The 42,790-nt window shown below is 56.4% G+C and carries 39 protein-coding genes; 13 read left to right on the plus strand and 26 right to left on the minus strand.

From position 1 onward, the window contains the following. Nucleotides 1-207 precede the first annotated feature (207 nt). A complete protein-coding gene (locus Q7L05_RS07110) occupies nucleotides 208-1,521 on the minus strand; it encodes a glycosyltransferase family 4 protein (RefSeq protein ID WP_303904032.1) in 1,314 nt (437 codons plus the stop codon). Then, nucleotides 1,499-2,695, minus strand: coding sequence for a glycosyltransferase (locus Q7L05_RS07115; RefSeq protein WP_303904036.1), 1,197 nt, complete (start codon nucleotides 2,693-2,695; stop codon nucleotides 1,499-1,501). The genes Q7L05_RS07110 and Q7L05_RS07115 overlap by 23 nt, the downstream gene beginning before the upstream one ends. A 127-nt stretch (nucleotides 2,696-2,822) precedes the next feature. On the opposite strand from Q7L05_RS07115, the gene Q7L05_RS07120 reads away from it, so the two are divergent. Both Q7L05_RS07120 and Q7L05_RS07125 read left to right on the plus strand, forming a co-directional pair. Next, on the plus strand, nucleotides 2,823-3,959 hold the full coding sequence (locus Q7L05_RS07120; RefSeq protein ID WP_303904039.1) for a glycosyltransferase family 2 protein: 1,137 nt from the start codon (nucleotides 2,823-2,825) through the stop codon (nucleotides 3,957-3,959). Nucleotides 3,960-4,012: 53 nt separating this feature from the next. After that, nucleotides 4,013-5,089: an aminotransferase class V-fold PLP-dependent enzyme gene (locus tag Q7L05_RS07125; RefSeq protein WP_303904042.1), complete on the plus strand. Its 1,077-nt coding sequence runs from the start codon at nucleotides 4,013-4,015 to the stop codon at nucleotides 5,087-5,089. A gap of 6 nt (nucleotides 5,090-5,095) precedes the next feature. On the opposite strand, the gene Q7L05_RS07130 is transcribed toward Q7L05_RS07125, so the two are convergent. Next, nucleotides 5,096-6,613 (minus strand): O-antigen ligase family protein, encoded by a 1,518-nt coding sequence (locus Q7L05_RS07130; RefSeq protein WP_303904045.1) that lies wholly within the window; start codon nucleotides 6,611-6,613, stop codon nucleotides 5,096-5,098. Between the two features lie 65 nt (nucleotides 6,614-6,678). Between Q7L05_RS07130 and Q7L05_RS07135 the strand changes: the two genes are divergently transcribed. The 4 genes from Q7L05_RS07135 (at nucleotide 6,679) to Q7L05_RS07150 (ending at nucleotide 11,045) form a co-directional block, all read left to right on the plus strand. Beyond that, a complete protein-coding gene (locus Q7L05_RS07135; protein WP_303904048.1) occupies nucleotides 6,679-7,506 on the plus strand; it encodes a sulfotransferase domain-containing protein in 828 nt (275 codons plus the stop codon). Between the two features lie 159 nt (nucleotides 7,507-7,665). Continuing rightward, entirely contained in the window at nucleotides 7,666-8,649 is a 984-nt protein-coding gene (locus Q7L05_RS07140; protein WP_303904051.1) for a glycosyltransferase family 2 protein, read from the plus strand. A gap of 14 nt (nucleotides 8,650-8,663) precedes the next feature. Next, on the plus strand, nucleotides 8,664-10,193 hold the full coding sequence (locus Q7L05_RS07145; RefSeq protein ID WP_303904054.1) for a lipopolysaccharide biosynthesis protein: 1,530 nt from the start codon (nucleotides 8,664-8,666) through the stop codon (nucleotides 10,191-10,193). A 9-nt stretch (nucleotides 10,194-10,202) separates the two neighbouring features. Further along, a complete protein-coding gene (locus tag Q7L05_RS07150; RefSeq protein ID WP_303904057.1) occupies nucleotides 10,203-11,045 on the plus strand; it encodes a polysaccharide pyruvyl transferase family protein in 843 nt (280 codons plus the stop codon). Nucleotides 11,046-11,066: 21 nt separating this feature from the next. Here Q7L05_RS07150 and Q7L05_RS07155 read toward each other — a convergent pair whose 3' ends face one another. Further along, nucleotides 11,067-11,813 carry a GNAT family N-acetyltransferase gene (locus Q7L05_RS07155; protein WP_303904059.1) on the minus strand — a complete coding sequence of 249 codons (747 nt, stop codon included), beginning with the start codon at nucleotides 11,811-11,813 and terminating at the stop codon, nucleotides 11,067-11,069. 86 nt (nucleotides 11,814-11,899) lie between these two features. Here Q7L05_RS07155 and Q7L05_RS07160 point away from each other — a divergent pair, with 86 nt between their 5' ends. Then, the gene (locus tag Q7L05_RS07160) at nucleotides 11,900-13,036 is read left to right on the plus strand and encodes a GNAT family N-acetyltransferase (RefSeq protein WP_303904063.1); all 1,137 of its coding nucleotides are present in this window, start codon (nucleotides 11,900-11,902) and stop codon (nucleotides 13,034-13,036) included. On the opposite strand, the gene Q7L05_RS07165 is transcribed toward Q7L05_RS07160, so the two are convergent. The 20 genes from Q7L05_RS07165 to rpsB form a co-directional block, all read right to left on the minus strand. Beyond that, nucleotides 13,007-14,038, minus strand: coding sequence for a hypothetical protein (locus Q7L05_RS07165; RefSeq protein WP_303904066.1), 1,032 nt, complete (start codon nucleotides 14,036-14,038; stop codon nucleotides 13,007-13,009). The genes Q7L05_RS07160 and Q7L05_RS07165 overlap by 30 nt on opposite strands. 98 nt (nucleotides 14,039-14,136) lie before the next feature. Then, on the minus strand, nucleotides 14,137-15,132 hold the full coding sequence (locus Q7L05_RS07170; protein WP_303904069.1) for an XrtA/PEP-CTERM system-associated ATPase: 996 nt from the start codon (nucleotides 15,130-15,132) through the stop codon (nucleotides 14,137-14,139). A gap of 3 nt (nucleotides 15,133-15,135) precedes the next feature. Further along, the gene (locus tag Q7L05_RS07175; protein ID WP_303904137.1) at nucleotides 15,136-16,557 is read right to left on the minus strand and encodes a TIGR03016 family PEP-CTERM system-associated outer membrane protein; all 1,422 of its coding nucleotides are present in this window, start codon (nucleotides 16,555-16,557) and stop codon (nucleotides 15,136-15,138) included. 5 nt (nucleotides 16,558-16,562) lie between these two features. After that, nucleotides 16,563-17,444, minus strand: coding sequence for an AAA family ATPase (locus Q7L05_RS07180; RefSeq protein ID WP_303904072.1), 882 nt, complete (start codon nucleotides 17,442-17,444; stop codon nucleotides 16,563-16,565). A 26-nt stretch (nucleotides 17,445-17,470) separates the two neighbouring features. After that, nucleotides 17,471-18,112, minus strand: coding sequence for an XrtA/PEP-CTERM system exopolysaccharide export protein (locus Q7L05_RS07185; protein WP_317623106.1), 642 nt, complete (start codon nucleotides 18,110-18,112; stop codon nucleotides 17,471-17,473). Nucleotides 18,113-18,133: 21 nt separating this feature from the next. Beyond that, entirely contained in the window at nucleotides 18,134-19,516 is a 1,383-nt protein-coding gene (locus Q7L05_RS07190) for a TIGR03013 family XrtA/PEP-CTERM system glycosyltransferase (RefSeq protein WP_303904075.1), read from the minus strand. Nucleotides 19,517-19,922: 406 nt separating this feature from the next. After that, nucleotides 19,923-21,191, minus strand: coding sequence for a nucleotide sugar dehydrogenase (locus Q7L05_RS07195; protein ID WP_303904143.1), 1,269 nt, complete (start codon nucleotides 21,189-21,191; stop codon nucleotides 19,923-19,925). A 221-nt stretch (nucleotides 21,192-21,412) separates the two neighbouring features. After that, the gene (lpxA, locus tag Q7L05_RS07200) at nucleotides 21,413-22,186 is read right to left on the minus strand and encodes an acyl-ACP--UDP-N-acetylglucosamine O-acyltransferase (protein WP_303904078.1); all 774 of its coding nucleotides are present in this window, start codon (nucleotides 22,184-22,186) and stop codon (nucleotides 21,413-21,415) included. Beyond that, the gene (gene fabZ / locus Q7L05_RS07205) at nucleotides 22,183-22,620 is read right to left on the minus strand and encodes a 3-hydroxyacyl-ACP dehydratase FabZ (protein WP_303904146.1); all 438 of its coding nucleotides are present in this window, start codon (nucleotides 22,618-22,620) and stop codon (nucleotides 22,183-22,185) included. The genes lpxA and fabZ overlap by 4 nt, the downstream gene beginning before the upstream one ends. A 13-nt stretch (nucleotides 22,621-22,633) precedes the next feature. Continuing rightward, entirely contained in the window at nucleotides 22,634-23,662 is a 1,029-nt protein-coding gene (gene lpxD / locus Q7L05_RS07210; RefSeq protein ID WP_303904081.1) for a UDP-3-O-(3-hydroxymyristoyl)glucosamine N-acyltransferase, read from the minus strand. Nucleotides 23,663-23,870: 208 nt separating this feature from the next. Further along, nucleotides 23,871-24,293 carry an OmpH family outer membrane protein gene (locus Q7L05_RS07215; protein ID WP_303904084.1) on the minus strand — a complete coding sequence of 141 codons (423 nt, stop codon included), beginning with the start codon at nucleotides 24,291-24,293 and terminating at the stop codon, nucleotides 23,871-23,873. 125 nt (nucleotides 24,294-24,418) lie between these two features. After that, nucleotides 24,419-26,743: an outer membrane protein assembly factor BamA gene (gene bamA / locus Q7L05_RS07220; RefSeq protein WP_411293325.1), complete on the minus strand. Its 2,325-nt coding sequence runs from the start codon at nucleotides 26,741-26,743 to the stop codon at nucleotides 24,419-24,421. Between the two features lie 11 nt (nucleotides 26,744-26,754). Next, the gene (rseP, locus tag Q7L05_RS07225) at nucleotides 26,755-28,113 is read right to left on the minus strand and encodes an RIP metalloprotease RseP (RefSeq protein WP_317623107.1); all 1,359 of its coding nucleotides are present in this window, start codon (nucleotides 28,111-28,113) and stop codon (nucleotides 26,755-26,757) included. Further along, complete coding sequence (gene ispC, locus Q7L05_RS07230) at nucleotides 28,110-29,300, minus strand: 1-deoxy-D-xylulose-5-phosphate reductoisomerase (protein WP_303904091.1); 1,191 nt, start codon at nucleotides 29,298-29,300, stop codon at nucleotides 28,110-28,112. The genes rseP and ispC overlap by 4 nt, the downstream gene beginning before the upstream one ends. Then, nucleotides 29,297-30,115 carry a phosphatidate cytidylyltransferase gene (locus tag Q7L05_RS07235; RefSeq protein ID WP_303904094.1) on the minus strand — a complete coding sequence of 273 codons (819 nt, stop codon included), beginning with the start codon at nucleotides 30,113-30,115 and terminating at the stop codon, nucleotides 29,297-29,299. The genes ispC and Q7L05_RS07235 overlap by 4 nt, the downstream gene beginning before the upstream one ends. Next, the gene (gene uppS / locus Q7L05_RS07240; protein ID WP_303904097.1) at nucleotides 30,108-30,866 is read right to left on the minus strand and encodes a polyprenyl diphosphate synthase; all 759 of its coding nucleotides are present in this window, start codon (nucleotides 30,864-30,866) and stop codon (nucleotides 30,108-30,110) included. The genes Q7L05_RS07235 and uppS overlap by 8 nt, the downstream gene beginning before the upstream one ends. 48 nt (nucleotides 30,867-30,914) lie before the next feature. Next, a complete protein-coding gene (gene frr, locus Q7L05_RS07245; protein WP_303904100.1) occupies nucleotides 30,915-31,472 on the minus strand; it encodes a ribosome recycling factor in 558 nt (185 codons plus the stop codon). Next, on the minus strand, nucleotides 31,469-32,212 hold the full coding sequence (gene pyrH, locus Q7L05_RS07250; RefSeq protein WP_303904103.1) for a UMP kinase: 744 nt from the start codon (nucleotides 32,210-32,212) through the stop codon (nucleotides 31,469-31,471). Before pyrH ends, frr begins: the two co-directional genes overlap by 4 nt. A gap of 3 nt (nucleotides 32,213-32,215) precedes the next feature. After that, complete coding sequence (tsf, locus tag Q7L05_RS07255) at nucleotides 32,216-33,100, minus strand: translation elongation factor Ts (RefSeq protein ID WP_303904107.1); 885 nt, start codon at nucleotides 33,098-33,100, stop codon at nucleotides 32,216-32,218. 117 nt (nucleotides 33,101-33,217) lie between these two features. Next, the gene (gene rpsB, locus Q7L05_RS07260) at nucleotides 33,218-33,970 is read right to left on the minus strand and encodes a 30S ribosomal protein S2 (RefSeq protein ID WP_303904110.1); all 753 of its coding nucleotides are present in this window, start codon (nucleotides 33,968-33,970) and stop codon (nucleotides 33,218-33,220) included. A 264-nt stretch (nucleotides 33,971-34,234) separates the two neighbouring features. On the opposite strand from rpsB, the gene map reads away from it, so the two are divergent. Together map and glnD are read left to right on the plus strand one after the other, a co-directional pair. After that, nucleotides 34,235-35,002 carry a type I methionyl aminopeptidase gene (gene map, locus Q7L05_RS07265; RefSeq protein WP_303904113.1) on the plus strand — a complete coding sequence of 256 codons (768 nt, stop codon included), beginning with the start codon at nucleotides 34,235-34,237 and terminating at the stop codon, nucleotides 35,000-35,002. Further along, entirely contained in the window at nucleotides 35,002-37,647 is a 2,646-nt protein-coding gene (gene glnD / locus Q7L05_RS07270; RefSeq protein WP_303904116.1) for a [protein-PII] uridylyltransferase, read from the plus strand. The genes map and glnD overlap by 1 nt, the downstream gene beginning before the upstream one ends. A gap of 179 nt (nucleotides 37,648-37,826) precedes the next feature. Here glnD and Q7L05_RS07275 read toward each other — a convergent pair whose 3' ends face one another. Then, a complete protein-coding gene (locus Q7L05_RS07275; RefSeq protein WP_303904118.1) occupies nucleotides 37,827-38,354 on the minus strand; it encodes a DUF488 domain-containing protein in 528 nt (175 codons plus the stop codon). After that, on the minus strand, nucleotides 38,354-38,566 hold the full coding sequence (locus Q7L05_RS07280; protein ID WP_303904121.1) for a DUF2945 domain-containing protein: 213 nt from the start codon (nucleotides 38,564-38,566) through the stop codon (nucleotides 38,354-38,356). Before Q7L05_RS07280 ends, Q7L05_RS07275 begins: the two co-directional genes overlap by 1 nt. Nucleotides 38,567-38,659: 93 nt before the next feature. Between Q7L05_RS07280 and dapC the strand changes: the two genes are divergently transcribed. The 4 genes from dapC (at nucleotide 38,660) to dapE (ending at nucleotide 42,622) form a co-directional block, all read left to right on the plus strand. After that, a complete protein-coding gene (gene dapC, locus Q7L05_RS07285; RefSeq protein ID WP_303904125.1) occupies nucleotides 38,660-39,856 on the plus strand; it encodes a succinyldiaminopimelate transaminase in 1,197 nt (398 codons plus the stop codon). 172 nt (nucleotides 39,857-40,028) lie between these two features. Continuing rightward, nucleotides 40,029-40,853 carry a 2,3,4,5-tetrahydropyridine-2,6-dicarboxylate N-succinyltransferase gene (gene dapD, locus Q7L05_RS07290; protein ID WP_303904128.1) on the plus strand — a complete coding sequence of 275 codons (825 nt, stop codon included), beginning with the start codon at nucleotides 40,029-40,031 and terminating at the stop codon, nucleotides 40,851-40,853. A gap of 174 nt (nucleotides 40,854-41,027) precedes the next feature. Beyond that, entirely contained in the window at nucleotides 41,028-41,372 is a 345-nt protein-coding gene (locus Q7L05_RS07295; RefSeq protein WP_303904131.1) for an arsenate reductase, read from the plus strand. Nucleotides 41,373-41,485: 113 nt separating this feature from the next. Continuing rightward, nucleotides 41,486-42,622 (plus strand): succinyl-diaminopimelate desuccinylase, encoded by a 1,137-nt coding sequence (dapE, locus tag Q7L05_RS07300; RefSeq protein ID WP_303904133.1) that lies wholly within the window; start codon nucleotides 41,486-41,488, stop codon nucleotides 42,620-42,622. The last annotated feature ends 168 nt before the right edge of the window (nucleotides 42,623-42,790 follow it).

Genomic DNA, 42,790 nt, shown 5'->3' on the forward strand with positions numbered 1-42,790 from the left:
CTGTTAGGACACCAGATTACTTCGTCGCCGGGGCTCCTCGTAATGACAGCGGGGGCAAGTTCATCAGGAGGAGCCCCAAGCGGCGTGGCAATCTCGGGGTTGGGAGTAAAGATTCCTTCGTCGCTCAGGCTCCTCGTAACAACAGCGAGGGCAAGTTCATCAGGAGTCACTTTTCCCAATCTGGATTGGGTTCTACCGGCTCCGGGACTATATACGATCGGATACGTCTACTGTTTTCCCCGCACTTTTCCTTCCCGAAATGGATCGGTAATGAGCCGCAAGTTGCCGACCAATGGCTGAATAACTGTATTCTTTCTCTACCAGCCTGCGGGCTGCCCTTCCCATCTCCGTCTGCACCTGCTCATTGTCCAGTAGCCAACCGATCTTTTCGATGTAGTCATCGATTGTGCGTGCCAGGACCACATCAATGCCATCAGTCACGGCAATGCCTTCGCACGCAACGGGATCGGCCACCAGGGCCTTACCCATCGCCAGCGCATCCAACACCTTGAGCTTAGTACCGCCCCCGTCGGTAATCGGGCAGACATAGACCGCTGCAGCGTCGATATAGGGCCTTACATCATCAACAAAACCGTGGACGCGAACATCCGGTTCTGCTTCGCACAGGCTGACCAGTTTGCCAGGCGGCGCAGCACCGATGATATCCAGGGTAAGGTCTGGATAGCGTCGCTTCAGTCTTGGCCAAATCTGCTCGGCAATATACAGGGCCGCCCGACGGTTCGCGTATGCGCCAAGGCGCCCGACAAAGATAATCCCTCTTCTTTGGGTTTTCTCATGCGAAGAGGAAAAATAATCCAGGTCGACTCCGTTTGGGATTTCGGCAACCTTTTCAGAAAGAGAAGGCGCAACATCGATGAGACGTTCGGAATCGAGCCTTGAACACGTGACATGCAAGTCCGCCAAGGCACCTTTGGTCGCCTCGTAGCGCCTGATTTTTTGCCCTTCCTGCCACATGTAGAAGCGACGAAACAGATGCCTTTCGTTACGTGCTCTGCGCAACATCATTTGCGATTCGATATTGTGGTGATTGAGCAAAACGGGGATTTCTTTTAATTCATGCCGGTACTCGAGAAGACTGATAGTGTCGAGGTGAACCGCATCGTACCGGAAGCGAGCCACCTGCTTTCTGATGCGCACGGCCATCGCGCGCGAATTCAACCAATTCACAGTGTAAGGCTTCATCCGAAATAGACTGGTCGCCAATAAGCCGGACCGGCCTGTCAGATTCACATCCTCGGGAAGAGCCTCAAATTGCACGGTCCGACAATATTTTTTCAATTCCGAATGCGCCGTCTCAAGAGCGATGTCTTCGTCATCGGCAAGGTATTTCAGATAAGGGCGTTGAACGAACGCCAGCAGATCGACTGAATGATAACGAGAAATCTCACGGATAAGATTGAAGCTGCGCTGCAAGGCCCCGCCTTTTGGGGGGTAGGGAACCAAATGGGACACCCATAGAACCTGCAGTCTACCGTCGTCACGAACCATATTCTGTTCCATTCACCTGTTTACCCGAGCCAGACTGTTGGCCTGCTGTCCTTATCACCCCCTGGTAGATTTCCTGGTACTGCTCGGCACATGCCGACGCCGAGAAATGTTGCATCACCCGGCGGCGACCTTCGTCAACCATCCTCTGCTTTCCTGACGGGTCACGTTCCAGCTCCAGGACCGCCTGTAAAACCGAGTCCGAACCATCATCCTCAACAATCCTTCCAGCGTCTCCATTCCCCAGCACCTGAGGTATTCCCCCGACCCCTCTGGCTATGACAGGCACCCCCAACGCGAGGCATTCCAGTAACGTCATTGGCAATCCCTCATGATCCGAGACCATTAGCAACATATCCATTTCGGCCAGGCACGTGGCAATATCCTCCCGAAACCCCATACAATGTACGGTTTCGACCAAATGGTGACTCTTCAGGTAATTTTCTGTCTCTGACCTCAACGGACCATCCCCGAAGATATAGAACTCATATCGCCCAGGGCGTCTGGCCGACAGCTTTTTTGCCACGTCCAGAAACCGATCCGGCCTTTTAATGGGAACCAGTCTGCCGACAAACGCTATCCTGGTTCGATCTTTTCGATAGGCACAATGACCTGACTGCAAATTGACCGTAGCCAATAGGTCCGCAACGTCAATCCCATTTGGCACCACACACACGTGTCGGCGGCCATATAGTTTTGACAGGTTAGCTCCCAATTCCTGTGATACCGCTACTGTTGTTGATTGAAGGAATCGGGCCACCAGGCCGTCAACCGTCCGAAGCAACCACTGCGTGAATGCCACCGTTCTTTCGACCGGCTCGGGTGCTCCGTGGACAGTACGGATAGAGTAGACCCGGAAAAGTGAGTATGCTGCGAGCGCTCCCAGAAGATTCTCCTTGCGCCTGTGGGTATGCACGATGTGGGGTGGCGACTTCGCTTTAACGAGCGAGTAAACCTTGAAAAACAGTGCGAAACAACCCTTTTCCTCCTCCGAAATGACGTGGACTTCGATGCCAATCTGCCGCAGCTTTCGGGACAGGACCCCCTCGTTTAAAAGGATGACCGAGACCTGCACCCCCTCCAGGCACATCTGAGCCTTGACGAGATTAAAGATTTGCACCTCGGCTCCAGCCCACAGATCACCCGACGCAAGATGGGTTATGTTCAGTACTCTGGTGGTTTTTTCCATCCCTGGCGAATCCCTAGATTGCTTGGTGCTAACTTTAGACTATTCGTTACTTTCGGACGTGTACGGATCACCCGGCAATCGTCGAACTTTTTCCTGGATTAATCACCATCGACACTTCGGGAGCAGCATGGAAATCATTTTTTGGCTGGCATTGGCAGGAAGCCTCTACAGTTACATCTTCTACCCCGTTGTTCTCACGCTTCTGCCAAAACGGACTTATGCAAAGCTGAAAGAGCCGCAAGAGTGGCCATCCGTAGCATTGATTATCACCGCGTACAACGAAGAAAACCGAATTTCCACAAAGCTTGATAACTGTATGGAGCTGGACTATCCATCAGGAAGGTTGTCCATCATCGTTGCTTCAGACGCATCAACCGACAAAACCGACGATATCGCCCGCTCTTACTCTGGATATGGCGTGCGAGTCGTTCGTGCCCAAAACCGGAATGGCAAAGAAAGTGCGCAGCTCCAGGCTATCCAGTCGACGGATGCACCGATTCTGGTTTTTTCCGATGTCGCAACCCATCTTCAGCCGGCAGCGATAAAAAGAGTTGCCATCCAGATGACCGATCCAACCATTGGCGCGGTTTCCAGTGAGGACCGATTCGTTACCGTTGACGGAAAAAAAGCGGGCGAAGGCATCTATATCCGCTACGAGATGTGGCTTCGTCATCTGGAATCGTTGGTCAACACTCTCGTCGGTCTCAGTGGCTCTTTCTTCGCTGCCAGGCGAACCATCTGTGCTGACTGGGATACGGGTTCGCCCAGCGATTTCAACACCGCGATGAACGCCGTTCGCCACGGCTATGTAGCCATATCAGATCCCCAGCTGCTGGGCATTTATCCCAACATCAAAAATGAAAATGGTGAATATCGGCGGAAAACCCGCACCATTCTGCGCGGGCTCACGGCATTGGCGAAACACGCCGATCTTCTCAACCCTTACAAATACGGGCTGTTCAGCTTCCAGATCTGGAGTCATAAGGTCATGCGCTGGCTCGTTCCCTGGTTTCTGTTTACCCTTCTTCTTGCATCCAGCAGTCTCGCGCTACGCCAAGGGTCAATATTTTTCATTTCAGCGCTAAGTTTACAGATTGCATTGTATGGACTGGTTGCAGCAGGGGCAATTTCGCCCCAATTACGTCAACGGTGGTGGATTAAGATTCCTTTCTATTTTGTTCAGGCGAATCTGGCGACGGCGCATGCCACCGTAGCGTACCTTCTGGGCCAACGTGTCATTACCTGGCAACCATCGGTGCGTTGATGATTGGTGTCCTGCCTCCTGCCGGTGATCCGATCTCTCTGCGACCAGCTTCCGTGATATCGGCTAACCCCTTCGATCTCCCGTATGACAGCGTACACTTCTACGGATCGGGTACCGCCGCTTTGGCTGCTGCCATACGGGCCGCCATTTCCCGCTCCGAAAAACCCAGTCCGGAGATCATCATTCCTGCTTACGGGTGTCCCGCACTGATAAGTGCAGCACGGTATGCGCATGCCCGTCCGGTTTTGGTGGACCTTCATCCTGAGACGCCTTGGCTCGCTATCCGGGAAGTCGAAGCCCACGTAACGGCTAACACGGTTGCGATACTGGCAGTCAATCTTTTCGGAATTCCGGAACGGCTGGAAGCACTGCAGCAATTGGCTCGCAAACACCATTTATCCCTGATCGAAGATGGCGCGCAATCGTTTTTCCATGATTTGGCCGATGGGTCTCACAGTGACTATCTGGTGTTGAGCCTCGGAAGGGGGAAGCCGGTATCACTGCTTGGTGGCGGGTCAGTGCTGGCTCGTACAAAACCACTGGCAGACCACCTTCCCGCTCCGGATTCCACAACATCCTCAAGCCAATTCCGAATCGCAGCTATCGCTTACAATCTACTGCGCAACCCTCGCCTTTATTGGATTCCCAAGCGCTTGCCCGGACTCTCCCTCGGAGAGACTTCGTATTCGCCCCTCAGGTCTTTGACGGCGATGGACTCTGCCCGTATTCACGCCTTGATGGCAAACATCGCAGCCGCGAGGCGGCGCGATAACGGCACTATGCTGCGGATGCATCACGTGATTGCGCCATTCCATGAGAACGAGGTCGTCCTGGATCTCCTGGCATTCTGCTGTGAACAACCGTTCCCCCGATTATCCCGGTATCCCCTGCTGCTACCGGATCGCATCCGCAGGGACTCTCTCCTGAAACGCCTTGATGCTGCCGGAATGGGCGCTACTGCCATGTACCAGACCCCACTGCCCGAGGTTCCCGGGATAGACCTTGCCGTTGAGTCCTTTCCGGCTGCAGAAGATTTTTCCGACCGGCTTATCACCTTGCCAATACACAGCGGTGTGACCGACAGGCATATCAATGCCATCGTTTCGATCCTCGGGGATTTCAGCAACTAGTTCCCCTTACTTCACCATGGCGCTTCCCGCTCTGTTTCCTGGCGAATCCAGTGCGCCCTCATCCCTTAGCTGTTCCCTGTGCCGAGCGACGAGACGATCCAGGATTACCGCGACCGCTATCAAATACCAGACGTGCGGATAATACAGTACCGAAAGAAATGCGCCGGTCGCCAGATAACCCAACAGCCCGACCAGTGCGGCCCGGGACAACAGAATGACTTCGGAATGCCTTGTCTCGATTTTGTCCGGACGTAAGGTGGAGTAGAACCTCGAGATGGAACGCAGCATGCGCGAGAGCTTCACGATAACAAGCCCGAACAGTATCGCTCCCGTGAGGCCCAGTTCGGCGATGAGGGAAAAATAGGCGGAGTGCGCAGCTCGTCCCCAATTCACCTTGTTATGCCGGATATTGTATTCAGGGTCTCTTATCTCATACTCGTGAATTTGGTAGGGAAAGTTGTTGGCGCCAACCCCTAGGACAGGATTGTCGACAAACATCTCCCATGCCCTGCCCCAGTAGTAGATGCGCTTTTGTGCGGTACTCTCCGTCGGGTCATTAATGGTTTTCATCTCTTCCACGTACTGTTCCGAGGCAAAGAGCGACGCAATCAACCCGACAAACCCAAGAAGCAAACCATTACGAAGACGATTCTCCGAAAACACGATCAGTCCGCAGGTCACGATCAGCAGACCAACAAACCCCCCTCGAGACATGGTTGCAATCACCCCCAGAACGAGGACAACCGTTGCGCCCAGGTAAAGCAGCCTCTCTTTTCTGGAATTCCCCGGCGACTTGCTCATGAAAAACGCGTAGGGGATCGCGATATTAAGCGCCAGCGCAAGGTCATTTTCATCGCCAAGAAAACTGCCAGGTCCTTTCCCTCCGTTCAATATGCCCAGCACGGCAGCCACTACGTGAAACAACACCCAGAGTCGGATAAACTTCTGCAGACGTTCATGGCTGTCCACAAAAGCCATTAGCGGCAACACACCCGCGAGCAGCGTGATCAACATGCCTTTTGTGGTGACGAAAGCGACATGGTTATTCGCCGCATAGAAGACGCTAATCACCATCAGCGCAACGAACGCCAGATGCACCCGCACCAGAGGGCTCTTCAGATATCCCTTTTCGCCTTTCGTCAGCCACAGTGAAAACAGTAAAACGGAAAGAATGAGGCCGGGACGGATACTCCCGAGCGCAGCCACATAATCCTGTGGTCTGACGTACTCCAGAAACAGAAACGTCATCGCCAGTATGAAACCGGCAGTTGATCGTTTTGGCAGTCGACGAACTCCCTGTGCCCTGCGCCACGTCGGCTCTTCGTCCGACAATACAAAGGTATCTTCCGTGTTGTTCATACACTCGCCGGAAACATGAATGGTGCTCGTAAGTATAGGCAGGTTGGAGCGGAACAGAGGCAGCACTTGTTGACTTCTCATCACCGTTCTACAGTTCATAGTGGCCACGCGAATCGCAGACGACCTGGCGGTGGTCAGGAGGATTTCGCGATCGGTCGACAGCACTGGTGGTCCATGCGTATCACCAGACCGGTGTCACTCCTGTAGGTCACCGCACGTAAATCGAGATTATGCTGCCCAACTTCATTGTCATCGGCGCCGCCAAATGCGGGACCTCCAGCATCTGCCATCTGCTTGGCAAGCACCCCGATGTATTCATGTCCACGCCGAAGGAGATCCACTATTTCGGGCATCGCGAGCCTCACAAGACACCGTCCTGGTACGCATCTTTCTTCAAAGCGGCTTCCGAACCGGCAATCGGGGAAGGCAGTACCAGCTATACCCACCCAAATATCATCGAGCAGTCCGCGGCAGCGATCGCCGAAACCATTCCCGACTGCCGGCTTATCTATCTCGTGAGAAATCCGATCAAGAGGCTGGAGTCGGACTGGAAAATGCGCTATCGGGAGGGGTGGACCGCAGATTCGATCAACGCCGCCGTTCTTGAGCAGCAGAGCCTGATCTCCCATGGCATGTACTGGAGCAATATCAACGTATTTAGGTCCCGGTTTCCTGACCAACAGATACTGATCCTCTTCCTGGAAGATCTGTGCAAAAATCCGCAGCGCGAGTTGAACAAATGCTTCCGCCATATCGGTGTCGATTCCGAGGTAAAAGTGGAGGGTCTGCATCAACCCCGAAACCGGGCCGGGAGTCACCGCGACGACCGATTTCTGCTGCGTCTGGCGCGAAGCCAGCCGTTCTTTCACCACGCAAAGAACCTCGTCCCTGAACGAGCAAAAACCCTATTAAAAGGGATCTTCACCAGGAAACACCACCCTCCCTCCGTGGAGTGGGACACAAGCCTTCGGGATGACCTGACCGCCGAATTCCGGAAAGATGCCAGGCAACTCCTGCAGTACTGTCACAAAGACCCCGACTACTGGCACTTCGAGTGATGTATCCCATCTCCGGGCTCAGAAGCCGACTCTTCGGTGGAACCTCCTTGATCATTCAAATGGGCTTATCTACCCTTCGATGGCAGACGCCGTCAGTTGAACACCCTTGCCCAGGCAAAGCGGCAGATCCACACGCCATAACGGACCCCGAGCCTTGAAATGGATCATTCACGGCCATTAGTCAGCGTCATTATTCCTACATTCAACCGGGCAAGACGGCTGGAAAGGGCTATCAAAAGCACTTTGGCCCAGGAACAGTACCCCATTGAAATTATCGTAATCGACGATCATTCGACCGACGAAACCGAACAGGTTATCCGTAGCCTTTACCACCGTTTTGGCACAGTTCACTACTTGCGCAACCAACGCAAGAAAGGCCCGGGCGGCGCGCGAAACACCGGGCTTTTGGCTGCTAAGGGTCCATATATCGCCTTTCTGGATTCAGATGATTTGTGGCTTCCGGGGCATTTGCAAAAGGCCATCGCGGTTCTCGAGGAAGTTCCGGAGATTGACTTGATATTCGGCAATCTCCTGGTCTTCAATCAACCGCACCAGCGTGCTTTGCCGGATTGGAGTTCAGGCAAACAGCAGCTTTCCGGACTCAGGACCTCCCGGCTTGCATGGGGGGTAGAGCGAATAGAGCAGCCGCTCTTCCATCCCTTGGTGGAGGAATCCTTCGTTTTGCTATCATCCGTAGTGATGCGTTCAACGGGTAGTAGCTCAACCGTCCTCTTCAATGAAGATTTGCGGTTTTCGGAGGACCGTGATCTGATCATTCGCCTGGAAAGAATCAACCATTACCACTTCGCCTATCAACACCGCGCAACCGTACTCAGAAACCAGAATGACGCCCAGCTGACCAAGTCGGACAAAGAGACCCATCGCGCAATTCTTCAGTCCCATCTCTCCATCTACCGGCAATATTTACGAGAGTTTGAACTGGATAGAGATGAACGCGCCCATCTGGTCGACCTGATCTATAGACGGCTGTTGTCCCTGTCGTATATCCATCGCCAAATGGGTGACTACTCCAAAGCCATCAAAACCGCTGCCAATGCCTTTGGCATCAGCCCCCGTGTTCCACCCCTGGTTCAAATCGCAAAGGCGACGGTAACTCCCGCAGCCAGACTCAGATTTCGCTGACGAGTCTCAAACCAATGCCTGAAAACTCCAAAAAGCTGATCCTCGGGTCCGTGATGCGCTCGCTAACGCTGTTGGCCAACGTGATCATCGGCTTTTTCCTGATGCCCTTCATCATCGATGCACTCGGCGATCACTGGTACGGTTTCTGGGCAATTGCCGGCAGCCTGGTCGGGTTTTACGGGCTACTCGACTTTGGTCTTTCGCTGACAACCCAGCGAAATGTCGCCCATGCATTGGGCTCAGGGCGAACCCAGGATGTCAACGGCTGGATGTCGACGGCCGTGGTTGTATTTTCAGGAGCGGGACTTTTCATCGTCATCGCATTGATCCCGGTAATCATGTGGGTCCCTGCCTTCATTGACGACCCTGGCAGTGCACGCACACTGCAGTACGTGATTGGGATACTGGGCCTCAACGTAGCCCTGAGCCTGCCGTTTCGCGCTTTTCACGGATTATTGGCTGCCAAGCTGCGATTCGATCTCCTCAGCAGCCTGGAGTTGACCAAGCTGGCGTTGCGTACCGCGCTCATCATCTACATCGTAGGCAGCGACAGCTCCATCGTGTCCCTCGCACTGATTACCTTCGCCTCGGATCTGTCAGTAAGATTCGGGCAGTTGTTACTGGCGTGGTATCTCCATCCTACGCTCAAGATTCAGCCCCGCTTGTTTACCAAACAGATGTTTGCCGCATCGGTCAATTACAGCAAGTTTGTATTCCTCACCTCGATTGCCGAGCGCGTCCGCATGTCGGCAGGCACCTTTATCGTGGGGTTCGCCATTTCGGCGTCAGCCGTTACTCATTATGCGATCGCCCTCCGCCTAATGGACTATCTGGGGCAACTGGTCGCCAGCATTTTCAGCGTCGTAATGCCGGTATTCACGAAACACCATGCATCTGATAATCGGATTCTTCTCAATTCCCGCTTCATGATGGTGAGTCAACTCTGTGCCTTCTTCTCGATCCTCCTGGGCGGCCTTCTTATCGTTATGGGAGATGAGTTCATCGCGTCCTGGATGGGCCCGGAGTATCTGGACGCCTATTATCCACTGGTGGTGCTGGTGGCCGGCGTCGTTCTCGCGAATTCGCAGCGCCCCTCGGTCTCTCTCCTGAACGCCATTGCAAAGCACCACTATTACGCCTGGATTTCTGTATTCGAGCTGGTTGCAAACGTCATCGTCAGCCTTGTGCTGGTATTTCCGCTGGGATTACTCGGAGTAGCCCTCGGCACCACCATCCCCATCATGATCACCAGGCTATATCTGCAACCGCGGTTCGTCTGCGGGCAAACAGGAATCAGGCTCGCAGATTACTACCGTTCCACCTATTCGCCGGTGACTCCGGCCGTTCCCGTTTTCATTGGAGCTGAACTCGCGACCGGGCATTTTCCCTTGTCCGACTATACCCATCTTGCTCTTACCGGCGCCATTGTCGGCATCCTCTACACTGCCATTACCTTTAAATGGTTCCTTGCGCAAGAAACCAAGCTCTATTTGTTCGGTCTTTTACCGATTCGGCTACGCCCCCTCTATACCCTGTTTACCTGAAAGCAGATCATGCGCCTGCATTATTTCAAGTGTCCCGATGGCAGCTCCAATTTTGGTGATGAGCTTAACCCGTGGTTGTGGCAACGTCGTATTCCAGAGATCTTGTCAGATGACGATCAGGTTCTGTTTCTCGGAATCGGGACTGTACTGAACAGCTCCCTTGCCTCCGGTTCCAGAAAACTGGTATTTGGTTCGGGTTGCGGCTATCACCGCCCCCCTCGATTGGATAAGCATTGGGATATTCGTTTTGTGCGTGGCCCGCTGTCGGCACGGGTTCTGGGGTTATCAAACGAGAAGGTGGTTACCGATGCAGCCATTCTGCTTCGACCGCTATTACCTACTGCTCCCTTAAACCGCTCCGGGTACGGGTTTATGCCACACTGGCAAAATGCCCACTCCGAGTGGGCTCGCCTTTGCGATGAATATGGTCTCATCTATATCGACCCTGCTGGTCCGGTCGAAGACACACTTCGTAAACTGAACAGCCTGACTCTCCTCCTCACCGAGGCCATGCACGGAGCCATTGTTTCGGATCTGATGGGTGTTCCCTGGATACCAATTTCTACCAACAAAAACATCTTACAATTCAAATGGCGGGACTGGTGCCTTTCTCTAGGCCTCGACTATTGTCCAAGCCCGATTCCACCCCTGTGGGCGCCCTCAGCTGCCTCACAGGACGGAACTGCCAGAAAATACCGCCGGCAGGTCAAGAGGCGGTGGATTGCAGGGAAGCTCTTTTCGGTGATAAAGGGAAGGAATCCCCTGCTTAGCGACCGTAGGCGCCTGGAAGATACTGCCAGAAGGGCGGAATATCAGCTGACTCGACTCAGGGCCGAATTCACCGGCGACTGAAGCCACAAACATTGTTTCTCCCTATACCGAGCCGCGCACGCGAGCTTCCTCGGCCACCAGTTCACCTAAGACTACGGGTCGTTTTCTGGCCATCATAAACGATGCCTTATGGTGGAATTTCAGAATCCAGAAGTGTGGCAATCCTACGACTCGCCAAAACTCTATTTCACCAACGGTTTCAAAACCCAATCTTTCATGAGCACGCTTGGAAGGACTGTTCTGTTTTTCGATATGTGTATAGACCGGGGTCGACTCCGAAAATGAATCAACGATCAGGTTTGCCATCAACGGGAAGAGACCCTTCAGACGATAGCTGGGAAGGACATATCCATTGCTTAAAAACACACCCTCTCCCAGCCTGATTTCTATCGTTTGCGGACCGAGTTCGTCCTGACTCAGTAAATAGCGGTTTTCAAACATCCATTCGTACGCGACGATTCTTCTATCACTACGGACAGCAACACAGCGTCCACCCTGTTCCAGAAACTTGCCAAACAGTGCGTCCGTCTTCTGCCGCTCCTGACCTCCCGCTTCTGTCGTCAGAAGAGAAAGCTGGGAAATGTCACTCGGCGACGCAAATCCAATACTGATGCTATGGTCACTTCGTACCCGAACTCTACGAAACAGCTTCAGACGATAGAGATCGTATGCTGCATATTCAATGGCGCAGGAAGGAACAACTCCATAGCTACAAAGACGTGCCAAAACCTGTTTAGAACCGCTACGCCGATAGGTTTCGATTGCCCGCCTCACACGTTTCCAATCCATCCGTGGAACCTTCGATTGATGTGCGACACTTACTCATAGCGTAGTAGCCATCCCACATATTTAAATGCCAACCACATGCTTAGCTGATGAAAGCAGAACTTGTAAAACTGAACGATATAGAAACGGCCCGGGAGCTGTGGTCGGAACTGGAACCACACTGTCAGTGCAGCGTTTTTCAAAGCTGGGCCTGGATAGGCCCATGGCTTGAACGCGCCATGCACACAATGTCTCCCTTGATGCTGATTGCCCGGGAAAACGATCTACCAATCGGTTTGGCCATAGCCGTAGAGAAGCATTGGATTCGCAACTATCTGTTTCCGGTAAAGGCGTTGTTCATCAACGAAGCAGGACCGGACAGACTGGATTTTTGTAGCGAGTACAACGGCTTTCTATTACGCTGCGGCCGTGAACAGGAAGCGCGCAATGCGATGCTTTCTGCACTGGTCAATTCTCAGACCGAATGGGATGAAGTTCATGTTCGCCGCATCAGCGAATCCTTGGTCAGCGACTTTCAATTCGATTCGAACAATGGAATGCCAACTCGCCTATCGATTCGGACCACAGATCCTCTTGTCTCCCGCTATGTGGATTTGTCCCGGCTCCGCACAAAAAACCAGACCTTCCCCGATTCGCTCAGTGCAAGCCGTAGAAAGAAAATTCGTCGTGAACTTCGAATCGCAGAGAAAGCAGGTCCGCTTGGAATCGAGTCGGCCACTACGGTCGATAGCGCCCTGGCTCTTTTCGATGAGCTAAAGATGTACCATCAGCTCCGCTGGGAACGTTCAGGTGAACCAGGTTCATTCGCCGATCCCGAATGGGAAGCCTTTCACAGAGAGCTTATAGCGCGACAACTTCCCCAAAATGGCGCTCAGCTATTAAAGGTCACAGCCGGAGCTACACCCATCGGGTTTATCTACAGCCTGGTAAGAACCGGCCACGTATACGTCATCCAAACCGGTTTCAACTACGATTCCCTACCCGATCTTCGACCCGGCGAAACGACTCATTATATGGCCATTCAATGGAACTATGAGCAGGGATTCAACCGGTACGACTTTCTTGGCGGGGACTCTTTTTACAAGCAAACGCTATCGAACTCATCCGATCGCCTCGTGTACCTCACGATTCAACGACCTCATTTGAAACTGATACTGGAAGATTCGATCCGGACTGGGGTAAGTTCAGCGAAACGGCTAAAAAGCTTGTGGCACCTTGGAAACTAGTGGTCGAAGCTCCTGGTCGCCCGCGCGATTGACGTAGCCCAGGAGATTCTGACCTGCCTCCGATGCAGTCACAAACTTCATCTGGCTCTCGCTGGCGAAGGCAATGAACTCTTCAATACGTTCCATAAACTGACGTTTTTCGTTAGACGTCCGGACAAAGGGCGTAAGGTTCGGTACTAGGGTTGGCGAATGAAAGAACAAGTTCAGATAACGATAACCTTCGCGATTCATGCGTTTTGCGAGTCGGATCATTGAACCTGCGCTTGCTGCTTCAGGACTAAGTACCACTCGATTGAGTATGGATAAACGGTCAAGCAATCCGATCACGCGTAATTGGTTAAGTCGACCCCGGCGAACTATCTGTTCTATCCGGGCACGTCGATTGAAGTTCCTCTGAAGGTAACCGGTAGTAGCAGGGATCTGCACCATACTCCCGACGGGATCGGCATCGTAAATGCTTCCTTCGTCAAACCGATAGGGTTGCGGTGACATCCCGGAGTAATCCGGCCCAAAATTACCAGACCAGTCGGTATAAGCAGTTACCGATGTCTCTACCCGGTATCCTAACGTTTTCAGGGTTTGCGCCACATTTTGCCCATACCCCCACCGACCACTACGGAAAGTCTTCGGTGCTATCCCCAAGCGTCCCTGCAGCAGGTAATGCAGATTTCGGATCTTTGCATCAACCAACTGTGCCGGAAGATGCAACAACATCGAGTTCTTCAGGAAGTGTTCTTCCTTGTGCGGCGGTGTATTCCATGGATGGCAATGGCTCCCCACTTCGCATAGCCCGCTGTCCTGACGATCCCTGAGGAATTCGGCAAGTGCGGTATTCTCGCCCATATTATAGGTGACCAGATAGGTCGGCTTGGCCCCATAACGTTCGAATAGTGCCTGGAGTGCCGGGATTGCGTCGGCGTTGCGGGTGGTGGGATCAGGAGCAAACGGTCTCCAGTTATCTTCTTCGGTATCGATCGTTATCAGTACTTGTTGCTTACTCATGGGGTACCGTAATCCCGATTGTAAAATCCCACACATTCAATCCCACGGCCTTGAATCGATCTCCCGGCGATTCCCAATGAATCAATACATCATCTCAATCACGTCCTTTGCAAGCTCTGGATCAGCACCTTGGCCAGTGAACGGCAATCCAGCAGTTTCTCGAGTAAACCCATCCGCTCTTCGACTGCAGCAAGCCGTTGTTCCATCAGCTCTCCGTTCTGGGGGGACATCATTTCCTGTTCCGTAGCAAAAGCATGATCACCCTGGTCGGATGCGCGTGGCTGTTCCTCTGCCAACTCCCGAGCGACTTCGTTCACCAAGTCATCATCAACCGCCTCTCTCTCCTCCAGGTAAGCGACGAGAAAAATCCGGTCGGCAAGTGTGTTGATCCGGCGAGGTATTCCCTGAGTCTCGGAATAAATGCAATCCAGTGCGTCCTGATGCAACTCTGGTCGCCCCTCCCAGCCGACTCTCTGAAGACGGTGCTTGATATACCCTTGGGTTTCATCCTGGGTCATCGGGCCCAGGTGACAAAACGCGACCGCCCGCTGCCTCAGTTGCTCCATGCGCTTTTCCTGTAAACGCGCACGTAATTCGCCCTGTCCGACAAGACAGGCCTGAAGCATTTGACGATCGCCGACCTGGTGATTGGTCAGCATACGCAACTCTTCAAGCGTCGAATAAGGCATATTTTGCGCCTCATCGACGATGAGCAAAGCTCGTTTTCCTTCCAGGCGGCGCTGGGTCAGGTAACCCTGTAGTCTGTTGAATATTTGCGAACGAGACAGTCCTTCGTTGCTCACTCCAAAAGCCAGAGCAACCGATTCGGCCAAGTCGGACGCCTCAAGCTGGGTACTGGCAATCTGGCCGATCACAAAGTCGGTATCGCCGGACAGTTCATTGACCAGGGTTTTGATCAGGGTAGTCTTCCCGGCCCCAATCTCTCCCGTCACTACCACAAAGCCCTCTCCCTGATGGATGCCGTACCGAAGGTAGGACAGTACGCGCTGATGTCCACGACTCGCAAAATAGAAGTTGGGATCCGGACTTAGCGAGAAGGGCTTGCCGTTCAATCCATAGAACTTCTCGTACATGGTTTAAAACTCCGCCCTGGCCGTCAAAAAGATCATGTTTTGCTGATAGTCTGAACTGTCTATGGTCGAATCCCTTTCCGTATACTGATAGCGCAGTGTACCGAGCATGCGTTGCGTCATCCGACGCTCCAGCCCCAGCGACACATATCCGAGATAGTCCCTTCGGTCCACACCGCGGAATTCCCGCCTCTGCAGTTCCCCATCCGTCAGCAAGGTAGTACGAGGAGCCACTCTCCAGCTCCAACGGGCTCCGGCACCCGCCAGGTCCTCCTCATCTTCGGTGATCTGGTACTCCCGCTGTTCACCGTATCCGTACAACTCAACACCGGTACGACCCCTTTCATGTGACCAGCCACCTCTTAAACGGCGGCTCAGATAGACCTCATTATCGAGCGCAGTGGTCGTCGTAAATTGAACCGTTTCGGCATCGATCCGTTCGGCATCTACGACTGCAATTCTTTCGATTTCACTGGTGTAATCTTCCGAGTAGCTCACTCGAAACTGCCCCACATTAGTCTCTCTGGCTACCGACAAGTCGAATGTCGTTCCAAACAGTCGATGGCCTAACGAGGCGGTCATGTTCGTCTGGGTATTGGGAGTCCATTCGGCATTGGCCAGCCATACGCTGCCATCCTCCTCTAGCACGTCGTCGACTCCACCGTACTCGTTGTCCTCGTATCCTGCCTCCAGACCGATGGACAGCCTAGTCGAAAATCGATGCCCCAGAAAGATACTCCACTTGTCCAGGACCGAATCCTCTCTGTCATCGGCAGTCAGAACCCTGTGAGAGGCCAGCAGACCCCACCGGTATTTCATATCAGGCGCGTTTCCGAACCGCACCAGAGAGTGCCGGCGGCTTCCATCCGAAAGGCGATCTTCGTCATATTCGACGCGATCGATTTGGTACTCCGCCCGCATCACGAGCTGATCGTTGAATCTATGGTGCAAATAGGGGTTGATGGTGAGCGTCGCAACATCGGTTCTATTATCAGTAACACTGATGTTGTTCACCGAGATCGGGGCCTCCGATGAAATCACTTCCTGTGTATATCCGGCCCCTGCTTTGACAAAAAACCATTCCGGAATAGCAACCGCTTCGCCTAAGGCCTCTGCCTGATGGTATGTCTCGTTATGGTCGGATTCGTTTGCGTACCATAAGGCCTCAAATTGATAATCAAGCGCAAAATCCAGTCTGGGCGCAGTTCGAGAGTAGGAGATCCCCGGAGCTATCTGAGTAATGAAGTCCTCTTCTTCATCATTCGAGGCCAGATTCACGTTATCCGTATAGATTTCAGAAACCTGCAGCACCGGAGTTACATCGACTTCCGCAGCCTGGGCCATTTCGGGCGCCGCCACATGGATGCCCACGGCAACAGCTACCGACCACAAACCAGATTCGAGCTTTCTTTGTATTTTAAAAATCATGGCTATCACGGCTGTTGCTCATCAGGCACATAATAGCGACCGTAATAGGAGTCAAATGTTCCAGAGGCCATATTAAAGACAAAACCCGCCAGCGGATTTGGTGACAAGAGATCAACGCCTTCTTTCACGGCTTGCTGCGGTGTCGTACCTTGGGCCACGACAAAAAGTACTTGTCCCATCAGGCTGCTGAGCACAGCCGCATGACTGGTCGAAAGTAACGGCGGTGCGTCAAACAGGACAATACGATTGCTATATCGGGTGGCGATCTCTGTGGCGAGATCGCGCATTTTATCACTGGAGAGCAATTCCACTGCCTGTGGTTCGTAACAGCCGGCAGGCAAAACTGCAAGCTTTGGAATGTCCGACCATTTAAGAACTTCCGGCATACTGCTGCGGCCCGACAACACATCTACCAGCCCCGGACTGTCTTTTAAACCCAGCAGATTACTCAGCGAACGTTTGACCAAATCCGTATCCACAAGGAGTACGGTATGGTCCATCTCCTTGGAAAGGCTTATCGCAAGATTGAGTGCATTGAAGGTTTTTCCTTCACCGGGGAGTGCGCTGGTGACCATCACCATGTTTCGGGCATTGGGATCGATGCGCTCGTTTTCCAGATTGAAACGAACCCTGCGCTTCAGCATACGGTACTGTTCTGCCAGTATGCCGGTGATGAGACCTATTTTCCCATCCTGGAGCCGCTTTTCGATGTGAATGTCTGCGGCATGCGCTCGCTTTGCGGTGTCTTTTTTCACCCTATTGCCAATATGCTCCGCCGCAGCCTCAATACTGTTTTTTTCCCCTTCCGGCACCGATTCGCGGCTGCGTTCAGGCTGATTTTGCTGCTGCTTCGACAGGCGTTCGGCTGCTTTCTCGATACTGTTCATATCTGGCCCACCCTGGATATACGTGGTTAGAAGAACGATTCGGGGATAATCAGGATATCTCCGGGTCGCATCTCTACGTTGGCCGAAATATCGCCATCCTTGACCAAATCTGCCAGCCGAACATTGAATTGCTGTTTATCGGTTTTTCCGACCTTACGCACGATACTGGCCCGATTACCGGCCGCAAATTCCGTCAAACCACCAACCGCTATCAATACATCAAGTACTGTCAAATCTTCGCTGTACGGTATCATTCGCGGCTCAACCGCTTGTCCGACGACCCTGATTTGTTCAGTGGCTCGTCCCACAACTTGCGATACCGTCACCGTGACCACCGGGTGCTTGACATAGCGCGCCAGACGTTTTTCCATCGTTCGCGCCAATTCGCTGGGTGACTTGCCACTGGCCTGGACATCTTCGACCAGGGGGGTGGTAATCCTTCCATCGGGCCGAACGGGAACGGTTGAGGAAAGATCCGGATTACCCCATACAAATACCTCCAGGTGGTCTCCCGGGCCGATGATGTAATTGACCTCCGTTCGCTCCCCTTCGGGGTTCACCGGCTGCGAAGCCGCTGTTTTTCCGCGCATGATCTGGTCAAGCTGGGTACAGCCGTTCAGCCCTAATACCAAAACAGACCCAATAAACAGTATCGTGGCAGTACGCATAATCATCTCCATTGCAATAATTCAACGAGCTCCCCGCCCGAACACAACCACTTCGGCAGTTTGAACCAGTATCAGAAGGTCCATTAAAAAGCTGTGATTCTTTATGTAGTAAAGATCATACTGAAGTTTTTGTGCAGCATCGTCCTGCGATGCACCATAGGCATAACGTAATTGTGCCCACCCGGTAAGGCCGGGTTTCATACAGTGTCGTTCTGCATAAAACGGTATGACCTTTTCAAGCTCCTGGACAAACTCGGGGCGTTCCGGACGGGGACCGACGAAGCTCATCTCTCCTGTAAGCACATTCAGCAGTTGCGGCAGCTCATCGATTCGCGAACGACGGATCCATTTTCCAACCCTGGTAATGCGGGTATCGTTGGTTTTTGCCCAACGAGCCCTGCCATCACTTTCGGCGTCGGTATACATGCTCCGGAATTTGAAGATCTCGAACAGCTCACCGTTTTCCCCGACACGTTTCTGACGGTAGAGAATCGGGGCTGCAAAGCCACTTTCGAAAAGTATAGCGATTACCGTGACTGCCATGACAGGCGCAGCAAACACCAACAACGAACCCGCAGCCAGGAGATCAAATCCGCGTCGTAGCATTCGCGCCCGAGTTCCGTAACGAAATCCTCCCGAACCTACGAGCCAACCCGGCGTCAGTAAATCCAAAGAGATTTTGCCCGTCTCCTTTTCAACAAAACTGTTTTCGTCAGTGACCGCTATTCCACGGGCCCGGCACGCCAACAGCTCTGCCATCGGCAGAGTATTTCTGCGTTCACCGGTTGCAATCACAATTTCTTCACAGTTGTACTGCTCTGCAAGTTCGGAAAGACCGATAGGCAGGTAGGCTATTCGTTCACTTTCGACGTCGGCACTCTCCCCGGCTACTGGAAAAAACCAGACGATATCCACGCTTTTGGTCTGTTGGGCGATTTGATGGATTGTTCTCGCCTTTGCCCCGGTACCCAGAACAATGATTTTTCTGGCCAGAGCGCCGCTATCGACCAGCCGACGGAAAATGAACCGATCCAGAGTAATAAAAGCGACGGCAATTCCCGCAGCCGTTGCCACTACCACGCGATCGATAGTCAGGTTAGGCATCCAGTGGGACACAACCGCAAAGATGACTGCCGTTCCGAATAGGGCGACGATCAGCCGGGAAAGATAGGAAATCACCCCGTCCCATACACCCGTTTGATACAATCCCATTGCAGCCATACTCAGTGTCATCGTCCCTCCGAATACACCGGCACTCCACAGCCATGGTTCGCTTAACGCAGCTTCGGTTTTTAACCAGGCCGTGGCCAGGTACACCGAGAACACACCAAACGTCAGTTCCGCACCAAACAGAAAAATGAAGGGCGCGCGAAAATACTGCCCGGCAATCCGAATGGTCGGCATTCGGGTCCTCCTTGAACAATCGAGTCTTTCCTGTTCAGAGCCGTCGGAATACCACACCGTATAAAAGTTGTTTGGTATTGAACGTATAGACGGAGTTTTCTGAACCCGCAATCGTTGCTATTCCACTAGTGGTCCATGCGGGGAATAGTGTGGCACTCAGAGTCCCGCTAATGGGCCAAGGCAAGGCGCGCTGCGCAGGGAATGGCGTGCCCTTTCCAAGCAGCGCAACGCAGGATTGGCCCATTAGCGGGACTCCCTTCGGGCCGGCTCACAAGCCCCCTTGGCTGCGTTGCAGTCGCTTGAACCGGCTATATGGCCAGTTCTGCGCTCCTGCGCCTTGCCGATGGCGCTTGTGAGATGGCTGAGCGTTACACTATTCCCCGCATGGACCACTAGCGGCCGGGAGTCACAGTCTTCCATCGACTTGGTCCGCCGGAAAGACATGCTTGGCATCGAATACCACATGGTTGGGTTTGCAGGCCACCTGGAAGTGCGGCAGACCTTTCTCGACAAAGCGTTGATGGCCTACACCCAACAACATCGCGTCGTAACGTCCTTCAGGCAGGTTTTCGACCGGGTTGATTCCATATTGTTCGTAAGCGTCTGCGGGATCGACCCAGGGGTCATAAACGTCGACATTGACATTGAGTTTTGTCAACGTTTTGACGACGTCAACGATTCGGCTGTTGCGTAGATCCGGGCAGTTTTCTTTGAAGGCGAGACCAAGAATCAATACATTGGACTGTGGTACATGAATGCTGCGCTTGAGCATGCACATCACCAGTCGGTTAGCCAGATATTCTCCCATCCCGTCATTAATACGGCGCGAGGCGAGAATAATGTCGGGATGATGACCCATCTCCTGTGCCTTATGGGTGAGGTAATAGGGGTCTACGCCAATACAGTGACCGCCTACCAGACCGGGTCGGAAATGAAGAAAATTCCATTTGGTGCCGGCGGCATCGAGTACGGCCTGCGTATCGATCTCCAGGCGTTCAAAGAGAATGGCCAGTTCATTAATCAGCGCGATATTGACATCACGCTGGGTGTTTTCGATGACCTTCGCGGCTTCGGCAACTCTGATGTTTGGCGCCCTGTAGGTACCACCCGTGATAATCCGCTGATAGAGGCTGTCAACGAACTCTGCACCTTCCGGGGTTGAGGCCGAGGTAATTTTCCGGATCGAGACCAACGGCCGCTGTTTGTCGCCGGGATTAATCCGTTCAGGGCTATATCCGACGATAAAATCCTCATTCAAATGCAGTAAGGATTTGGACTCGAGGATTGGGATGCAGACTTCTTCGGTCGCGCCGGGATAGACCGTCGACTCGTAGATGACGCAATCACCTTTGGAAAGGACCCGGCCGATCATCTCGCTCGCCTTGCGTAGTGGCGTCAGATCCGGTTGGTGATGGGCATCCACGGGCGTCGGAACAGTGACGATGTAGACGTTGCAATCCGTCAGCTCTTCCAGATGATCAGAGAAACTCAGGTGCTGCACCCGTTCGAGGACGTCTGGCGCAACTTCGAGCGTGGAGTCACGGTTGTTCCTGAGCTCCGCCACCCGCCGAGCCTTGGTATCGAAACCGACCGTCTCAAATTGCTTGCCGAACTCAACCGCTAGCGGAAGTCCGACATAGCCGAGTCCGACCACGCCGATTCTTACACGTTCCATGTCCAATGGAGTCGACTCCCTGTCGTTTTTTGGCAACTGCGTCTATCCGAAGTGTAGACGCTATTCAGGTTTTCCTGAATGCAAAAGAGAGAGAATGGCATTTGGGGGAGTGCGGGCAACGGCATTCTGTTGCGTATCTGCCACACATGCTGGTTCTGCAGCCGGGCCAGGCTTGTCCGAATCCTTTGGAAGCCAGGCAGAGATCCGACCGAATTACTGAATCACCGGATGATGCTGCGCTGTGACTGGTCGATAAAACGTACGAGTTCCGAGACTACCGCATGCTCCCCGGCCATCGCTCCGAGCTCTTGGCGCGCTTCACTGAGAGGGAGACCGCTCCGGTACAGGATCCGATAGCTCTCCTTCAGGGCACTCAGTGCTTCCGGGGAAAAGCCCCGCCTTTTGAGTCCTTCCCTGTTGATTCCGTGAGGTTTGGCTGGATTTCCACTAACCATCAGATACGGCGGCACATCCTTGGCGATGGCACTACCCATCCCGGTGAAGGAATGGGCACCGACGGAACAGAACTGGTGAATCAGCGTAAACCCCGAAAGAATGACCTGATCCGCGACCGTCACGTGACCCGCCAACGAGGCATTATTGGAAAAAATCACCCCGTTTCCAACGCGGCAGTCATGAGCAATATGGATATAGGCCATGAGAAGGTTGTCATCGCCCACTACCGTGAGGCCACCCCCGCCGACGGTTCCACGGTTAATAGTAACCGATTCCCGGATAATGTTGCGGTCTCCTATCTCCAGACGCGTCGGTTCGCCACTATACTTCTTGTCCTGAGGTGCCTCGCCAATCGAGGCAAACTGGAAGATATGATTTTCCTTCCCGATGACCGTCGGTCCCTGAATGACCACGTGGGGACCCACCCAGGTCTTCTGGCCGATTTCCACGTCGGCGCCGATAACCGTATAGGGCCCGACCGATACATTTTCGGCCAGCCGAGCTTTTGAGTCGATAATGGCCGTAGGATGAATGCTCATGCGATCTCCTGTTCTGCGCACATCAGATCAGCGCTGGCCACTACCTTCCCGTCTACCTTCGCCACGCCCTTGAATTTCCAGATCCCGCGTTTCGTCTTGATGAGTTCCACTTCCAGGCGCAGCTGATCGCCCGGCTCCACCGGCCGTTTGAAACGGGCATTATCGATGCCGGCAAAATAATAGAGCCTGTTGTCGTCCGGCTTGCTATCGCTACTCTTGAAGGCCAGAATTCCGGTTGCCTGAGCCAGAGCTTCCATGATCAGCACACCGGGAAACACCGGCCGATTCGGGAAGTGTCCCGGGAAGAATGGTTCGTTCACTGTGACATTCTTCACAGCGACCAGAAATTCACCGGGTTGAAAGTCGAGTACCCGATCGATCAGCAAAAATGGATACCGGTGGGGCAGGTACTCCAGTACCTCATGAATATTCATGGTGTTCAAGTTGCTACCCTTTTTTCAGTTCTTCGAGTTCTTTTTCCAACGACCGAATCCGACGCGCCATATTGTCCAGCTGTTTGAAGCGAACAAAATTCTTCTGCCACCGCTCACTCGTCTCAAGCGGCACACCAGCGGAATACATGCCGGGCTTTTTGACTGATTTGGTCACCAGCGACATCGCCGTGATGGTCACACGGTCGGCGATCTCCAAATGACCCAGGATCCCCACGCCGCCGGCGATGGCACAGTGCTTTCCAATGACCGCACTGCCGGCAATACCGACGCACGCAGCCACTGCGCTATGAGCCCCTATCCGTACGTTGTGTGCGATCTGTACCAGGTTATCGAGCTTTACGCCTTCCTCGATGACCGTGTCGTTTACCGCACCCCGGTCGATTGTGGTGTTTGCCCCCACTTCCACATCGTTCCCAATCACCACGGCGCCGAGTTGATGAACCTTTAGCCAGCGTCCGGCATCATTGGCAAAGCCAAAACCGTCGCTGCCAATGACCGCCCCGGCATGTATCACGCCACGCCGACCGATATGGCACCCGTAATAGATTGAGGCATTGGCAACCATCCGGGTTTCCTCTCCGACAACGCAATCGGAGTCGATGAAACAGCCGGGGCCAATCACCACACCTGCGCCGATTCGGGAACGTGGTCCAATAACGACATTAGGCCCGATTGCGGCGCTCGGATGGACTTCAGCGGTCTGGTGGATCTGTGCAGTGCGATGCCGTCCCGGCTCGGGCGTTTCAGCCATGTCAAACAGCGCTGTAACACGCGCAAATGCCGCGTACGGATTATCGGCCACTAATGCAGCGACGGGACACGCGGAAAGAGACCCCTCGTCGAGGATAACGGCGGAAGCCCGTGTATCGGATAGCTGGCTTCGATACTTCGGATTCGACAAAAAGGCAATTTGCCCTTCATGTGCATCGGCCAACGTGCCGACACTTTCAATGATTAGTGAGGGCTTGCCTTCCAGCCGCGCGCCTGCCACTTCGGCCAGCGCTGCCAGTGAGTACTCCATGGTCTAAATAGTTACCGAATTGTCTACTACTGCGACGTTAGGCCACGGGGACAAGGATGTCCAGGAGTGGCTATATCCAGAGATAGCATTCCGCGAGAAGAGGCATCCAGGAGCGGGAGTAGACTGTTGCGACTCGGGTCTTGAATAACAATCCATTACGTTTTTTTGCGCTCCCGGTGCCTCTGCGGTGAGTTCATAGGATGCCCGGCTAGTTGTTCAACCGTTCTACGACGCTTTCGGTAATATCGACCTTGTCACTCGCGTACACGACACCCGCTTCGAGTACGAGGTCGTAGCCGTTTTCCTTGGCGAGGTCGGTGATCGCCTTTGCGACTTTGCGCTGCAGCTTGGAAAACTCTTCATTGCGGCGGATATTGAAATCTTCGTTAAACTCTTCCCGGGAACGCTTCAACTCACGACGTGCGGAAACGATATCCCGCTCGACTTTCCGGCGCTCGGATTCACTCATGATCGCCCCATCTCGCTCAAGCTTCTCCTCCAGCTCTTTCAGCGCACTGCCCGAGCTGGCCAACTTTTCGTCACGGGGTGCAAATTCCGTCTTGAGGCGGTCCCGTGCCTCCTGGGCCTGAGGTGCTTCTTTGAGGACCTCTGGGGTGTTCACGAATACCATACGAACACCTTGGGCTTGGACAGGAAATACGAAGCACGCGGCCAGTAAAGTTCCAGCCAAAACGCGTTTGCCACTAGCGGCCAATTTCATTCGGTACATATTCCCTTCCTGATCAGATTCAATCGTTAGAAAAGCGTGCCCAGAGTAAACTGGAACACCTCGGTCTCATCATCGGCTTCTTCATTCAGAGGCTGCGACAGGCTGAAGCTCATCGGCCCCATTGGCGTCAGCCAAACCAGCGAAAGCCCCGCCGAGTAGCGCAGCTCACCAAAATCGATATCCGATTCGGTAGTATCATAGACATTACCTGCATCGACAAAGGCACTCAAGCGGGTCGAACCCGCCTGTTCCCCAAAAGGTGAAGGGAAAATCAGCTCCGCATTCCCGAGTACACGGGCATTACCACCCAGCGGATCATCATTGGAATCCCGTGGGCCGAGACTGTTGCCCTGGTAACCACGCACGGTCCGACTGCCGCCGGCATAGAAATTCTCAAACGGCGGCAACTCGGAGGTGCCGCTGATGGCGTCACCATACCCAATTTCAGCTTCCCCCTTGAACGTAAGCCAATCACTGAGCGGAATATACTGCTCATGCTTTGCTCGCACTTTGAAGAAGCTGATATCGTTTTCCCCTGGCGCCGGAGCGGCGAATTCGCCTGACAGCATGCTCACTCCCCCGCGATCCGGGAACACCGTCTTGTTGCGGGTGTCCCGATTCCAACTTGGCGACAGACGGAAGGTACTGAATGCGCAATCGTCAAGCTGGGCAGTATCCTCGCAGAAACCCACTATTTCATCGGACGCATCTGTCCCCAGCTTCATCTCTGTCACGCGATAGTCCAGTCCCAGACGGTAGAAGCTGAATTCACTTAGCGGAACCCCGAAGGAGACCCCTGCCCCATAAGAGTCGGTCGTATATTCGGAGATATCCGCCTCCTCTGCATCGGTTTTTCGATAGGAGGCGCGGAGCGTCCGACTGATGCCGTCATCGGTAAAGTACGGGTTGGTGTGGCTGACGCTGTAGACGGTATTGACGTCGCTGGTATTCACTTCGATAGCCACGCGGTTGCCGGTCCCCAGGAAGTTATCCTGGTTGATGCTTCCCGACAGCAGCAGGCCTTCGGAGTCTCCATAACCTATCCCCAGGTTCAGACTACCGAAATTGGGGCGCTCTACCACGTTGTAATTGACGTCGACTTGATCCGGGCTGCCGGGCACCACGGGTGTTTCGACGTCGACCTGTTCGAAAAAGCCGAGTCGATCAATACGCTCGCGCGAGCGCTCCACGTTTTGGGTCGAAATCGGAGCGCTCTCCATCTGGCGGAGTTCGCGCCTCAGAACCTCATCCCGGGTTTTCAGATTACCGCTGATGTTGATACGGCGGACGTACACACGTTTGCCCGGATCCACAAAAAAGGTCAAATCGACCGTTTTCCGCTCGTCGTCGATATCGGGGATGGGATTGACGTTGGCAAACGCATACCCTTCATCTCCGAGGCGCTCACTGATCCCCCGAGCACTTTGGTTCACCCGCCTGCGGGAGAAGACTTCCCCCTCCCGGACTTCGATCAGCTCACGGATTTGTTGTTCGGGGAGGACGGTGTCACCACCCAGGGCGACCTCGCCGATCCGGAACTGTTCACCTTCGCTGATATTGATGGTGATGTACACGTCCTGCTTGTCAGGAGTGATCGAAACCTGAGTGGAATCGACCGAGAAATTGATATAGCCCCGATTCAGGTACCAGGAGCGCAACGTCTCCAGATCGGCCCCAAGTCGCTGTTTCGAATATTGATCCCGGTCGGAAAACCAGGAAAAAAACGGCTTGGTACCGAGCTCGAACTTGTCGAGCAACTCATCTTCGTCAAAGACATCGTTTCCGACGATATTGATCCGTTTGATTTTTGCGGCTTCGCCTTCGCCGACCCGGATGTTCACCGCCACGCGATTCCGTTCCAGCGGCGTCACTTCGGACTCGACCCGGGCGCTGTACTTTCCCAGGTTCAGATACTGCCGTTTCAGCTCCTGTTCGACCCGATCCAGCATCGAGGGATTGAATACACGTCCCTCCGCGAAACCAATCTGTTTAAGGCTCTCCAGCAACTGTTCGGAGGGGATATCTTTATTGCCTTCCAAGTCAATGCTGGCAATGGCGGGGCGCTCTTCGACGAAGACAATCAGCGTATTCCCATCCCGCTCCAGAACGACATTTTCAAAAAAGCCGGTTCCGAACAGTGCACGGATGGCCTCGCTGGAGCGACTTTCGGTCAGCCGCTCCCCTTGCTCCACCGGGAGATAGTTAAAGACCGTACCGACGGAAATCCGTTGCAGACCTTCAACCTGGATGTCTTCAACCAAAAATGGCTCAAAGCCCCATGCCGACTGTATGGAGGCAGCAAACAACACTAAGACCGCCACAGGGCGGAGAAAGGATTTCGGAAACGCCATCTATTTTTATCTCACCCGGCCAAACGGACCAAGTCGTTGTAAAAAGCCAAAGTCATCAGGGCGATGATTATCGCTATGCCAATCCGCTGGCCGACAGACTCCGTCGTCTCCGAGACGGGACTGCCCTTGACCGTTTCCACCAGATAGAACATCAGGTGCCCCCCATCGAGGACCGGGATTGGTAAAAGATTCAACACGCCGAGGCTGATACTAACAATTGCGAGGAAAGATAGAAATCGACTGAAACCCGCATAGGCGGAATCCCTGGCATAGCGGGCGATGGTGATGGGACCGCTGATGCTCTCTGTCGAAACCCGTCCGATCACCATTTCGCCCAGCATGCGAAGGGTCAGGCTGGACATCTCCCAGGTCCGGCTGATGGAAGACCCGACGGCCTCAACCGGTCCCTGCTGCCACTTACTGCTCAGTGCGGCCGCTTGCGACGGGTCGATCTTCACCTGCGCTCCGATCTGGCCGACTGCCCCCTGCTCCGTTTCGACCCGCGCCGGCCGGATCTCGATCTCAATGCGTTCACCGTCTCGCAGCAGACTGAAGGTGAGCGCTTCCCCCGGACTATCCCGAATGGCCTCGACCATCGTCTGCCAATCATCCACCGGCTGACCGGCGATGGCGACCACCTCATCCTCCGGCAGCAGCCCCGCGGCTTCCGCCGGTGACCCCCCTTGAACCTCACCGATAACCGGCTGCAGATCGGGCCTTTGAGGGCGCAGACCAATGCTAGAGACCAGCTCCTCCGGCTTGACCTCCCGCCCGGCACGCTCCAGGGGGAGGTGCCTGGTTTCTGTCCTGCCGTCGGTGCGTACGGTCAGCTCGACCGGCTCTCCGAGCAGCAGTTTGGGAAGCAATCGATCGAACACTGCATCCCACGTTGGAGTCTCTTCGCCACCGACGGCGATGATTTCCTGGCCCGGGCGCAGATCGGCCCTGGCGGCAGGTGTGTCCTTCACCACTTCACCCACGATCGGCTTGACGCCGGGAATACCATTGACAAACATCAACCAAAACGCAAAAACGGCAAACAGGAAATTGAAGAACGGACCGGCGGCCACAATCGCAAACCGCCTTGCCACGCTCTTCCGATTGAAGGCGCGATCCAGCTCCTCCTCGGGCACCTCTACTTCGCGCTCGTCCAGCATTTTGACGTAGCCACCGAGGGGAATGGCGGCCACCACGTATTCCGTGCCGTCCGCCGCCATGCGTTTCCAGAGCGGACGGCCAAAGCCGATGGAGAAGCGAATCACCTTGACCCCCATCCGCCGCGCCACCCAAAAGTGACCGAATTCATGGACAGCGATGAGAACACCAAGGGCAACGACCAGTGCGAGGACTGAACCGAGAAAAGCGATCATAAGGCTCCGGGATAGCTGAGACGGATCCACTCACTCGTCACTCGACGAGCGGCGGCATCCTCCTCGAAGATAGTCGTGAGGTCTTCCGCCTCCCGTCGGGGGAGTGCACCCAGCGTATACTCGATGGACTGAGGAATCGCCGTAAACGGAATACTACCCTCGAGAAAGGCAGCAACAGCGATTTCATTGGCTGCATTCAGCACGGCCGGGCACGTTCCGCCCGCGTCCATTGCCTCACCCGCCAGACGCAGGCAAGGAAAGCGTTGCAAGTCCGGGGGCTCGAAGTCGAGACGCGCCACCTGAAAGACGTCGAGGCTCTCCACGCCGGAACGGATCCGTTCGGGCCAGGCCAATGCATGGGCAATCGGGGTCCGCATGTCGGGATTGCCCATCTGTGCGATTACCGAACCGTCGATATACGACACCATTGAATGAATAATGCTCTGTGGGTGCAGCACCACCTGAATGCGATCCGTACGGGTACCGAATAGCCAGCAGGCCTCAATGACCTCCAGCCCCTTGTTCATCATTGTGGCCGAGTCGACCGAAATCTTTCGGCCCATCGACCAATTGGGGTGGGCAACCGCCTGCTCGGGGGTGACCTGTCCCAGTTCCGATAATGGCAGATTCCGGAACGGACCACCGGACGCAGTCAACAGGATGCGATTGATACCAACCTTATCCAGCCCCCTCGCAAAATCGTGCGGCATGCACTGGAAAATAGCGTTATGTTCGCTGTCGATGGGCAGCAGTTCGGCGCCGTTTCGGCGCACCTCCTCCATGAACAGGGCACCGGACATCACCAGCGCCTCCTTGTTGGCCAGGAGTATACGCTTGCCCGCCCGGGCCGCAGCCAGACTCGGGCGCAATCCGGCCGCCCCGACGATGGCAGCCATGACAACTTCCGCTTCGTCCAGAGCCGCCACGGTCTCGAGTCCCTTCTGGCCGGCGAGTACTTCCACCTCGGGCGCCAGCTCCCGCAGAAGTACGGCGAGCTGCTCGGCTGCGGTCTCATCGACCATGGCCGCATAGCGAGGGCGAAAGGCAACGCACTGCTCCACCAGGCGGTCCACCCGGGAATTGGCGGTCAGCGCGACCACCCGGTAGCGATTCGGATGACGGGACAGCACATCCAGAGTACTCATACCGATGGACCCTGTGGCCCCCAGAACCGTTACGCCAATCATGTCCAGGCCCTCAGTCCGTAAAGGCCCAGTGCAAAGACCGGGGCGGCCGCCGTCAGGCTATCGATGCGGTCGAGAATACCCCCGTGTCCCGGAAGCAGACCGCCGCTGTCTTTAACATTCATCATGCGTTTGAACATACTTTCGGAGAGGTCACCCAACACCGAAGAGGCGATAGTGAGGCCGCACAGGAAGAGAAAACCGGGCAGCATGACCTCCGGCCGCAACCAGAACCACCCGACCGCCCCCGCCGCCAGAGCTACCGCGACGCCCCCGGCAACGCCCTCCCAGGTTTTCCCGGGGCTCACCCGGGGCGCCAGGCGATGGCGTCCCCAACGGCGTCCAGCAAAGTAGGCGCCGGTATCAGCGCCCCAGATCAGAACCACCAGCAGCAACACGAAGCCGGGACCCGGCGCCCGCTGCAGAATGACCAGGCATCCCCAGGCCGGCACCAGTACCAGGACACCGGCCAGTGCCCGGGTCGTACGGCTCTGCCGCAATGCCTTGATACCCGCGGGATAGCGAAGCACCGCCACCAGTGCTACTCCCCACCACGCCACCGCCGATACGCCGATGACGACGACACTGCTGGGCGCTGCAGTCAGCGGGTAGAGAATACCGATCAACAGCGCGACTGCAGCCATATACATGAAGCGTCCCGCATTCGAGTTCAAGCCGACCAGGCGGGTCCACTCCCAAGCTCCCAAAAGCATGATCACCCCAAGCAGGAGCGCAAAGAAGGCGGATGGCAGAGCGAGAATGGCCCAGGCTGCGAGCGGCGCCAGTATCAGCGCCGTGAGGATTCTCTGCTTAAGCACCCTCCTGCTCCACTTGGTCACCGGTCTTGCCGAACCGGCGCTGGCGCGAGGAAAACGAGTCCAGAGCGGCTTCGAAACCCGCCTCCCGGAACTCCGGCCACAGCATCGTGGTGAAATAGAGTTCAGTATAGGCCAGCTGCCAAAGCAGGAAATTGCTGATGCGCTGTTCACCACCAGTACGGATAAACAAATCCGGTTCGGGAAGCTCGCTCAGGACCAGGCGTGCCCCCAGGGCTGCCGGGGTAATATCCTCCGGCTGGATTTCACCGGCAGCGACGGCCCGGGCCATTGCTCGGGCGGCCTGAGTGATATCCCAGCGGCCCCCATAATTGACCGCGACCGCCAGCGTCAGGGCGGTATTGTTCCGGGTGAGCGCTTCGGCATCGGCGATGCGCCGTTGCAGCTCGGGTGAAAAGGCATCGATGTCACCCAGAATACGCAGCCGAATACCATTTTTATGCAGCTTGTCGACCTCTTTGTCGAGAGCCGTCATAAAGAGGTTCATCAGCAGTCCCACTTCTTCTTTGGGACGGCGCCAGTTTTCACTACTGAAGGCGAACAGGGTCAACGCCTCGATCCCATGCTGAAGAGATAGCTTCACCATGCTCCGAACCGATTCCAGGCCGGAGCGGTGTCCGGCAAAGCGCGGGAGGTGGCGCTGCTTGGCCCAGCGGCCGTTACCGTCCATGATGACGGCGACGTGCCGCGGCAAGCGCGTACGCGGGGTCGAACTGGTGTGTTCGTTCGCCATAATTGTGAATACCGAGAACAACGCCCGAAAAAAGGCGCTAACCGGCGTTCAGATTTCCATCAAATCTTTTTCTTTCGCTTCCAGAAGCGTGTCCACTTCTGCGACGTATGCGTCCGTCAACTTCTGGATGTCTTCTTCGGCCTTGCGAGCCTCATCCTCCGAGATTTCCTTCTCTTTGAGTAGTGCTTTGAAATCACCATTGGCATCGCGGCGGATATTGCGGATTGCCACTTTGGCGTGTTCCCCTTCCTGGCGAACCAGCTTGCCCATATCACGACGACGCTCTTCGGTCAGGGCCGGCAGCGGCACTCGAATGACGGAGCCGGAAGTCGCCGGATTGAGTCCCAGGTCGGAGGTCATGATCGCCTTCTCTACCTTCTGGACCATAGGTTTCTCCCAAGGGGTCACCGTCAAGGTACGGGCATCCTCGCTGGAGATGTTGGCCACCTGGCTAAGAGGAACCTCCGAGCCATAGTATTCGACCATGACGTGGTCGAGGAGACTCGGCTGCGCACGTCCCGTACGCAGCTTGGAAAGTTCGTTCCGGAGCGCTTCGATACTTTTTTTCATACGCGCTTCGGCGTCTTTCTTGACATCATTAATCATGCGCTGTCTCCCCGTTCAACCAAGGTGCCTTCGTCTTCGCCCCGTAAAATACGCATCAACGCACCCGGCTTGTTCATGTCAAAAACCCGTAACGGCATGTTGTGATCCCGACAGAGAACCATTGCGGTCAGATCCATGACGCCCAGATTCTTCGCCAGCACCTCATCATAGGTTAGCCGTGAATAGCGGGTCGCCGAGGGATCCTTGACCGGATCGGCACTGTACACCCCATCCACCTTGGTCGCCTTCAGAACCAGATCGGCGCCGATTTCGATCCCCCGCAGCGTAGCAGCGGTGTCGGTGGTGAAAAACGGGTTTCCGGTTCCTGCGGCGAAGATGCACACCCGGTGTTTCTCGAGGTGCCGGATTGCGCGTCGCCGCACGTAATCCTCACAGACCTGGTGGATCGGCAGTGCTGACATGACCCTCACGGCCAGATCCTCGTGCTCCAGGGCATCCTGAATAGCCAGAGCATTAATCACCGTGGCGAGCATGCCCATGTGGTCCGCGGTGGCGCGCTCCATCCCTCCGGCCGCCAGACTGACGCCCCGAAAGATATTACCGCCACCGATGACCAAAGCGACCTGGGCGCCGGCCTCCACAGCCTCGGCCACCTCCCTGGCGGTGCGTTTGGCGACCGCCGGGTCGATGCCGAACCCCTGCTCTCCCATCAGCGCTTCGCCGCTGAGCTTGAGCAGGATCCTTTTATAGGGAAATGTGGTCGCGTCGGCGTTGCCCATCGGTCAGGTACCGCGGGCCTGGGCCATGACTTCCTCGACGAAGTTGTCGACCTTCTTCTCGATACCCTCGCCCACTTCGAAGCGGCGGAAGCTGACCACCTTGGCGCCCTTATCCTTTAGGAGCTTTTCGACCGTGGTATCCGGATCTTTCACGAATGGCTGACCCAGCAGGGTTATCTCCTTGAGGGCCTTCTTCACCCGGCCTTCGACCATCTTTTCGATGATCTCCTGCGGCTTGCCGCTCTCTGCGGCCTGGGCCATGAAAATCTCCCGCTCCTTCTCGATCATCTCGGAGGGTACATCGTCGGAGGAGATGTGCTGTGGCTTGCTGGCGGCGATGTGCATCGCCAAATCGCGACCCAGCTCTTCATCGCCCCCTTCCAGCTCCGTCACCACACCGATACGGGTTCCGTGAAGATAAGTGGCCAGTGTACCGGAGGTCTGAAAGGTCACGAAGCGACGCACGGCCATATTTTCGCCCAGCTTGGCGATCAGCGTTTTCGTGGCATCGCCGACATTGGTGTCATCGCCGTGCTTCAGCGGCATGGCAAGCAACGCCTCCAGATCGTCGGGATCGCTGGCCAGCACCCGTTCGGCGACGGCGTTAGCGAAGTCCTGAAAGTCCTCGTTCTTGGCCACGAAGTCGGTTTCGCAGTTGATCTCGACCATGGCTGCCCGCTTACCGTCGTCACTCATCTTGACCGTAATCAGGCCCTCGGCCGCGGTACGTCCGGCCTTCTTGTCAGCCTTGGCCAGGCCGGTCTTGCGCATATGTTCGATTGCGGCATCGATATCGCCATCCGTCTCCACCAGCGCCTTTTTGCACTCCATCATGCCGGCACCGGTGCGTTCACGAAGCTCCTTTACCTGCGCAGCAGTAATCGCCATTGTTCGTAGTCCCCTTTGAGAATTTTTCCAAACAGGTGGCTCAGCCGCCCGGGACGACTCCAAAAAAGGGGGCGAAGCCCCCCTTCCTGAACATCTCTTTCGAGCGGTCGCCCGAGATTACTCGGAGGCCTGCTCGCCTTCGGTAACCTCGATGAACTCGTCGGTCCCGCCTTCGGTAACCGGTGCGGTGGCAGCCTTGCCCTCCAGTATGGCGTTGGCAGCGCCCGCCACATAGAGGCTGATAGCGCGAATCGCATCATCGTTACCGGGAATTACGTAGTCGACGTCAGATGGGTCGCAGTTGGTATCCACCGCGGCCACGACCGGGATGCCCAGTTTCTTGGCTTCGCTGATGGCATTCTTCTCGTGACCGACATCGATGACGAACATCGCATCGGGCAGACCGCCCATGTCCTTGATGCCGCCGAGACTGCGATCCAGCTTTTCCTTCTCGCGCTGGCGCATCAGCGCCTCTTTCTTGACCAGTTTGGCCAGGGTGCCGTCCTGCTCCTGAGCCTCAAGGTCCTTCAAGCGCCGGATGGACTGCTTGACGGTCTTGAAGTTGGTCAGCATGCCGCCCAACCAGCGATAATCCACATAGGGCATACCGCAACGTTCCGCTTCCTGCTTGACGATGTCACGGGCCTGGCGCTTGGTGCCGACGAACAGGATCTTGCCCTTGTTCGAGGCCAGCTTGCCAAGATAATTCATTGCGTCGTTATAGAGCGGCAGCGACTTCTCGAGATTGATGATGTGAATCTTGTTACGCTGACCGAAGACGTACGGCACCATCTTCGGGTTCCAGTAACGGGTCTGGTGACCGAAGTGGACACCGGCCTCCAGCATCTGACGCATGGTCACATTAGCCATGTAAAAGTCTCCTCATTTGGGTTGGTCCTCCATGCACCCTCGGATATCGACCCCTTACGGGGGCACCCGGACACCCGTGACGGCGCATGTGTGGATTTTATTCGACCCTGGCGCGAGCCGGAGCCGTTTTCGTTTGCCTACAAAAGCGCGCCTTTATACCATATCCGTAACGGCACAACAATTGCCGACGCCTTTTCACAGACAACCCGCCGAACCGGCAGCGCCCCGCCGGACAAACCCACAAATTGCAGGACTTTCAAACACATGGCTGTCCATATCAAGACGCCCGAAGAGATCGAAAAGATGCGTATTGCCAGCCGGCTGGCCGCCGAGGTGCTGGAAATGATCGCACCGCACGTCCAACCCGGCGTTACCACCGGCGAACTGGACCGTATCTGCCACGACTACATCGTCGAGGAGCAGCAGGCGATCCCGGCGCCCCTCAACTACCACGGTTTCCCCAAGTCTATCTGTACCTCCGTCAATCACCAGGTCTGTCACGGGATTCCCGGCGATAAGGCTCTCAAGAAGGGGGATGTGGTCAATATCGATATCACCGTCATCAAGAATGGCTACCATGGCGATACCAGCCAGATGTTCTTTGTCGGCGAAGCGAGCGTAAAGGCCGAGCGGCTGGTACGTGTGGCCCGGGAGGCGATGATCACCGGGATCAGAATGGTCCGGCCCGGCATCCGTCTGGGGGATATCGGCCATGCGATCCAGGAATACGCCGAAAAACACCGCTACTCGGTGGTTCGCGAATACTGCGGCCACGGCATCGGTCAGCAGTTTCATGAAGACCCGCAGGTCCTCCACTACGGCGAACCCGGCACCGGTATAGTGCTCGAGGCGGGGATGACCTTCACTATCGAACCGATGATCAATGCCGGAAAACGTTTTGTTAAGCTGCTGCCGGATAACTGGACCGTGATCACCAAGGACCGCACCCTCTCCGCCCAGTGGGAGCACACCATCCTGGTCACCGAAACGGGCTATGAGGTACTGACCCTCCGCAAAGGCGAGGAGATCTAGTGTCCCTTGCGCTGTTCGATTCCGAGGCCTTCGACAGCGCCCTGACGGCCGGAAGTCCGCCGCTTGCGCTGTTTCGGGATACCGTCAGGTCCGCGCGAACCGCACTGGAACAGCGCTTTCTGGCCGGAGATTCGGTAGTCGAGTTGGTGACGGCCCACGCCCGCTTCGTGGACCGGCTTCTGGAAAGGGCCTGGGCGCTCCACTTCGACGACACGACAGACGATCTCTGCCTGGTGGCCGTTGGCGGCTACGGCCGCGGCGAGCTGCATCCCCACTCCGATGTGGACTTGATGATCCTGGCCGAAACCGGGGCTATCCACCGCTTCCGGGAGAAGCTCGAGAATTTTCTGCTGTTCCTGTGGGATATCGGCCTGGAGGTGGGACACAGCGTCAGAACCGTCGAACAGTGCGTGGAGGAGGCAGAGGGGGATATCACCGTCGCCACCAACCTCATGGAGTCGCGGCTACTAATTGGGCCTCGAGCACTCTATGAGACCATGCGCGAGCGAACCAGTCAGGAGCATGTCTGGCCAGGCCCTGCGTTTTTCGAGGCCAAGTGGGAGGAGCAGATCGCCCGCCACCACAAGTTCAACGACACCGCCTACAACCTGGAACCCAACGTCAAGGAGGGCCCCGGCGGCCTGCGCGATATCCAGATGATCGGCTGGGTGGCCAAGCGCCACTACGGCGCCGAAACCCTGCATGACCTGGTGGGCCACGGCTTTCTGACGGCTTCCGAATACCGGGCGTTGAGCGATGGACAGGCCTTCCTCTGGAGGGTCCGTTTCGGCCTGCACATCCTCAGCGGACGCCGTGAAGATCGTCTACTGATCGACCACCAGCGCACGCTGGCCATCCAGTTCGGCTTTCGGGACGACGAATCCCGTCTGGCGGTCGAGCACTTCATGAAGGAGTACTACCGAACGGTAATGGAACTGGAGCGGCTCAACGAGATGCTGCTGCAGCTGTTTCAGGAGGAGATACTCTATGGAGATCAACCCGCCGACCCGGTCTCCATCAGCAAGCGCTTTCAGCTACGTAAGGGCTTTCTCGAGACCACCTCCGACCAGGTGTTCCGGCGCTATCCGTTCGCATTACTGGAGCTGTTCCTGGTACTGGTGCAGCACCCCAATGCAAAAGGGGTGCGGGCCGAGACCATCCGACAGATCCGCAACCACCTCTATCTCATCAATACCGAATACCGTGCGGACCTGCGCTGCCGCAGCCTCTTTATGGAGATCCTGCGCCAGCCGCGGGGGATCACCGATGCCCTGCACCGCATGAATCGCTATGGTGTCCTCGGCGCCTACCTGCCCGTATTCGGACGGGTGGCGGGCCAGATGCAGCACGATCTGTTTCACGTCTATACGGTCGACGAACACACGCTTTTCGTAGTCCGCAACCTGCGTCGTTTCGCCGTCCCGGAGCACGCCGGGGAATTCCCCCTCTGCAGCCGGCTCATTCAGCGTATCGCCAAACCGGAGCTCCTCTACATTGCCGCCCTGTTCCACGATGTCGCCAAGGGGCGCGGCGGAGACCATTCCCAACTGGGAGCGGAAGACGCCGCGACCTTCTGCACCCACCACCTGCTGTCGAAATACGACACGCACCTGGTCGCCTGGCTGGTCCGCAACCATCTGCTGATGTCCACCACTGCCCAGCGCAAGGACATCTCCGACCCGGATATCATCAACGAATTCGCGGCACAGATGGGCGCTCAAATCCGACTGGATTATCTCTATCTGCTGACCGTGGCCGATATCCGTGCCACCAGCCCCGGCGTCTGGAACTCCTGGAAGGATGCGCTGCTGGCCGAGCTCTACTATGCCGCTCGCAAGGCGCTGCGCCGGGGCCTCACCAATCCCATCGTCAAAGAGGAATTGATTGAAGAGACCCAGCGCGAGACTATCCGGCTTCTCGAAGCGAGCGATGTCGACATGGATGCGGTGTCACGGTTTTGGGACCGTCTGACCGACGACTATTTCCTTCGCTACTCGGTCGATGAAATCGCCTGGCACAGCCGGGCCATCGCCGAAAATGCCCAGCCGGACCGGCCACTGGTGCTACTGCGGCGAAAAACCCAGCGGGGAGGAACCGAGGTCTTTGTCTTTACCCGCATTCGGGAGCACCAGTTCACGATCACCACCACCGCCCTCGACCAACTGGGCCTGACCGTGGCCGACGCACGCATCATTCCCTCCAAAGATGGTTACACGCTGGACACCTACATCGTTCTGGAGGAATCGGGCGAACCCATTGAAGAGCCTGGGCGCGAACGCGAGATCCGTGAGCGCCTGACCTATCTCCTGGCGCACCCGGAAGAGACGCCTGCCAGGGTGCGCCGCCGGGTTGCCCGACAGCTCACGCACTTCAATCTACCCACTCAGGTCACGTTCCAGAATGACCTGCGCAACGGCCGAACGATTATGGAAGTAGTCGCGGCCGACCGCCCCGGGCTGCTGGCCGAGATTGGCCGGGCCCTGACCGAATGCGGGGTACTGCTGCAGGACGCAAAGATCGCCACCTTCGGGGAACGGGTGGAAGATGTCTTCATGGTTGCCGATAAAAACGGCGAACTCCTGCGTGATGAGCAAAAAACCCGCTGCCTGCGGCAGCGCATCTGCGAGAGGCTCGATCGGGAGTGAATTCGAACGGAATTACAGCGAAACGGAGTGCCAGTGCCCCAAGCCACCCTGCGCCGGCGTAGGCACACCGCTGATGCGGGTCGTTCCGGTTCAGTCTGAGGGACGCCTCGCGGTCGCAAACACGCCGGTTTCAGCCTGCGGGCGGGAGCGAGAGGCTGAGTCCCGGATCGGCGGGGCGGTCAGTGCGGCGATGCCGGCCCGTATACGAGCTGACCGTCGACTACGCTGGCGGCAGTTGTATAGGGATGCTCCACGACTTTCGTCGGCGACATGATGTGGAGCACGAGGATACCCGCGCTCTTGAGGTCGTCGGCGATCAGCGCGCGGTGACAGCGCCACCACACCGCCTCCGAGCACAGGAGGGCGGTGCGACCGTGGGCCACCATCTGTAGCAGCCGAGCGCGTCCGCTGCGGTAGCTCTCGGTCTGCATGTAGTCGGCGTAGGCGCGGAACGCCGGGTTGCGCCACACGGTGTTGATGGAGCCGGGGTTGGACCTGCGGCGTCCGCCCAGTTCGATAATGTGCTGATAGGCCAGGCCGGACGTGGCCAGCCGCTGGGGCAGTTCCTCCTGGCCGAACTGCGGGTGCTTGCGTGAGCCGGGGAAGCGGCGCACATCCGCCACCTGCTCAATACGCTGCGAGCGCAGCAGAGTGAGAAATTCCCCCCAGCTCCGGTTCGAGTGCCCGAGCGTCCAGATCGCCATCATCAGCGGACCGGCTCCAGTGCCGAATCCTTGTGCATGGCAATGTGATCGCTCTTGTCACTGCGGATTTCGTACTGGGGCTCGTCCTCGCTGGCGCGCCGACGATGGCCCCTGTACTCGGCGTCCCGGGTGTGAACGTGGATGATGCGGCCGGTGACGTAGCCGGCCTCCGAGTTCCAACGCACGTGATCGCCAACCTTGAAGCGTCTTGCCATAGCTACCTCCTCCGGAACTTGGCAGATGCCAGCTAGCAACTTCATTCCCTTCTCTCATCCAGTATAATGGTGGTTTTGCCGTGAACCGACGCCATGAACCCGGATCTCGAAAAACTACAGCCCTATCCCTTCGAGAAGCTGAATTCTCTGAAGACCGGTGTACGGCCGCCCGCAGACAAGCCCCACATCGCCCTGTCTATCGGCGAGCCCAAGCACCAGCCGCCGGCGTTCGTCATCGAAGAGGTGATTACGCACCTGCATGGGCTGGCCAATTACCCCGTTACCAAGGGGCGTCCGGAGTTGCGCGCCGCCGCAGGGGGCTGGCTGACCCGCCGCTTCGGGCTGCCGGTGGACAGTATCGACCCGGAGGCTAACCTGCTTCCGGTAGCGGGTACCCGTGAGGCCCTGTTCGCATTCGCCCAGGCCGTCGTGGATCGCTCACGGTACCCGCTGGTGCTGGCGCCCAATCCCTTCTATCAAATCTACGAAGGTGCCGCGCTGCTGGCCGGGGCCACGCCTTTTTTCCTGAACACCACGGCGGAAAACCGGTTCCTCCCGGACCTGGATGCGGTCACGGCCGATGTCTGGCAGCGCACCCAGCTCATCTACCTGTGCAGTCCCGGCAATCCGACGGGTGCCGTGATGCCGGTGGAGCAGTTGCAGAGGCTGATTCGGCTGGCGGACGAGCACGATTTCATCATCGCCTCCGACGAGTGTTATTCCGAACTCTATTTCGAGGAGGATGCACCGCCGCCCGGCCTGCTTCAGGCTGCCGCGGCAATGGGCCGTGACGATTACCGCCGCTGTGTGGTATTCCACAGCCTCTCCAAGCGTTCCAATCTCCCCGGCCTGCGCTCCGGCTTCGTGGCCGGAGACCGCGAGCTCCTGCGCCGTTTTCTGCACTACCGCACCTATCAGGGCTGTGCACTGCCGCCGCCCACCCAGGCGGCCAGCATCGTCGCCTGGCAGGATGAAACCCATGTAAAGGCCAACCGCGACCTTTACCGGGCGAAATTCGACGCCGTTTTGGATATCCTCCAGCCGGTCCTCGATATCGAACGACCGGATGCGGGCTTCTATCTGTGGCCCAAAACCCCGATCGCCGATACCGACTTCACCCGGGGGCTGTTCGAGCGACAGAACGTGACCGTCCTGCCCGGCAGCTATCTCTCCCGGGAGGCCCATGGTCTGAATCCGGGTGCCGGGCGAATACGCATGGCCCTGGTGGCGGAACTGGATGAATGTATCGAAGCGGCCGAACGTGTCCGCCGCTTCGTCGAGAGCCTTTAACTTCAAGAGATCTAACCACGGGGGGCACAGGGTTCACGGGGGCAACACCGCAAACCACAGAGAACACGGAGAAAATAATCTTCAAAAATGACTCTGTGCTCTCTGTGGTAAAAACCCCGTGCTCCCCGTATTCCCCGTGGTTAAGCCATTTGTCAATTTGGAAGGAAACAAGATGGAAGACATCAAGAACGTTATCGAGGAAGCCTTCGAGCACCGCGCCAACATCACGCCGCGCAGTGCCGAGCCTCAAGTGAAAGAGGCCGTCGAAGAGGCCATCCGCCTGCTGGACAGTGGCGAACAGCGGGTTGCGGAACGCCGCGGCGTGGGCGACTGGCAGGTCAACGAGTGGTTGAAGAAGGCGGTCCTGCTCTCCTTCCGCATCGAGGACAACCGCTACATGAAGGGCGGCTTCACCAACTATTTCGACAAGGTGCCGTCCAAATATGCCGACATGAACTCACGCGACTTCCGCGACTGCGGCGTACGCGTAGTCCCGCCTGCCTCGGCCCGACGCGGCTCCTATATCGCGCCCGGAGTGGTGCTGATGCCCTCCTATACCAATATCGGCGCCTACGTGGACTCCGGCACCATGGTCGACACCTGGGCGACCGTCGGCTCCTGTGCGCAGATCGGCAAGAATGTCCATCTCTCCGGCGGCGTCGGCATCGGAGGCGTTCTGGAGCCCCTGCAGGCGGCCCCGACCATCATCGAGGACAACTGCTTCATCGGCGCCCGCTCCGAGGTTGTCGAAGGGGTCATCGTCGAAGAGGGTGCGGTCATCTCCATGGGCGTCTACATCGGCCAGTCCACCCGCATCTACGACCGCGAAAAAGACGAAATCCTCTACGGCCGCATTCCCGCCGGTTCGGTGGTGGTCTCCGGAAACCTGCCGAGCAAGGATGGCAAGTACAGCCTGTACTGCGCGGTCATCGTCAAAAAAGTGGACGAGAAGACCCGCTCCAAGGTCGGTATCAACGAGCTGCTGCGGGATATCTGAGGGCTTTAACCACGGGGCGCACGGGGAACAAGGGGAACAAGGGGAACACGGCGAAACTGAAAGGTAACCACAGAGAAATTAAACGCACTTTTCAGTAGTTCTCTGTGGAGGCATCATGTTTTCCAAGGGTTGAAGTCCCCGTGCTCCCCGTGTCCCCCGTGGTTGGATCGAATCATGAGCAAAATCTACGGCATCAAAACCTGCGATACGGTGCGCAAGGCACGCAAGTGGCTACGCGGACACGGTATCGAGCATGACTTTCACGATTTCCGCGCCGACGGTCTGCCCGAAGAGCGATTGGCAATATGGGTTGGCGCTGTTGGCTGGGAGGCGCTGCTGAATCGGCGAGGTGTGGCCTGGCGCAAGCTGCCGGCCGAGAAGAGAGCCAATGTCGGTGAAGTGAAAGCACTGGAACTCATCCGCCAAGAGCCGACGCTGATAAAGCGCCCGGTGCTGGAGCACGAAGGAGGCGTGAAGGTAGGCTTCTCCGAAGACGACTACGCCGATCTCTTTCACTGAAGATTCACCGCAGAGACGCGGAGGAACGCAGAGAAAAGACTATGCAATTCTTCTTCTCTGTGCTCTCTGTGTCCTCTGTGTCCTCTGTGGCTAACTTTACAAAAAATTATCTCATGTCAGACACCCTCGACCTCGCCCGTGACCTGATCCGCCGCCGCTCCGTTACGCCCGAAGACGCCGGCTGTCAGCCCCTGTTGGCGGAGCGACTCGCGCCACTGGGTTTCCAGGCTGAGCACCTGCGCTTCGGCCAGGTGGACAATCTCTGGCTAAGGAAAGGTACGGAAGGTCCGGTATTCTGCTTCGCCGGCCACACCGACGTGGTCCCCACCGGCGCCGAGGCCAACTGGAGTCACCCGCCCTTCGATGCCGTGCTCGAGGATGGCGTACTGCACGGGCGCGGCACCGCGGACATGAAGGGCTCCATTGCCGCCTTCGTCACCGCCTGCGAACGCTTCCTGGCCCGAACTCCGGAGCCCCGGGGAAGCATCGCCTTTCTCATCACCAGCGATGAGGAGGGTCCGGCGCAGAATGGCACCGTCAAGGTGGTGGAGCACCTGGAGCAGCGCCGAGAGAGGATCGACTGGTGCCTGGTAGGCGAACCCTCATCCACCAACGAGGTGGGGGATGTGGTCAAGAACGGACGCCGCGGATCGCTGAACGGCCGTCTTCTGGTGCAGGGCACCCAGGGCCACGTCGCCTATCCGCACTTGGCCGATAACCCCATCCACCATCTGGCTCCGGCCCTGGATGCCCTCTGTCGGGAAGTGTGGGACGACGGCAATGAATTTTTCCCTCCGACCACCTTCCAGGTCTCCAATATCCATGGCGGGACCGGGGCGACCAATGTGATTCCCGGCGAGGTAGAGGCCCTTGTCAACTTCCGTTTCTCCACCGAAAGCAGCGCCGATGGGCTGAAGAAACGGGTCCATGCCATTCTGGATGCCCGTAACCTCAACTACTCGATCGACTGGTCGCTCTCGGGTGACCCGTTTCTCACCCCCCGCGGCGCACTCGTCGAGACCACCGTCGCCGCCATTCACGCGGCGACCGGCCGCGAACCCGATGTGAATACCGCAGGTGGCACCTCCGACGGGCGTTTCATCGCCCCCACCGGCGCCCAGGTCATCGAACTCGGACCGCTTAACGCCACCATTCACAAAGTAAACGAGCAGGTTCGCGTCGAGCACCTGGAGCAGCTTTCCGCCATCTACGAGAGGATCCTCGAGCGGCTTCTTGGGACGGAGGAATAAAATCAATCACCGATCAGGCCGAGCCGGGGCGGCCCTCCTACCGGGAACGAAGGCGACAGCCCCTTGGTAGGAGGCGCGCCCCCGCGGCGAGTCTCCGTCACGGACCGCATCGCGCCGGGGCGGCCCTCCTACCGGGAACGAAGGCGACAGCCCCTTGGTAGGAGGCGC

Source organism: Thiohalomonas denitrificans (assembly GCF_016841685.1).
Taxonomy (GTDB): domain Bacteria; phylum Pseudomonadota; class Gammaproteobacteria; order Thiohalomonadales; family Thiohalomonadaceae; genus Thiohalomonas; species Thiohalomonas denitrificans_A.

Bases quoted from the DNA above. Each gene is read 5' to 3' on its own strand.
- Q7L05_RS07110 (WP_303904032.1), bottom strand. From the start codon at position 1,521: ATGGAACAGAATATGGTTCGTGACGACGGTAGACTGCAGGTTCTATGG.
- Q7L05_RS07115 (WP_303904036.1), bottom strand. From the start codon at position 2,695: ATGGAAAAAACCACCAGAGTACTGAACATAACCCATCTTGCGTCGGGT.
- Q7L05_RS07120 (WP_303904039.1), top strand. From the start codon at position 2,823: ATGGAAATCATTTTTTGGCTGGCATTGGCAGGAAGCCTCTACAGTTAC.
- Q7L05_RS07135 (WP_303904048.1), top strand. From the start codon at position 6,679: ATGCTGCCCAACTTCATTGTCATCGGCGCCGCCAAATGCGGGACCTCC.
- Q7L05_RS07140 (WP_303904051.1), top strand. From the start codon at position 7,666: ATGGATCATTCACGGCCATTAGTCAGCGTCATTATTCCTACATTCAAC.
- Q7L05_RS07145 (WP_303904054.1), top strand. From the start codon at position 8,664: ATGCCTGAAAACTCCAAAAAGCTGATCCTCGGGTCCGTGATGCGCTCG.
- Q7L05_RS07150 (WP_303904057.1), top strand. From the start codon at position 10,203: ATGCGCCTGCATTATTTCAAGTGTCCCGATGGCAGCTCCAATTTTGGT.
- Q7L05_RS07155 (WP_303904059.1), bottom strand. From the start codon at position 11,813: ATGGATTGGAAACGTGTGAGGCGGGCAATCGAAACCTATCGGCGTAGC.
- Q7L05_RS07160 (WP_303904063.1), top strand. From the start codon at position 11,900: ATGAAAGCAGAACTTGTAAAACTGAACGATATAGAAACGGCCCGGGAG.
- Q7L05_RS07165 (WP_303904066.1), bottom strand. From the start codon at position 14,038: ATGAGTAAGCAACAAGTACTGATAACGATCGATACCGAAGAAGATAAC.
- Q7L05_RS07170 (WP_303904069.1), bottom strand. From the start codon at position 15,132: ATGTACGAGAAGTTCTATGGATTGAACGGCAAGCCCTTCTCGCTAAGT.
- Q7L05_RS07175 (WP_303904137.1), bottom strand. From the start codon at position 16,557: ATGATTTTTAAAATACAAAGAAAGCTCGAATCTGGTTTGTGGTCGGTA.
- Q7L05_RS07180 (WP_303904072.1), bottom strand. From the start codon at position 17,444: ATGAACAGTATCGAGAAAGCAGCCGAACGCCTGTCGAAGCAGCAGCAA.
- Q7L05_RS07185 (WP_317623106.1), bottom strand. From the start codon at position 18,112: ATGCGTACTGCCACGATACTGTTTATTGGGTCTGTTTTGGTATTAGGG.
- Q7L05_RS07190 (WP_303904075.1), bottom strand. From the start codon at position 19,516: ATGCCGACCATTCGGATTGCCGGGCAGTATTTTCGCGCGCCCTTCATT.
- Q7L05_RS07195 (WP_303904143.1), bottom strand. From the start codon at position 21,191: ATGGAACGTGTAAGAATCGGCGTGGTCGGACTCGGCTATGTCGGACTT.
- lpxA (WP_303904078.1), bottom strand. From the start codon at position 22,186: ATGAGCATTCATCCTACGGCCATTATCGACTCAAAAGCTCGGCTGGCC.
- fabZ (WP_303904146.1), bottom strand. From the start codon at position 22,620: ATGAATATTCATGAGGTACTGGAGTACCTGCCCCACCGGTATCCATTT.
- lpxD (WP_303904081.1), bottom strand. From the start codon at position 23,662: ATGGAGTACTCACTGGCAGCGCTGGCCGAAGTGGCAGGCGCGCGGCTG.
- Q7L05_RS07215 (WP_303904084.1), bottom strand. From the start codon at position 24,293: ATGGTATTCGTGAACACCCCAGAGGTCCTCAAAGAAGCACCTCAGGCC.
- bamA (WP_411293325.1), bottom strand. From the start codon at position 26,743: ATGGCGTTTCCGAAATCCTTTCTCCGCCCTGTGGCGGTCTTAGTGTTG.
- rseP (WP_317623107.1), bottom strand. From the start codon at position 28,113: ATGATCGCTTTTCTCGGTTCAGTCCTCGCACTGGTCGTTGCCCTTGGT.
- ispC (WP_303904091.1), bottom strand. From the start codon at position 29,300: ATGATTGGCGTAACGGTTCTGGGGGCCACAGGGTCCATCGGTATGAGT.
- uppS (WP_303904097.1), bottom strand. From the start codon at position 30,866: ATGGCGAACGAACACACCAGTTCGACCCCGCGTACGCGCTTGCCGCGG.
- frr (WP_303904100.1), bottom strand. From the start codon at position 31,472: ATGATTAATGATGTCAAGAAAGACGCCGAAGCGCGTATGAAAAAAAGT.
- pyrH (WP_303904103.1), bottom strand. From the start codon at position 32,212: ATGGGCAACGCCGACGCGACCACATTTCCCTATAAAAGGATCCTGCTC.
- tsf (WP_303904107.1), bottom strand. From the start codon at position 33,100: ATGGCGATTACTGCTGCGCAGGTAAAGGAGCTTCGTGAACGCACCGGT.
- rpsB (WP_303904110.1), bottom strand. From the start codon at position 33,970: ATGGCTAATGTGACCATGCGTCAGATGCTGGAGGCCGGTGTCCACTTC.
- map (WP_303904113.1), top strand. From the start codon at position 34,235: ATGGCTGTCCATATCAAGACGCCCGAAGAGATCGAAAAGATGCGTATT.
- Q7L05_RS07275 (WP_303904118.1), bottom strand. From the start codon at position 38,354: ATGATGGCGATCTGGACGCTCGGGCACTCGAACCGGAGCTGGGGGGAA.
- Q7L05_RS07280 (WP_303904121.1), bottom strand. From the start codon at position 38,566: ATGGCAAGACGCTTCAAGGTTGGCGATCACGTGCGTTGGAACTCGGAG.
- dapC (WP_303904125.1), top strand. From the start codon at position 38,660: ATGAACCCGGATCTCGAAAAACTACAGCCCTATCCCTTCGAGAAGCTG.
- dapD (WP_303904128.1), top strand. From the start codon at position 40,029: ATGGAAGACATCAAGAACGTTATCGAGGAAGCCTTCGAGCACCGCGCC.
- Q7L05_RS07295 (WP_303904131.1), top strand. From the start codon at position 41,028: ATGAGCAAAATCTACGGCATCAAAACCTGCGATACGGTGCGCAAGGCA.
- dapE (WP_303904133.1), top strand. From the start codon at position 41,486: ATGTCAGACACCCTCGACCTCGCCCGTGACCTGATCCGCCGCCGCTCC.